The sequence below is a fragment of the Lysobacter soli genome, from assembly GCF_009755585.1.
In the GTDB taxonomy this organism is placed as follows: Bacteria; Pseudomonadota; Gammaproteobacteria; order Xanthomonadales; family Xanthomonadaceae; genus Lysobacter_J; species Lysobacter_J soli.
The window spans coordinates 512,007-568,268 of the sequence record NZ_CP046603.1; the positions used below are offsets into that span (position 1 = coordinate 512,007).

Annotated in this window: 53 protein-coding genes and 1 pseudogene (2 of these 54 running past the window's edge); 40 read left to right on the top strand and 14 right to left on the bottom strand. The window is 65.6% G+C overall.

Translation table 11 applies throughout. The annotated features are described in order from the left end of the window. The 13 genes from GOY17_RS02230 to GOY17_RS02290 form a co-directional block, all read left to right on the top strand. Nucleotides 1-756: the 3' portion of a rod shape-determining protein gene (locus tag GOY17_RS02230; RefSeq protein WP_115841168.1), read on the top strand. The gene continues 291 nt to the left of window position 1, outside the view; the window shows 756 of its 1,047 coding nt (coding positions 292-1,047); the start codon falls outside the window, past its left edge; the stop codon is at nucleotides 754-756. 147 nt (nucleotides 757-903) lie between these two features. Then, nucleotides 904-2,070: a rod shape-determining protein MreC gene (gene mreC, locus GOY17_RS02235; protein WP_157029124.1), complete on the top strand. Its 1,167-nt coding sequence runs from the start codon at nucleotides 904-906 to the stop codon at nucleotides 2,068-2,070. Continuing rightward, on the top strand, nucleotides 2,067-2,552 hold the full coding sequence (gene mreD / locus GOY17_RS02240) for a rod shape-determining protein MreD (RefSeq protein WP_157029126.1): 486 nt from the start codon (nucleotides 2,067-2,069) through the stop codon (nucleotides 2,550-2,552). Before mreC ends, mreD begins: the two co-directional genes overlap by 4 nt. A gap of 1 nt (nucleotide 2,553) precedes the next feature. After that, the gene (gene mrdA / locus GOY17_RS02245; protein WP_157029128.1) at nucleotides 2,554-4,617 is read left to right on the top strand and encodes a penicillin-binding protein 2; all 2,064 of its coding nucleotides are present in this window, start codon (nucleotides 2,554-2,556) and stop codon (nucleotides 4,615-4,617) included. Next, nucleotides 4,614-5,726 carry a rod shape-determining protein RodA gene (gene rodA / locus GOY17_RS02250; RefSeq protein WP_115841172.1) on the top strand — a complete coding sequence of 371 codons (1,113 nt, stop codon included), beginning with the start codon at nucleotides 4,614-4,616 and terminating at the stop codon, nucleotides 5,724-5,726. Before mrdA ends, rodA begins: the two co-directional genes overlap by 4 nt. Before the next feature lie 149 nt (nucleotides 5,727-5,875). After that, complete coding sequence (mltB, locus tag GOY17_RS02255; RefSeq protein WP_157029129.1) at nucleotides 5,876-7,039, top strand: lytic murein transglycosylase B; 1,164 nt, start codon at nucleotides 5,876-5,878, stop codon at nucleotides 7,037-7,039. Beyond that, nucleotides 7,036-8,214, top strand: a complete 1,179-nt coding sequence (locus GOY17_RS02260) for a septal ring lytic transglycosylase RlpA family protein (protein ID WP_157029130.1) — start codon at nucleotides 7,036-7,038, stop codon at nucleotides 8,212-8,214. The genes mltB and GOY17_RS02260 overlap by 4 nt, the downstream gene beginning before the upstream one ends. A 58-nt stretch (nucleotides 8,215-8,272) precedes the next feature. After that, nucleotides 8,273-9,487 (top strand): D-alanyl-D-alanine carboxypeptidase family protein, encoded by a 1,215-nt coding sequence (locus tag GOY17_RS02265; RefSeq protein ID WP_157029132.1) that lies wholly within the window; start codon nucleotides 8,273-8,275, stop codon nucleotides 9,485-9,487. A gap of 105 nt (nucleotides 9,488-9,592) precedes the next feature. Continuing rightward, nucleotides 9,593-9,871, top strand: coding sequence for a DUF493 family protein (locus GOY17_RS02270; protein ID WP_115841176.1), 279 nt, complete (start codon nucleotides 9,593-9,595; stop codon nucleotides 9,869-9,871). Next, complete coding sequence (lipB, locus tag GOY17_RS02275) at nucleotides 9,859-10,548, top strand: lipoyl(octanoyl) transferase LipB (RefSeq protein ID WP_157029134.1); 690 nt, start codon at nucleotides 9,859-9,861, stop codon at nucleotides 10,546-10,548. The genes GOY17_RS02270 and lipB overlap by 13 nt, the downstream gene beginning before the upstream one ends. Nucleotides 10,549-10,606: 58 nt before the next feature. Continuing rightward, a complete protein-coding gene (lipA, locus tag GOY17_RS02280) occupies nucleotides 10,607-11,620 on the top strand; it encodes a lipoyl synthase (RefSeq protein WP_157029136.1) in 1,014 nt (337 codons plus the stop codon). A gap of 263 nt (nucleotides 11,621-11,883) precedes the next feature. After that, nucleotides 11,884-14,145: a carboxy terminal-processing peptidase gene (locus GOY17_RS02285; RefSeq protein WP_115841179.1), complete on the top strand. Its 2,262-nt coding sequence runs from the start codon at nucleotides 11,884-11,886 to the stop codon at nucleotides 14,143-14,145. Between the two features lie 83 nt (nucleotides 14,146-14,228). Next, entirely contained in the window at nucleotides 14,229-15,059 is an 831-nt protein-coding gene (locus GOY17_RS02290) for a methylated-DNA--[protein]-cysteine S-methyltransferase (RefSeq protein WP_157029137.1), read from the top strand. 82 nt (nucleotides 15,060-15,141) lie between these two features. Here the strand turns inward: GOY17_RS02290 and GOY17_RS02295 are convergent, their stop codons facing one another. Next, a complete protein-coding gene (locus GOY17_RS02295; RefSeq protein WP_157029138.1) occupies nucleotides 15,142-15,636 on the bottom strand; it encodes an Lrp/AsnC family transcriptional regulator in 495 nt (164 codons plus the stop codon). A 249-nt stretch (nucleotides 15,637-15,885) separates the two neighbouring features. Here GOY17_RS02295 and yedA point away from each other — a divergent pair, with 249 nt between their 5' ends. Genes yedA through GOY17_RS02310 form a run of 3 tightly spaced genes read left to right on the top strand, consistent with a single transcriptional unit; the run spans nucleotide 15,886 to nucleotide 18,261 of the window. After that, a complete protein-coding gene (gene yedA, locus GOY17_RS02300) occupies nucleotides 15,886-16,833 on the top strand; it encodes a drug/metabolite exporter YedA (RefSeq protein ID WP_157029139.1) in 948 nt (315 codons plus the stop codon). Further along, nucleotides 16,830-17,741 (top strand): EamA family transporter RarD, encoded by a 912-nt coding sequence (gene rarD / locus GOY17_RS02305; protein ID WP_157029140.1) that lies wholly within the window; start codon nucleotides 16,830-16,832, stop codon nucleotides 17,739-17,741. The genes yedA and rarD overlap by 4 nt, the downstream gene beginning before the upstream one ends. A 10-nt stretch (nucleotides 17,742-17,751) precedes the next feature. Next, nucleotides 17,752-18,261: a DinB family protein gene (locus GOY17_RS02310; protein ID WP_157029142.1), complete on the top strand. Its 510-nt coding sequence runs from the start codon at nucleotides 17,752-17,754 to the stop codon at nucleotides 18,259-18,261. A gap of 223 nt (nucleotides 18,262-18,484) precedes the next feature. On the opposite strand, the gene GOY17_RS02315 is transcribed toward GOY17_RS02310, so the two are convergent. The 11 genes from GOY17_RS02315 to GOY17_RS02365 all read right to left on the bottom strand — a co-directional run bounded on the left by GOY17_RS02315 (nucleotide 18,485) and on the right by GOY17_RS02365 (nucleotide 30,377). Continuing rightward, nucleotides 18,485-19,816 (bottom strand): ABC transporter permease, encoded by a 1,332-nt coding sequence (locus GOY17_RS02315; RefSeq protein WP_157029143.1) that lies wholly within the window; start codon nucleotides 19,814-19,816, stop codon nucleotides 18,485-18,487. Between the two features lie 13 nt (nucleotides 19,817-19,829). Further along, the gene (locus GOY17_RS02320) at nucleotides 19,830-20,987 is read right to left on the bottom strand and encodes an ABC transporter permease (protein WP_115841186.1); all 1,158 of its coding nucleotides are present in this window, start codon (nucleotides 20,985-20,987) and stop codon (nucleotides 19,830-19,832) included. 157 nt (nucleotides 20,988-21,144) lie between these two features. Then, complete coding sequence (locus GOY17_RS02325; RefSeq protein ID WP_115841187.1) at nucleotides 21,145-21,840, bottom strand: ABC transporter ATP-binding protein; 696 nt, start codon at nucleotides 21,838-21,840, stop codon at nucleotides 21,145-21,147. Between the two features lie 61 nt (nucleotides 21,841-21,901). After that, nucleotides 21,902-23,155, bottom strand: a complete 1,254-nt coding sequence (locus GOY17_RS02330; protein ID WP_157029145.1) for an efflux RND transporter periplasmic adaptor subunit — start codon at nucleotides 23,153-23,155, stop codon at nucleotides 21,902-21,904. 698 nt (nucleotides 23,156-23,853) lie between these two features. Further along, complete coding sequence (locus GOY17_RS02335; protein WP_157029147.1) at nucleotides 23,854-25,233, bottom strand: leucyl aminopeptidase family protein; 1,380 nt, start codon at nucleotides 25,231-25,233, stop codon at nucleotides 23,854-23,856. Beyond that, nucleotides 25,230-25,946: an HAD family hydrolase gene (locus GOY17_RS02340; protein WP_157029149.1), complete on the bottom strand. Its 717-nt coding sequence runs from the start codon at nucleotides 25,944-25,946 to the stop codon at nucleotides 25,230-25,232. Before GOY17_RS02340 ends, GOY17_RS02335 begins: the two co-directional genes overlap by 4 nt. Before the next feature lie 239 nt (nucleotides 25,947-26,185). Further along, on the bottom strand, nucleotides 26,186-27,319 hold the full coding sequence (locus GOY17_RS02345; protein ID WP_157029151.1) for an AI-2E family transporter: 1,134 nt from the start codon (nucleotides 27,317-27,319) through the stop codon (nucleotides 26,186-26,188). Continuing rightward, entirely contained in the window at nucleotides 27,316-27,834 is a 519-nt protein-coding gene (locus GOY17_RS02350) for a hypothetical protein (RefSeq protein ID WP_157029152.1), read from the bottom strand. The genes GOY17_RS02345 and GOY17_RS02350 overlap by 4 nt, the downstream gene beginning before the upstream one ends. Before the next feature lie 16 nt (nucleotides 27,835-27,850). Further along, nucleotides 27,851-28,399 carry a phage holin family protein gene (locus GOY17_RS02355; protein ID WP_157029153.1) on the bottom strand — a complete coding sequence of 183 codons (549 nt, stop codon included), beginning with the start codon at nucleotides 28,397-28,399 and terminating at the stop codon, nucleotides 27,851-27,853. A gap of 12 nt (nucleotides 28,400-28,411) precedes the next feature. Further along, nucleotides 28,412-28,750, bottom strand: a complete 339-nt coding sequence (locus GOY17_RS02360; protein WP_115841483.1) for a hypothetical protein — start codon at nucleotides 28,748-28,750, stop codon at nucleotides 28,412-28,414. Between the two features lie 193 nt (nucleotides 28,751-28,943). Next, on the bottom strand, nucleotides 28,944-30,377 hold the full coding sequence (locus GOY17_RS02365) for a trypsin-like peptidase domain-containing protein (RefSeq protein ID WP_157031572.1): 1,434 nt from the start codon (nucleotides 30,375-30,377) through the stop codon (nucleotides 28,944-28,946). A 591-nt stretch (nucleotides 30,378-30,968) separates the two neighbouring features. Between GOY17_RS02365 and GOY17_RS02370 the strand changes: the two genes are divergently transcribed. From GOY17_RS02370 to GOY17_RS02435, 14 genes are all read left to right on the top strand, one after another. Beyond that, on the top strand, nucleotides 30,969-33,122 hold the full coding sequence (locus tag GOY17_RS02370; protein WP_157029155.1) for an adenosylcobalamin-dependent ribonucleoside-diphosphate reductase: 2,154 nt from the start codon (nucleotides 30,969-30,971) through the stop codon (nucleotides 33,120-33,122). 205 nt (nucleotides 33,123-33,327) lie between these two features. Beyond that, nucleotides 33,328-33,939: a hypothetical protein gene (locus tag GOY17_RS02375; RefSeq protein WP_157029156.1), complete on the top strand. Its 612-nt coding sequence runs from the start codon at nucleotides 33,328-33,330 to the stop codon at nucleotides 33,937-33,939. Nucleotides 33,940-34,033: 94 nt separating this feature from the next. Further along, complete coding sequence (locus GOY17_RS02380; RefSeq protein WP_157031573.1) at nucleotides 34,034-34,825, top strand: TSCPD domain-containing protein; 792 nt, start codon at nucleotides 34,034-34,036, stop codon at nucleotides 34,823-34,825. A gap of 374 nt (nucleotides 34,826-35,199) precedes the next feature. Further along, complete coding sequence (locus GOY17_RS02385) at nucleotides 35,200-36,420, top strand: AAA family ATPase (RefSeq protein WP_198173783.1); 1,221 nt, start codon at nucleotides 35,200-35,202, stop codon at nucleotides 36,418-36,420. Next, a complete protein-coding gene (locus GOY17_RS02390; RefSeq protein WP_157029158.1) occupies nucleotides 36,371-37,768 on the top strand; it encodes a S8 family serine peptidase in 1,398 nt (465 codons plus the stop codon). Before GOY17_RS02385 ends, GOY17_RS02390 begins: the two co-directional genes overlap by 50 nt. A gap of 60 nt (nucleotides 37,769-37,828) precedes the next feature. After that, nucleotides 37,829-38,179, top strand: coding sequence for a hypothetical protein (locus GOY17_RS02395; protein WP_157029159.1), 351 nt, complete (start codon nucleotides 37,829-37,831; stop codon nucleotides 38,177-38,179). A gap of 65 nt (nucleotides 38,180-38,244) precedes the next feature. Further along, nucleotides 38,245-38,655 (top strand): hypothetical protein, encoded by a 411-nt coding sequence (locus GOY17_RS02400; protein ID WP_157029160.1) that lies wholly within the window; start codon nucleotides 38,245-38,247, stop codon nucleotides 38,653-38,655. Between the two features lie 85 nt (nucleotides 38,656-38,740). After that, on the top strand, nucleotides 38,741-39,109 hold the full coding sequence (locus GOY17_RS02405) for a hypothetical protein (protein ID WP_157029162.1): 369 nt from the start codon (nucleotides 38,741-38,743) through the stop codon (nucleotides 39,107-39,109). A gap of 80 nt (nucleotides 39,110-39,189) precedes the next feature. Continuing rightward, complete coding sequence (locus GOY17_RS02410; protein WP_157029164.1) at nucleotides 39,190-40,182, top strand: SRPBCC family protein; 993 nt, start codon at nucleotides 39,190-39,192, stop codon at nucleotides 40,180-40,182. Between the two features lie 140 nt (nucleotides 40,183-40,322). After that, complete coding sequence (locus tag GOY17_RS02415; protein ID WP_157029166.1) at nucleotides 40,323-40,823, top strand: hypothetical protein; 501 nt, start codon at nucleotides 40,323-40,325, stop codon at nucleotides 40,821-40,823. Nucleotides 40,824-40,961: 138 nt separating this feature from the next. After that, on the top strand, nucleotides 40,962-41,558 hold the full coding sequence (locus GOY17_RS02420) for a hypothetical protein (RefSeq protein ID WP_157029167.1): 597 nt from the start codon (nucleotides 40,962-40,964) through the stop codon (nucleotides 41,556-41,558). A 567-nt stretch (nucleotides 41,559-42,125) separates the two neighbouring features. After that, a complete protein-coding gene (locus GOY17_RS02425) occupies nucleotides 42,126-42,323 on the top strand; it encodes a hypothetical protein (RefSeq protein ID WP_157029169.1) in 198 nt (65 codons plus the stop codon). A gap of 64 nt (nucleotides 42,324-42,387) precedes the next feature. Then, nucleotides 42,388-43,140: an NYN domain-containing protein gene (locus GOY17_RS02430; RefSeq protein WP_198173784.1), complete on the top strand. Its 753-nt coding sequence runs from the start codon at nucleotides 42,388-42,390 to the stop codon at nucleotides 43,138-43,140. Between the two features lie 962 nt (nucleotides 43,141-44,102). After that, nucleotides 44,103-44,591 (top strand): hypothetical protein, encoded by a 489-nt coding sequence (locus GOY17_RS02435; RefSeq protein WP_157029170.1) that lies wholly within the window; start codon nucleotides 44,103-44,105, stop codon nucleotides 44,589-44,591. A 46-nt stretch (nucleotides 44,592-44,637) separates the two neighbouring features. On the opposite strand, the gene GOY17_RS02440 is transcribed toward GOY17_RS02435, so the two are convergent. Next, the gene (locus GOY17_RS02440) at nucleotides 44,638-46,284 is read right to left on the bottom strand and encodes a serine hydrolase domain-containing protein (protein ID WP_198173785.1); all 1,647 of its coding nucleotides are present in this window, start codon (nucleotides 46,282-46,284) and stop codon (nucleotides 44,638-44,640) included. Nucleotides 46,285-46,755: 471 nt separating this feature from the next. Between GOY17_RS02440 and GOY17_RS02445 the strand changes: the two genes are divergently transcribed. The 6 genes from GOY17_RS02445 (at nucleotide 46,756) to GOY17_RS02470 (ending at nucleotide 52,438) form a co-directional block, all read left to right on the top strand. Beyond that, nucleotides 46,756-47,079, top strand: coding sequence for a hypothetical protein (locus tag GOY17_RS02445; protein WP_157029173.1), 324 nt, complete (start codon nucleotides 46,756-46,758; stop codon nucleotides 47,077-47,079). Between the two features lie 903 nt (nucleotides 47,080-47,982). Further along, nucleotides 47,983-48,468: a YidH family protein gene (locus GOY17_RS02450; RefSeq protein ID WP_198173786.1), complete on the top strand. Its 486-nt coding sequence runs from the start codon at nucleotides 47,983-47,985 to the stop codon at nucleotides 48,466-48,468. A gap of 42 nt (nucleotides 48,469-48,510) precedes the next feature. Then, nucleotides 48,511-49,137 (top strand): MarC family protein, encoded by a 627-nt coding sequence (locus GOY17_RS02455; protein ID WP_198173787.1) that lies wholly within the window; start codon nucleotides 48,511-48,513, stop codon nucleotides 49,135-49,137. Between the two features lie 85 nt (nucleotides 49,138-49,222). Beyond that, nucleotides 49,223-50,791, top strand: coding sequence for an arylsulfatase (locus GOY17_RS02460; protein ID WP_157029178.1), 1,569 nt, complete (start codon nucleotides 49,223-49,225; stop codon nucleotides 50,789-50,791). A 128-nt stretch (nucleotides 50,792-50,919) separates the two neighbouring features. Further along, nucleotides 50,920-51,816: a porin family protein gene (locus GOY17_RS02465; protein WP_157029180.1), complete on the top strand. Its 897-nt coding sequence runs from the start codon at nucleotides 50,920-50,922 to the stop codon at nucleotides 51,814-51,816. Between the two features lie 208 nt (nucleotides 51,817-52,024). Beyond that, nucleotides 52,025-52,438 carry a hypothetical protein gene (locus tag GOY17_RS02470; protein WP_157029182.1) on the top strand — a complete coding sequence of 138 codons (414 nt, stop codon included), beginning with the start codon at nucleotides 52,025-52,027 and terminating at the stop codon, nucleotides 52,436-52,438. A gap of 76 nt (nucleotides 52,439-52,514) precedes the next feature. Here the strand turns inward: GOY17_RS02470 and GOY17_RS02475 are convergent, their stop codons facing one another. After that, on the bottom strand, nucleotides 52,515-53,198 hold the full coding sequence (locus tag GOY17_RS02475; protein ID WP_157029183.1) for a hypothetical protein: 684 nt from the start codon (nucleotides 53,196-53,198) through the stop codon (nucleotides 52,515-52,517). 254 nt (nucleotides 53,199-53,452) lie between these two features. Between GOY17_RS02475 and GOY17_RS02480 the strand changes: the two genes are divergently transcribed. The 4 genes and pseudogenes from GOY17_RS02480 to GOY17_RS02495 all read left to right on the top strand — a co-directional run. Next, nucleotides 53,453-53,905 carry a hypothetical protein gene (locus GOY17_RS02480; protein ID WP_157029184.1) on the top strand — a complete coding sequence of 151 codons (453 nt, stop codon included), beginning with the start codon at nucleotides 53,453-53,455 and terminating at the stop codon, nucleotides 53,903-53,905. A gap of 106 nt (nucleotides 53,906-54,011) precedes the next feature. Continuing rightward, nucleotides 54,012-55,025 (top strand): annotated as a pseudogene (locus tag GOY17_RS02485) (IS110 family RNA-guided transposase); the annotation flags it as partial. Nucleotides 55,026-55,453: 428 nt separating this feature from the next. Further along, nucleotides 55,454-55,900, top strand: a complete 447-nt coding sequence (msrB, locus tag GOY17_RS02490; RefSeq protein WP_157029186.1) for a peptide-methionine (R)-S-oxide reductase MsrB — start codon at nucleotides 55,454-55,456, stop codon at nucleotides 55,898-55,900. A gap of 292 nt (nucleotides 55,901-56,192) precedes the next feature. Continuing rightward, nucleotides 56,193-56,262 carry the start of a hypothetical protein gene (locus GOY17_RS02495; protein ID WP_157029187.1) on the top strand. Its footprint extends 146 nt past the window's final position, so the window shows 70 of its 216 coding nt (coding positions 1-70); its start codon is at nucleotides 56,193-56,195; the stop codon falls past the right edge of the window.

Genomic DNA, 56,262 nt, shown 5'->3' on the forward strand with positions numbered 1-56,262 from the left:
AAGGTGCACAAGAGCCGTTTCCTGCGCCCGAGCCCGCGCGTGCTGGTCTGCGTGCCGTGCGGCTCGACCCAGGTGGAGCGCCGCGCGATCAAGGAATCGGCCGAAGAGGCCGGTGCCCGCGAGGTCTACCTGATCGAGGAGCCCATGGCGGCCGCCATCGGCGCCGGCATGCCGGTGACCGAGGCCCGCGGCTCGATGGTGGTGGACATCGGCGGCGGCACCACGGAAGTGGCGGTCATCGCGCTCAACGGCATCGTCTATTCCGCGTCGGTCCGCATCGGCGGCGACCGCTTCGACGAGTCGATCATCAGCTACGTCCGCCGCACCTACGGCACGCTGATCGGCGAAGCCACGGCCGAGCGCATCAAGCTCGAGATCGGTTGCGCCTACCCGCAGCAGAAGGCGGCGACGGTGGAAGTCTCCGGCCGCAACCTCGCCGAGGGCGTGCCGAAGATGATCACCATCAACTCCAACGAAGTGCTGGAAGCGCTGCGCGAGCCGCTGGCCGGCATCGTCTCGGCGATCAAGCTGGCGCTGGAGCAGACCCCGCCGGAACTGTGCGCCGACGTCGCCGAGCGCGGCATCGTCCTGACGGGCGGCGGCGCGTTGCTGCGCGACCTGGACCGCCTGATCAGCGAGGAAACCGGCCTGCACGTGCAGGTCGCCGACGACCCGCTGACCTGCGTCGCCCGCGGCGGCGGCCGCGCGCTGGAGCTGGTCGACATGCACGGCAACGAGTTCTTCGCGCCGGAATGATCGAACCGGGGACCGGCTCGGGCATCGCGTTTCGACGCCCCGGGCCGTCCTTTCCCCGAATGAACGCGCATCGCGGCCGGCCGAAGGGGATTCCCGGCCGGCCGCGAACGTCGAAGTCCCACACCTGATCCGCCTCTTCCGGCCCCGATGCCCACCTACGCCGGCCCTCCCGCTTCTGCACGCCCCGGTGACGTGGCCGGCACGCTCAAGCTGCTCGCCTACCTGGCGCTGGCGGTGGTGCTGATCGTGCTCGACCACCGCGGGGGCTGGGTCGCGCAGGCGCGCCGCCAGGTGACGCTGCTCGTGCAGCCGCTGTGGATGGTCGCCGGCTGGCCGGGACAGGTCGTCGACCGCGTCCGCGAGGATGCCGGCACGCTGGCCCAGCTCACCGCCGAAAACCGCCGCCTGCGCAACGACCTCATGCTCAACCAGGCGCGCATGGCGCGGCTGGCGACGCTTGCGGCGGACAACGCGCGTCTGCGCGGGCTGCTCGAGGCGTCGCAGTCCGGCAACCTCGACGTTGTCCTCGCGCCGGTGCTCGATATTGACCTCGATCCCGCCCGGCAACGGCTAGTCCTCAATGCCGGCTCGCGTGAGCGCGTGCAGGTCGGGCAGAACGTGATCGACGCGAACGGCCTGCTCGGGCAGGTCATCGCGGTCACTCCGATGTACGCCAACGTGCTGCTGCTGACCGATCCCTCGCACGCGGTGCCGGTGGCGGTGGCGCGCAACGGCGTGCGGCTGGTGGTGTATGGCGAAGGCCGCAGCGACAAGCTGCGCCTGACGAGCGTGCCGCTCTCCAGCGACGTCAAGGTCGGCGACGTGCTGGTCACGTCCGGCCTGGGCGGCCGTTTCGCGCCGGGCTTCCCGGTGGGCAAAATCGCCTCGCTCAAGCCCGACGACAGCCGCGCCTTCCTCATCGGCGAAGTCACGCCGGCGGCGCAACTCGACCGCGGCCGCGAAGTGCTGGTGCTGCTTTCGATGCCCAATCCGCTGCCGGGCGCGACGGCCTTCACGCCGTCGGATGCGGCGGCCGCAGGGACCGTCTCGGCCACCACGCCGGGCGCAGCGCCCGCAGCAGTCCAAGGCGCTGCATCGACGCAGCCGGGCAACCCCGCCGCGAACGGCGCAGCGAATCCGCCGGCCGCAGGTACCCCAGGCAGCACGCCCGCGACCCGCGCCGCCCCGCCGAGTAGCGGCACGAACACGCGTCCCGCCAGCACCTCACCCGCGCAGAAACCGGCAACGCCCGCCGCGCGCACGCCCGCGGCAAACCCGCCGTCCCAGCCGACGCCGTCGGAGACTCGCCGATGACCCGCGCCCGTCCGCAATGGGTACTGCCGGTCAGCATCGTCGTGGCCCTGATGCTGATGGTGTTGCCGCTGCCCGTCTCGGTGCAGCCGCTGCGTCCGTACTGGCTGGCGCTGGTGCTGGCATACTGGGTGATCGAAGACCCCGACCACGTCGGGCTCGGCCTGGCCTTCGTCATCGGCCTGCTGGGCGACCTGGTCACCGGTAGCCTGTTCGGCGAACAGGCGCTGCGGCTGGTGGTGATGGCCTACATCCTGCAGCGCTTCCGCGCGCGGCTGCGGTTCTTCCCGGTGTCGCAGCAGGCGCTGGCGATCGGCGGCCTGCTATTGAACGACTGCATCGTCACCGCGGCGATCCACATCGCCGTCGGCGTCGCGCCGCTCCATCCGCTGCGCTGGGCCTCGCCGGTCACCGGAATGGTGCTGTGGCCGCTGGCCTATGTCGCGCTGGATTCGCTCCGCCACGGTCGATGGAGGGCGCGCTGAGATGGGCCCGCGTCGTCGCGTCCTGAAGAACAGCGCAGCCGAAGCCAACCAGTTCCGATTGCGCTCCGCCATCGCCTTCGCGTGCGTGATGCTGGCATTGGCGGGGCTGGGCTTCTGGTACTTCCGCCTGCAGGTCTGGCAGCACGACGACTACGCCACGCGTTCGGAAGCCAACCGCATCAAGCTGCGGCCGGTGGTGCCGGGGCGCGGGCTGATCCTCGATCGCAAGGGGCGCGTGCTGGCCGACAACGTGCCGGCCTACCGCATCGAAGTGACGCCGTTCGAAGCCGGCAAAAGCGAAACGTGGCTGCCGGCGCTGGGACAGATCATCGCCCTCACGCCGGAGGACATCGCGCGCTTCGAGGACGAACGGCGCGCCACCCGCGGCTACAAGCCGATCACGCTGAAGCTGCGCGTCACCGAGGAAGAGGCCGCGCGCTTCGCGGTCGATCGCTGGCGCTATCCCGGGGTGGACCTGGTGCCGTACCTCAATCGCCGTTATCCGTATGGCGAGCTGTTGTCGCACGTGATCGGCTACGTCGGCCGCATCGACGCGGACGACCTGAAAGAGCTGGGCGAAGGCGGCGCGGCGCTCACGCACATCGGCAAGACCGGGCTGGAGCGCTATTACGAGGAAGCGCTGCGCGGCAAGGTCGGCTACGAGCAGATCGAAACCAACGTCGACGGCCGCCCGATGCGCCAGGTCGGCCACGTGCCGGCCACGCCCGGCGCGGACCTTCGGCTGAGCATCGACCTGGACCTGCAGCAGGCGATGGTGACGGCATTCGGCGACATGGACGGCTCGGCCATCGCGATGGATCCACGCACCGGCGAGATCCTCGCCATGGTCAGCCTGCCGGGCTACGACACGAACCTGTTCGTCAACGGCATCTCCAACGTCGATTACCGCGCGCTGATGGACAACCCGTCACGCCCGCTGTTCAACCGCAACGTGCTCGGCGGCGGCCCGCCGGGCTCGACGGTGAAGCCGCTGATCGGCCTGGCCGGCCTGGACAGCGGCCTGCGCACGCCCGAGTCGAAGGTGTTTTCGACCGGCACCTTCTACATCCCCGGCCAGAAGCGCGGCTGGCGCGACGCCCACGGCGGCGCCGGCTGGACGGACCTGCGCAAGTCGATCGCCGCGTCGGTGAATTTCTATTACTACAAGCTCGCCTACGACATGGGCATCGAGCGCTTCGACGAGTACATGCGCAAGTATGGATTCGGCGACAAGACCGGCATCGACCTGGCCGGCGAGAACAAGGGCGTGGTGCCTTCCCCGCAGTGGAAGCGCACGCGCAGCAAGGAGCCGTGGTACGCCGGCGAGACGGTGAACGCGGGCATCGGTCAGGGCTACTGGATCGCCACCACGTTGCAACTCGTGCGTGGCACGGCGGCGATCGCCAACGGCGGCCACCTCGTGCGTCCGCACCTGGTCGCCGAACGGCGCGATGGCTACGACACGCCGTGGGTGCCGCTCAAGCAGCCCGAGGCGCCGCGCATCACCGACAACGCGAACAACCTGCGCGCCGTGCAGGAGGGGATGATGGCGACGATGGGCCCGGGCGGCACCGGCCGCGCGATGGCCGCCGGCGCGCCGTACCTGATGGCGGGCAAGACCGGCACGGCGCAGAAGATCAGCCGCAAGGGCAGCCAGAGTTTCGATCCGCACTCGCTGCCGTATCACCTGCGTCACCAGGCGCTGTTCGTCGGCTATGCGCCGGCGGACAACCCGACCATCGTGGTGGCCATTTCGGTCGAACACGGCGGCTTCGGCGGCAGCACGGCGGCGCCGATCGCGCGCAAGATCTTCGACGCGTGGCTGCTGGGCAAGATGCCCGAACCGGTGCCGACCGATCCGAAGTACACGCGTCCGGCGCAGCCGCATGCGGCCCCGGTCGTGGCGGCCGCGGCGACGCAGGGCGCGCCGGTGGTGCCGATCCTGCCCACGCCGCGTCCGGCCGTCGCAACTCCGCCTGCCGCGGGCGGGACAACGCAAGCGCAGCCGCAACCGCCGCAGACGCAAACACAGACACAGACACCGCCCCAGGAGCCCACCCGATGAGGCAGATCCTGCGCTGGCTGTTCGACCTGCTGGTTCGCTTCGCGCGCACGCTCGACCTGCCGCTGCTGGGCGCGTTGCTCGCGCTGATGGTGATCGGGCTGGCCGTGCTGTACAGCGCCGCCGACCATGCCATGGGGCTGGTCGTGCGTCAGGGCGCGTTCTTCGTCGCGGGGCTCGGCGTGATGTGGGCGCTTTCGCGCGTGCCGCCGAACCAGCTGCGCAACTGGACGCCGTTCGTGTTCGCGGCCTCGCTCGTGCCGCTGCTGCTGGTGCTGCTGATCGGCACCGGCAAGCACGGCCGGCACTGGATCAACCTCGGCGTCGTCTACGTGCAGCCGGCGGAACTGCTCAAGCTGAGCCTGCCGATGATGGTGGCGTGGTATCTGGACCGTCAGGCGCTGCCGCCGCGCTTCCGCACCGTGCTGCTCGCCGGATTGCTGATCGCCGCGCCGACCGGGCTGATCCTGCTGCAGCCGGACTTCGGCACCGCGATGCTGGTCGCCACCAGCGGCGCGTTCGCGCTGTACCTGGCCGGCTTGCCGTGGTGGTGGTTCGGCATGGCCTTCGGCGCGGTGGCCGCAGTCGCGCCCGTCGCGTGGTTCTGGCTGCTGAGGCCGTACCAGAAGGACCGCATCCTGACCTTCCTCAACCCCGAATCCGACCCGCTCGGCACCGGCTGGAACATCATCCAGTCGAAGATCGCCATCGGCGCCGGCGGCCTCACCGGCAAGGGTTGGGGGCAGGGCTCGCAGTCGCACCTGAACTACCTGCCCGAACACACGACCGACTTCATCTTCGCCGTGCTGAGCGAGGAATTCGGCTGGATGGGCGTGGCGACGGTGCTGGCGCTGTACCTGTTCGTGATCGGCCGCTGCCTGTGGATAGCCTCCGAAGCGCGCGACGGCTACTCGCGCCTGATCGCCGGCGCGCTGGGCCTGGCGTTCTGCGTGTACGTGATCGTCAACGGCGGCATGATCTCCGGCCTCTTGCCCGTGGTCGGCGTACCGATGCCGCTGCTGAGCTACGGCGGCACGTCCGCGGTCTCGCTGCTGGCGGGCCTAGGCGTGGTGATGGCGGTCCGGGCCCATCGCCCGGTCTACGCGCGCTGAGAAAACGTCGACGACCAAGCTGCGTGCGCCGCGGATGAGACCGATCCGCACCGCATGCGTCGAAGTGGGCGCAGTGAACCTGACTGTTGTCCGCGGTGAGGCTGAACACGCGGTTTTTGGCCTCGCAAGTGCGTGCTACCCTCGCGGCGATGACCCGACGCCACCTCACTCGTAGCGCCGCGATCAGCGCGATTCTTGCCGCGTTGGCCGGTTGCGCCACCCAGACCCAGGCGCCCGCGCCGCAGACCCCGACCGCATCCGCTCCCGCCGCGCCCAAGCCGCGTCCGGTACCGGGCACGCCTGCGTTGCCGGCGCCCGTCGTGCAGCAGCCGCTGGAGGTCGCGCGCGCCGCGTTCGTGCGCGAGACCGCCGCGCAGTACGGCATCGATCCGGCGTACATCGAGTCGGTGCTCGCCCGCGCCGAAATCCGCGACAGCATCATCGCCGCGATGTCGAAGCCGGCAGAAGCCAAGCCGTGGCGCGATTACCGCCCGATCTTCATCACGCAGTCGCGCATCGACGGCGGTCGCGCGTTCCTCGCCGAACACCGCGACGAACTCGCACGTGCCGAAGCGACCTACGGCGTGCCGGCCGAAGTGATCGTCTCGATCATCGGCGTGGAGACCAACTACGGCCGCAATACCGGCTCGTACCCGGTGCTCGATGCGCTGTACACGCTCGCCTTCGCGTATCCGCGCAGCGGCGACCCGGCCAAGCTCGATCGCGAGAACCGCCGCGAGGCGTTCTTCCGCGGCGAACTCGCGCAGCTGTTCGCGCTGGGCAAGGAAACGGGACTGGACATCACCACACTCAAGGGCAGCTACGCCGGTGCGATGGGCTGGGGCCAGTTCATGCCGTCGAGCTACCGCGAGTTCGCCGTTGACGGCAACGGCGACGGCAAGCGCGACCTGTTCAACAACCTCGACGACGTCTTCGCCTCCATCGCCAACTACTTCGTGAAGAAGGGCGGTTGGGAGCGCGGCGGCCCGGTGACGGTGCGCGCGAACGCGACCGCCAATGCACAGCCGATCGAGCCCGAAAGCCTCGACCCGCTGTACACGATGGACGACCTGGCCACGCGCGGCTTCCGCCCGCTCACGCCCGTCTCGCCCGCCGGGGAACACGCGACCGTGGTGAAGCTCGACGGCACCAGCGGCCCGGAATACTGGTTCGGCTTCCGCAACTTTTACGCGATCACCCGCTACAACATCTCCAAGCATTACGCGATGGCGGTGTACCAGCTGAGCCAGGCCATCGCCGGGCGAGGCGATGCGGACGTCGCGACCGCATCCGACGGACAGCCGTCCGCATGACGCGCCTGCCTGCCCGGGCCCTCCTGGCGGCCGCGGTGCTTACCCTCGCGGCGTGCGCGAGTTCGCCGAAGAAATCGGGTTCGCAGCCGGTCGCCGCGCCCGATCGCGGTGGCGTGCACCACGCGCCGCTCCCCGGCGGAAAGAAGAAATCCCCGTACGCGCCCGCGCAGGAAGATCCGAGCACGCGCGGCCATTACACCGCCGGCGGTTTGTACAAGCCGGGCGTGAAGGACAGCACGCCGGACTACGTCCCCGACGTCGACGCCATTCCCGAACCCGAGGTCACCAACGAGCCGCGTTCGGCCATCGGCAATCGCCCGAGCTACGTCGTGCTCGGCAAGACCTACAAGGTGCTCGCCAACCCGACGGGCTACGTCGAGCGCGGCACCGCGTCGTACTACGGCCAGAAGTTCCACGGACGGCGCACGTCCAACCTGGAGGTGTACGACATGTACGCCTTCACCGCCGCGCACAAGACGCTGCCGCTGCCGAGCTTCGCGCGCGTAACCAATCTGGACAACGGCAGGTCGGTGGTGGTGCGCGTCAACGATCGCGGCCCGTTCCACGACGGCCGCGTGATCGACCTTTCCTACGCCGCAGCGGTGAAGCTCGGCATCACCGCGCGTGGCACCGGCAACGTCGAAGTGCGCGCGCTGACGCCGGACGACGATGCGCCGGTCTACGCCGCCGCGCCGCCGGCTCCGGCGCCTGCACCCGCGCCGGCGAAGCCCCCGAGCGCGATGGACCGCCTCGTCGCGGCAATCCCGGTCGGCTCGGCGAATGCCGCCGTACTTCCGCCCGGCGTGCGCATCGCCACGGGCAAGCCGACGCCGATGGCCAGCCAGACCGGCAAGTTCGACGCGGCGGTCGCGGTCGCCACCACGGCGAAGCCCGCCATCGTCCCGGCGCCGGTTCCGACGCCAGCACCGGCCCAGGTCGCCGGCGACGACGTCGTCTTCCAGGTCGCCAGTTTTTCCGCCCGCGACAACGCCGACCGGGCCCTGACGCGCCTGCGCGCGGCCGGCATCGACGGCGCCCAGATCAGCGACGCCAGCGCCAACGGCCAGACCGTGTGGCGGCTGCGCGTCGGGCCGCTGCAGGCCACGCAGGCCACGGAACTTGCACAGCGCATCGCGGGTCTGGGTTTCGGCCAGCCGCAGCGCGTCCGCGACTAGAATTCGTCCCATCCTTGCCAATCGCCGGTCCCTGCCGGTGCCCGGAGCTTCGTTGAAAATGAAAGTCCCCGCTCTCGCCAGAGCCGCCGTCCTCGCGGCCACCACGACCCTCGTGGCCGGCCTCGCCATCGCCCAGACCACCCCGACGCCGCGCACGCAGTTGCCGCCCGCGAGCCAGTCGCTGCCGGTCCCGCCGCCGCCGCAGATCACCGCTAGCGCCTGGGTGCTGATGGACGCCGCCAGCGGCAACGTCCTGGCCGGGGAGAACTACGACCAGCGCCTGGAACCGGCGAGCATCACCAAGGTGATGACCAGCTACGTCATCGCCGCCGAAATGGCGGCCGGCAAGGTCAAGCCCGACGACCAGGTGATGATGACCGAGAACGCCTGGCGCGTCGGCGGCGCCGGCACCGATGGCAGCTACTCCGGCTTCGAGGTCAACAAGACCGCGCCGTTGCTCGAGATGGAAAAGGGCATGGTCGTGCAGTCGGGCAACGACGCCGCCATCGCGCTGGCCGAACACGTCGCCGGCAGCACCGACGCGTTCGCAGCGCTGATGAACCAGTACGCGCAGCGCATCGGCCTGAAGAACACGCATTGGGTGAACCCGACCGGCCTGTCCGCGCCGGAGCATTACTCGACCGCGCACGACCTCGCGCTGCTCGGCCGCGCGCTGGTGCACGACTACCCGGTCGCGTACTCGTACAACAAGATCAAGGAATTCACGGTCGGTCCGATCACCCAGCCGAACCGCAACCTGCTGCTGTGGCGCGACCCGTCGGTCGACGGCATCAAGACCGGCCACCACTCCGGCGCCGGCTACTGCCTGATGGCCTCGGCCAAGCGCGGCGACCAGCGCCTGATCTCCGTCGTCATGGGGTCCAGCAGCGAGAACCAGCGCGCCGTGGATTCGCAGGCGCTGCTGAATTGGGGCTTCCGTTTCTTCGAGACGCACAACCTCTACGACGCCGGCAAGGCGATCGCGAAGCAGAAGGTGTGGAAGGGCGCGTCCGACGAAGTGCAGCTCGGCGTCGCCGAACCGCTGCTGGTCACGGTGCAGCGCGGCAAGTACGACCAGCTGAAGCCGACGATGGACGTGCCCAAGCAGCTCGTCGCGCCGATCGCGAAGGGCCAGAAGATCGGCTCGGTGAAGGTCACGCTCGACGGCAAGGTCGTGGCCGAGCGCCCGCTGGTCGCGCTCAACGCGGTCGAGCAGGGCGGCTTCTTCAAGCGCCTGTGGGACGAGTTCTGGATGTGGTGGGAGTCGGAGTAACCTCCGCGCAACGCAGCATCCCGCGATGTGAAGAAGGCCGGCGCAAGCCGGCCTTCCGCGTTCCGGCGCCTTGGGTTTGCCGGGCCCCGGACCCATAATCCGGCCATGGAAATCAAATCCGACAACCCCGAGCACGGCTTCCAGTTCCCGGGCACGTTCGAGCTGAGCGCCATGGGCGCCGCCGAGAAGGACCTGGAAACGGTGCTGCCGACGCTGCTCCTCGATGCGGGCATCGAAGTGGTGCAGGAAACCGTCAACTGGAAGCTGTCCAGCAACGGCCGCTACGTCTCGGTGCGCATCACCTTCCGCGCGCGGGATCGCGAGCAGTACGACCTGGCGCACCAGGTGCTGCGCGAGCATCCGGAAGTGAAGTGGACGCTCTGAGCGAGCCCGTCGTCGCGCCGGAACCGCTCCGCACGCTGCCCCCGACGCAGCTGCGCGACCTCGGTCGCCGTGCGTACGAACCGGTCTGGCACGCCATGCAGGCCTTCACCGACGCGCGCGCCGCCGAAACGCCCGATGAGCTGTGGCTGGTCGAACACGATCCGGTGTTCACCCTCGGCCAGGCCGGCAAGGACGAGCACGTGCTGTTCCCCGGCGACATCCCGGTGATCCACGTCGATCGCGGCGGCCAGGTGACTTACCACGGCCCGGGCCAGATCGTGCTGTATCCGCTGCTCGACCTGAAGCGCCTGAAGGTCGGCGTCAAGGAATACGTGCACCGCATCGAGCAGGCGATGATCGACACGCTGGGCGACTGGAACCTCCACGCCGAGCGACGCGACGGCGCGCCCGGCGTCTACGTGAACGGGGCGAAGATCGGCGCGCTCGGTATCCGCGTGCGCCGCGGCTGCACCTTCCACGGCCTCGCCTTCAACATCGCGATGGACCTGGAGCCGTTCCGGCGCATCAACCCCTGCGGCTACCAGGGGCTGCAGGTGACCTCGATGCTAGACTTGGGCGGCCCTTCCGGGCTGGAGCCGGTCAAGCCCGTGCTGATCGGGCACGTCGCCCGCCAGTTCGGACTGACCGTCGAAACGGCCCCGCCGCCGACGTTCTGACCTTCCCCGGCGCCGTCTTTTCCCGGCGCGTTCGCCGATCCAGAGATTCCCCCACGCCATGTCCGAGACCGCCTCCAAGACCATCCCGCTTTCGGTCGTGAGCGGCGACGCCGCGTCGTCGTTGCAGCCGGGCGTGAAGCAGATCGCCGGCGACAAGATCGCCCGCTCGCCGGTGCAGTTCGCCGACGCGCCGGTGCTGCGCAAGCCGTCGTGGATCCGCGTGCGCATTCCGTCGGGCAACTCGGTGCAGCAGCTCAAGTCGAAGCTGCGCGAGAACCGCCTGGTCACGGTGTGCGAGGAAGCCAGCTGCCCGAACATCCACGAGTGCTTCAGCCACGGCACGGCGACCTTCATGATCCTGGGCGAGGTCTGCACCCGCCGCTGCAGCTTCTGCGACGTCGCCCACGGCCGTCCGAAGCCGCCGGATCCGTCCGAGCCCCTGAGCCTTGCGACTACCGTCGCCGACATGGGCCTGAAGTACGTGGTCGTCACCAGCGTCGATCGCGACGACCTGCGCGACGGCGGCGCCCAGCATTTCGTCGACTGCATCGCCGCGATCCGCGAGCACAGCCCGCGCACGCGCATCGAGATCCTCACGCCCGACTTCCGCGGCAAGGGCCGCATGGAGCGCGCGCTGGAGATCATGGCCGCCAGCCCGCCGGACGTGTTCAACCACAACGTCGAGACCGTGCCGGACCTGTACCGCAACGTGCGTCCGGGCGCCGACTACCAGTGGTCGCTGACGCTGCTGAAGAAGTTCAAGGCGCAGCATCCGGAGGTCGCCACCAAGAGCGGCATCATGCTCGGCCTGGGCGAGACGATGGAGCAGGTGCAGGGCACGCTGCGCGACCTGCGCGACCACGACGTGGACATGATCACCATCGGCCAGTACCTCCAGCCCAGCGCGCACCACCACCCGGTGCTGCGTTACTGGACGCCCGAGGAGTTCAAGGCGCTGGAGGAGTACGGCTACGCGCTGGGCTTCACCCACGTCGCCTCCGGTCCGCTGGTCCGCTCGTCGTATCACGCCGACCGTTCGGCGATCGAGGCCGGGGTCGTCGCGGCCGGGTGACCGCTGCGCCAACCGTCGCTTTGCGCTCACATCGTGTTGATCGGCAAAGGCCGAGGCTGAGTCGTGCCTGACCGCAGCCCGTCGCCCAGCTGAACGCGCCCGGGTGAACGGGCGAAGTGCGGCGACTGGCACGCTAATTCCCACCCCCGGTGGGTGACACGTCCCGCAACTTTCGGCACTGTGGGGTTGTCGAACCGCACTCCATTCTGCGTTCGTCTCCTCAGGACCCCCATTCGGCCGCATGCGGTCGCGAAGCCTCCTCGATGAAAGCCAAGACCACTCCCGCCTCCGTCCTCGTCGCCCTCGCGCTGGCCTCGCCCCTGGCACTGCTCGCGCAGTCCGACAGCGCGGCCGACAAGAAGACTTCGCAGGTTGAAGTTCCGACGCACGAGAAGCCGAACCTGATCAAGTCGATGGAGGTCTCGCAGCTTCCGCGCGCGGCCACCGCCGACCAGACCACGGCGGCGAAACTCGTCTACGGCCTGCTGTCCGACAGCCGCTACGCGTATCGCCCGGTCGCGCTGGACGACACGCTCTCGGCCGACATCTACAAGCGCTATCTCGAATCGCTCGACGGCGGCAAGCAGTTCTTCACCGCGCAGGACATCGCCAAGTTCGATGCCTACAAGCTGAAGTTCGACGACGCGATCAAGAGCGGCGACCTTGCGCCGGCCTACGCGATCTTCGCGACGTACAAGCAGCGCGTGGACCAGCGCGTGGGCTACGCGCGCGGCCTGCTCAAGCAGGACATGTTCGATTTCACCGGCAACGACCGCTACGAGTACGACCGCGAGAAGGCGCCGTGGGCGACCGACGACGCGGCGCTCGACACGCTGTGGAAGGCTTCGGTGCGCAACGACTGGCTGCGCCTGAAGCTCGCCGGCAAGAAGCCCGACGACATCCGCAAGACGCTCGACAAGCGCTACGCGAACATGGGCAAGTCCATCGCCGAGCTGAAGGGCGAGGACGTGTTCCAGACCTTCCTCAACAGCTACGCCAACTCGGTCGATCCGCACACCGACTACTTCACGCCGAAGACGGCCGACAACTTCAACGTGTCGATGTCGCTCTCGCTGGAAGGCATCGGCGCCGTGTTGCAGAAGCAGGACGACGTGGTCGCGATCCGCGAGATCGTGCCCGGCGGTCCAGCCGGCAAATCCGGCAAGCTCAAGCCCGGCGACCGCGTGGTCGGCGTGGGCCAGGGCGAAAGCGGCGCGATGGAAGACGTGATCGGCTGGCGCATCGACGACGTCGTCGCCAAGATCCGCGGCAACAAGGGCACGAAGGTGCGCCTGGACGTGATCCCGGCCGAAGCGGGTCTGGACAGCCAGCCGCAGCGCCTGGTGCTGGTGCGCGACAAGGTGCGCCTGGAAGACCAGGCCGCCAAGTCGAAGGTCATCACCATTCCGGCCGCGAACGGCGCACCGGAGCAGCGCATCGGCGTGATCGAACTGCCGGGCTTCTACCAGGACTTCGAAGGTCGCCGGAAGAACAGCAACGACTACGCCTCGGCCACGCGCGACGTCGCCAAGCTGCTGGAAGAGCTGCGCGGCAAGAACGTCGACGGCGTCGTGCTGGACCTGCGCAACAACGGCGGCGGCTCGCTCAACGAAGCCATCGAACTCACCGGCCTGTTCATCGACCGCGGTCCGGTCGTGCAGGTGCGCGAGTCCGGCGGCCGCGTCAGCGTGGAAGGCGACAGCGACACCGGTATCGCATGGGAAGGCCCGCTCGCGGTGCTGATCAACCGCGGTTCGGCTTCGGCGTCGGAGATCTTCGCCGGCGCGATCCAGGATTACGGTCGCGGCCTGGTCATCGGCGAAACGAGCTTCGGCAAGGGCACGGTGCAGAACCTGGTCGACCTCGACCGCTGGCCGGCGAATGAAGAAGCGCGCTTCGGCCAGGTGAAGCTGACCATCGCGCAGTTCTTCCGCGTGAGCGGCGGTTCGACGCAGAACAAGGGCGTGGTGCCGGACGTGGCCTTCCCGGTCTCGGTCGACGCGAGCGAGTACGGCGAAAGCACGTACGACAACGCGCTGCCGTGGACGCGCATCTCGGCCGTGCCGCACACCACCTACGGCAACTTCTCGCCGCTGCTTCCGAAGCTCGAGGCGCTGCACACCACGCGCATCGCGAACGACAAGGAATTCCAGTGGTGGAGCGAGGACGTCGCGCAGTTCCGCGACGAGCGCGCCAAGAAGTGGGTCAGCCTCAACGAGGCCGAGCGTCGTGCAGAGCGCGATGGCGAGGAAGCCAAGCGCAAGTCGCGCCAGGAACAGCGTAAGGCACTGGGCCTGGATCTCGACCCGCTGGCCGACGACTACAACGACGACGGCCTGGCGGCAAATGAGCGCGACATCGCGAAGGACGCCGAACGCGAGAAGCTCGCCGACAAGCGCCCGGACCCGCTGCTGCGCGAATCGGCCGCCATCCTCGCCGATGCGGTGCGCCTGCTGAACAACGATCGCCAGTTGTCGGCGCAGGTGCTGCCGACCGCGACGACGGCGGGCCACTGGGCCGACTGACACGACGTCGGGGGAAATCCCCACGCCAGGCACAACAAGGATCGGATAGCGGGCGCCCTCGGGCGCCCGTTACTGTTTGGGCCATGAACACTGCCCGCCAACTCCGCGACAAGCTCGAACATGCCCGCCGCCTGATGGACGAAGGCGAGCCCACGCTCGCCGACCTCGCGGCAAGCGTCGGACTGAGCGCCTCGCATCTGCAGCGCCGCTTCGCCGAGCGCTTCGGCCTGAGCCCGGCCGAGTACCTCTCGCAGCGCAAGCTCGGCACGCTGAAGGGTGCCCTGCGCGAAGGCAGCGACGTCAGCGCGGCGCTGTACGACGCGGGGTACGGTTCGCCGTCGCGCGTCTACGAAGGCGGCGCGGCGAAACTCGGCATGACACCGGCGCGCTATCGGGCCGGCGGCGCGGGCGAGCAGATCCGCTGGAGCATCGCCGACACCGCGCTCGGACAGGCGCTGGTCGCAACGACCGAACGTGGTATCTGCATGATCGAACTGGGTGAGGATGCCGTCGCGCTCGAAGCGAAGCTGCACGCGGAATTCCCGAGGGCGCAGCTGGAACGCGTCGATGCCGGGCGCGACGAATTCCTCGCGCCACGCCTGCGGGCGGTCGCCGAGGCGCTCGCCGGACGACAGGCGCAGGTTCCGGTGGATCTCATCGGCACGGCGTTCCAGAAGAAGGTGTGGGACGCGCTGATGAAGATCCCGCACGGACAGACGCGCAGCTACACGCAGATCGCGGAGGAGATTGGCCATCCGCGTTCGATGCGCGCCGTGGCCAATGCATGCGCGAACAACCACGTCGCCATCGTCGTCCCGTGCCATCGCGTGGTGCGCGGCGACGGCTCACTGGGCGGCTACCGCTGGGGGCTGCCGATGAAGCAGCGCGTGCTGGAGCGCGAGCGCGTGGCGTGAGCAGGACGTAGGTCGTCGTCAAAGCGTCCGTGCCCCGACGAGCGAAGCGGCCCCGGATTTCGTCCGCGGCCCATCACCCGCCTCACTTGCGACGCCGGACCGGCACGCGCGTGGACACCTGCAATCCCGACTTCACCACGTCGAACACCATCCGCGTCTCGTAGCGCTTGATGTTGCCTTCGTCCATGAACAACCGGTCGGCGACTTCGCGGCAATGCGCGACGCCGGTGGTGCAGAGGATCACCAGGTAGTCCCACTCGCCGGCGAGCGAGTAGCACTGCTGCACTTCCGGGGCGGCGCGCATGCGGGCGTGGAAGGCGGCGTGGAGCTTGGCTGATTCGCGCTCCATCGCAACCAGCACCGTCGCCAGTGTGGTGGTGCCGAGCAGAGTGGAGTCCAGAACGGCGACCTCGCGCATGAGTCCGTGCTTGCGATAGCGCGTGATGCGCCGCTGCACGGCGCTCGCCGATAGCCCCACGGCTTCGCCGAGCGCGGTCAGCGTCGAGGCCGAGTCGCGCTGCAGCAGCTCCAGCAGGCGGTGGTCGAACTCGTCCAGTACGACGGGTGTTTTGGCCATGCAAAATTTTTGCGTCAGGGCGCACGATTTATCAAGCATGTCGCGGCCGGTGCGCGTTACGCTTCACCCATCCGAACGACTCTCGGCACCGCGCGTGCGTGGCGTCCCGCCCGAACAGGGCAGAACGCTCCGACCGCACGGTGCCTCGATGTCGTCCGGCGCTCGCGGTCGCCGCAACGCTGTGTTGCCGATTGCCGCGTTCATCGAAGTAGAGCAGTGCCGCACCTCCACCCCACGCATGGAATCCGCATGAGCACCGCTGCACCTCACGACCGGGCCGCGCCCGGCGCGCTCGCCGTCGCCTTCGCCCTGGCCTCGGTCTACATCCTCTGGGGCTCGACATACCTGGCCATCCGCTTCGCGCTGGAGAGCTATCCGCCGTTCCTGCTCGGCGCCGGCCGCATGTTCCTCGCCGGCCTCATCATGTACGTCGTGCTGCGCGCGCGTGGCGTCGCGTCGCCCACCGGCAAGCAATGGCGCACGCTGTGGATCCTCTCGATCTGGATGGTGCTGCTGTCCAACGGGCTGGTGAATCTGGCCGAGACCGAAGTCGGCTCGGGCCTCGCCGCGATTGCCGTCGCATCGATGCCGCTGTTCGCCGGCGTCTTCGCGATGCTGCGCGGCCGCCACCCGTCGAAGATCGAGTGGATCGGCCTGCTCATCGGTTTCCTTGGCGTGCTCTGGCTCAACGCCGGCGGCGAACTGTCGTCCTCCACACTTGGGCTCATCTGCCTGGTGATCGCGCCGATCGCCTGGGCGTGGGGCTCGATCTGGAGCCGCGACCAGGACCTGCCGCAGCCCTTCATGTCCGCCGCCGGGCAGATGCTCACCGGCAGCATCTGGATGCTCATCGCCGCGGTGATCCACGGCGAGCGCATCACGCAGATGCCGACGCTGTCGGCGACCGGCGCGATGCTCTACCTCGTCGTCGCCGGTTCCATCTTCGGCTTTACCGCCTACATCTGGCTGCTGCACCACGTGCGGCCGGCGCTCGCGACCAGCTACGCCTACGTCAACCCGCCGATCGCGGTGCTGTTCGGCGCGCTGATCGGCGGCGAGCACTTCACCGCGCATGACCTCGGTGCGATGGCGGTGATCCTGGTTGGCGTGGTGATCATCACGCTGGCGAAGGCGCGCGCTGCGAAGCCGGTAGCGGCTGCGCCGTCGGCCGCCTCGTCGTCGGAGCCCGCGGCATGAACACCGGTCACGACACCCGCAACGGGCTCTGGATCGCGGCGGCGTCCTTCGTCCTGTGGGGCCTGATGCCGCTGTACTGGCACCTGCTCAAGAACGTCCCGTCGCTGCAGATCGTGCTGCACCGGATCGTCTGGAGCGCGCTGCTCGTCGCCGGCTGGCTCGGCTGGAAGCAGGGCCGCGGCTGGCTGAAGGCGACGCTCGCACGGCCGCGCGCCGCGTGGATGCTGGCGCTGAGCGGCGTGCTGATCGCCTTCAACTGGGGCCTGTACATCTGGGCGGTGAACGCCGGGCACGTGGTCGAAAGCAGCCTGGGCTACTTCATCAACCCGCTGATCAGCGTCGTGCTCGGCGTGGTGTTCCTGCACGAGCGGCTCAACCGCGTGCAGTGGCTGTCGGTCGCCATCGCCGCCACCGGCGTGGCGTGGCTCACGTGGCAGTACGGGCAGCCGCCGTGGATCGCACTCGGCCTGGCGCTTTCGTTCGGTCTGTACGGCCTGATCCGCAAGCTGGTCGCGGTGGATGCGGTGAGCGGGCTTGCGGTCGAAGGCGTGTACCTGTTCCTGCCGGCCCTCGCGCTGTTGCTATGGAGCGAGACGCACGGCGGTGGTGGATTCGGCGGCGGCTACGGCCTCGCGGCCGACGCGCTTCTGATCTTCGCCGGCGTGCTGACCGCGCTGCCGCTGATCGGCTTCGCCTATGCGGTACGACGCGCGCCGCTGTCGGTGGTCGGCCTGATGCAGTACATCGCGCCGACGATCCAGTTCCTGCTCGGCGTGCTGTTCTTCAACGAAGCCTTCGATCGCGATCGCGCGACCGGCTTCGTCTTCATCTGGATCGCACTGGCGATCTTCGCCGGCGAAGGACTGTGGCGGGCGCGGCGTCAGCCGGCGGTCCCGGCCACGGCGTGAGGACATCGCGATGGACAAGACCACGTTGAACGCACTGGCGCTGTTCCCGTTGCAACTGGAAGCGCACTACAAGGCGATTCCCGTGTCGCATCGTCACTGGACGCCGGCGAGCTGGGACGGCATTCCGAGCGAACACTTCACCGCAATCGAGCAGTTGTGCCACGTGCGCGACATCGAGGTCGAGGGCTACCAGGAGCGCATCCGCCGCACGCTGGACGAAGCGCATCCGCTGCTGCCGTCGATCGACAGCGAGTCGCTGGCGATCGAACGCCGCTACGGCGGCGCCGATGCCGACGCCGTGCTGCAGGCGTTCCGCGACGCGCGCGCCCGCACGGTCGAGACAATCGCGCGCCTGGACGACGTGCAGCTCGCGCGCACGGCGGAGTTCGAAGGCTACGGCCCGCTCACGTTGCGCGGCCTGGTGCATTACCTGTGCAGCCACGACCAGCAGCACCTGGCGGGATTGCAGTGGCTGCTGGGGAAGATCGAAGCGGAGCGGGTATCGCAGCTTCGCGCGTAACGCGTTTGCCATTGGCTGTCATTCCCGCGAAGGCGGGAATCCAGCCGTCAGCCGTGGCAGCTCGTCCGTAGCTTGATGCGTCTGCCCCATGGATTCCCGCCTTCGCGGGAATGACAGCAAAAGGCGAAAAGCCCCCATGGATTCCCGCCTTCGCGGGAATGACGGCAGAAACAGAAAGGCCGCGATCGCTCGCGGCCTTTCTGCTTTCAACGCAAGGCGGATATCACGCCGCCCGCAACGCCTCCGTCACCGGCAACCGCGCTGCACGGAGCGCGGGGAACAGGCCGCCGACCAGGCCGATGCCGAGCGCCCACTTGATGCCGTTCCACAGCAGCTCGGGCGAGACCTTGAACTGGAACATCACCTGGCTGAAGTTGTTGCCCAGCGTCGACACGCTGTAGCCGTTGAACACCAGCCACGCGATCAGCCCGCCGAGCAGGCCGCCGATCAGCGCCAGCAACATCGTTTCCAGCATCACCGCCACCACCACCGGCAGGCCGCGGAAGCCGATCGCGCGCATCGTCGCGATCTCGCGCGAACGCCCCGCCACGGCGGCGTACATGGTGTTGAGCGCGCCGAACACCGCGCCCACCGCCATGATCGAGCCGATCACGATGCCCAGCACCCGCAGGAAACCGCTGAGCTGCTCGGACTGCTTGGCGTAGTAATGGCGCGTGGTGTCGACGTCGAGCTTCAGGCGCGGGTCGGCGGCCATCGCGGCCTTGAGCTTGTTGAAGCCGTCCTTGCCGTCGAGCTTCACCGTGATCGACTGGTACGCGCTGCGGCGATACGTCGAGGCCAGGGTTTCTGCGTCGGCCCACAGCTCCGAGTCGTGCGAATCGCCCGACGCGAAGAAGCCCACCACCGTCCACACCTGGTTCGCCAGTTCGATCTGCGTACCCGGCTTGAGGTCGTTGAACTGCTGGTCGACGTACTGCTTGCGCGCGCCCTGGCCGATGATCAGCTCGCGCTTGCCCGGCTCGAACTTCCGGCCTTCGACGATCTTCACCTGCGGCCGCAGCGCCCACGCCGCCTCGCCGACGCCGCGCAGCTGCGCGTTGGCATCGGTATGGTCGGCGCGTGTGACCATGTTCACCACCTGCGACAGCTCCGGCGAAATCGCCGGCCGGCCGTCCGCACCGCGCGCGACGCCCGCCAACGCACTCACCAGCGGCACCTGATCGCGGGTGATGACCGAATTGGTCTCCGCCTGCGAACCGCCGCGCAAGATAATCGCGGTGCTGTCGTTGCCGGTCTGCTTCAGCGTCGCCTCGAAGCCCGCGCCCATCGCCAGCATCGCCACCAGCACGCCGACCACGCCGGCGATGCCGACCACGATGACGCTCGAGGCGCCCCATCGCTGCGGCAGGCTCGCGATGCCGATGCGCGTGGCTTCCAGCGCGAGCCGGCCGCTGCGCGTGAGCAGCAGCCACAGCACCATCGCGACCACCAGCGCCAGCACGGCGTACCACGGCAGCATGATCCAGGCGGCCAGTCCGACGACCAGCGCCAGCACGACGCCCGCATTGCCCAACCACTTCCTTGCACGGCTCATGTCGTGTCTCCTGTCAGCGGCCCGCGAGGGCATCGACGATGTTCAGGCGCATCGCGCGCAGCGCCGGCAGCAGGCCGACGACCACGCCGATGATCAGCATCAGCGCCAGGCCCAGGCCCCAGGTCGCGCCGGGGACGCTCGGCAGCTGGATCAGGCCGCGGCTGGCCGAGCTGACGCCCGGCATGATCAGCGCCGCCAGTCCCAGGCCGATCAGCCCGCCCAGCACCACCAGCAGCGTCGCCTCGGCCAGCACCAGCCACAGCACGCTGCGGTTGGAGAACCCGATGGTCTTCAGCACCGCCAGTTCCGGGATGCGCTCGCGCACCGCCTGCGCCATCGTGTTGCCGGTGAGCAGGAGCAGGGTGAAGAACACCGCGCCCATGATCGAAGTCACGATCATCCCGATGTCGCCGATCTGCTTGAAGAACGCCTGGTTGAACGCCGCTTCGGTCTGCGTCTTGGTCTCGTGGTCGGAGTTGTCCGACAGCTTGTCGATCGCCTGCGCGACGGCATTGGACTGGTCGGCGTTGGCCACGTCGATCACGTACCAGTGCACCTGGCCCTTGATGTAGTCGTTGGCCTCGTCGAAGTACTTCCAGTTGAACATCAGCGTGTTCTCTTCGCCCTTGCGCTTGTTGTCGTTCACGCGGTAGATGGCGACGAGCTTGAAGTTCCAGTTGTTGCTGCCCTTGGTCGGGAAGATGGTCGCCTGCAGCGGGATCGTGTCGCCGATCTTCCAGCCGTGCTTGGTCGCCAGCGCCTCGCCGACGATGGCGCCGTCCTGCGTGGCGTAGAACGCCTTGAGCTGGTCGGCGGGCACGACGTACTCCGGATACAGCTCCATGTAACCCGGGCCGACGGCGAAGTTCGGGAAGAAGTTCTTCGGATCCTGGTAGATGCCGCCGAACCAGGTGGCATACGAAGCCTTCTTCACCCCCGGCACGCTTTCGATCTGCGACTGCAGCCGGTACGGCAGCGACGAGGTGATCGACAGCTTCGAGGTGGTGATGAGGCGGTTGGTGCCGGCGACGTTCGCGCTCGAACTGAACGCCACGCGGACCGAGTCGAGCATGCCGAACAGCAGGAATGCCGTGACGACCGACAGCAGCGTCAGGAAGGTGCGCGTCTTGCTTCGGAACAGCGCGGCCCAGATCAGGTGCAGGTATTTCATCTCTGCGTCCTCAAGAAGTTTTTTACTCCCTCCCCTGCCTGGCAGGGGAGGGTGGGGGAGGGGTGACGAGCCGCATCGCGGCGAGCTTCGGCGCTGTCGCGCCTCAGTACCCCCTCCCAACCTCCCCCTGCGAGCAGGGGGAGGAGCCAATGGGGGCTTAGTGCTCCAGCGCCAGCTCGCGTTCGACCAGCGTTCCCTTGTCGAGGTGGATCGTGCGCTGCGCGTGGTCGGCGGCCTTGGGATCGTGCGTGACCATGATGATGGTCTTGCCGTGGTCGCGATTGAGCGACTGCAGCAGCGCAAGGATCTCCTCGGCCGATTGACGATCCAGATCGCCCGTCGGTTCATCGCAGATCAGCAGCGTCGGATCGGAGACGATCGCGCGTGCGATCGCCACGCGCTGCTGCTGGCCGCCGGACAGTTCGTTCGGCCGATGCTTGCCGCGTTCGGCCAGCCCTACCAGCTGCAGCGCGATCTCCGCGTTGCGCTTGCGCTGCGCCGCCGACAGCTTGGTCAGCAGCAGCGGCAACTCGACGTTCTTCTGCGCGTTGAGCGTCGGCATCAGGTTGTAGAACTGGAAGACGAAGCCGACGTTCTGGCTGCGCCAGTGCGACAGCTGCCCGGCGGTCATCGCGTCGATGCGCTGGCCGTCGACGGTGATCTCGCCGCCGGTGGGCGAATCCAGTCCTCCGATGAGGTTGAGCAGCGTGGTCTTGCCGGAACCCGACGGACCCATCAGCGCGACGAAATCGCCCTTGGGGATGTCCAGGTCGATGCCGTGCAGCACCTCGACCTTCTCCGGACCGCGTTGATAGGTCTTTCTCAGGTTGCGGATCGAAACCAGCGTGGCCATTGCGACGTCCTCGAAACGATGAAAGGGGGACTGCTTCCTGCTCGTAAGGCTTGCTTGCTGCTTATTCGCTTGCGGGCTCCGCTTCGCCGCCTTGCGCGACGCGCACGCGGTCGCCGTCGGACAGCGAGGCCGGAGGATCCAGCACGACCGTCTCACCGCCTGAGAGACCCTGCGTGATCTCGCGATCCTCGCCCAGGCTGCGGCCCACGGTGACTTCGCGCTGCGAGGCCTTGTCCTCGGTCACGACGAACGCGACCTGCTTGCCGTCGCGCGCGACGATCGCCGCCGCCGGCGCGAGCGCGCCGGGCTTCTGCGCGGGCGCTTCATCCTTCTTCGGCTCCAGGAAGCTCACGCGCACGCCCATGTCGGGCACGATGCGCGGATCCTTCTGCTTCAGCGCGACGCGCACCTTCACCGTCGCCTTGCCGCGATCGGCTGCCGGGATGATCGCGATGACCTCGCCGGGGATCTTCCAGTCCTGGTACGCGTTGAGCGTGGCCTCCACCGGCATCTTCGGTTGCACGCGGCCGATGAAGGCCTCGCCGACCTCGACTTCGACTTCCAGCGAATCCATGTCGACGATGGTGCCGATACCCGTACGCGTGAAGCCGCCGGTGGCGAGCGGCGAGACGATCTCGCCCGGCTGCGCGGCCTTGGCGGTGACGACGCCGGCGAACGGCGCGCGCACGATGGTGTTGTCGACGCCGATGTCGGCGATGCGCAGGCGATCGCCGGCCACCTTGGCGTTGCGCTCGGCGGTGGTCAGCTCGGCGCGCAGCGAATCGCGCGCGGCGACGGCTTCGTCGTACTGCGCCTTCGACACGAGCTGCTGGTTCACCAGCGTCGACAGGCGGCGCGCGTTGGCTTCGGCTTCCGACAGCTGCGCGCGCACGCTCTCGACCTGGCTGCGCGCGGCGCTGTGCTGCGCGCTGGCGAGCGTGCGTTCGGCATCGGCGTCGAGCGGATCGAGCGTGGCCATGACCTGGCCTTCGTCGACCTTCATGCCTTCCTCGATGAACACCTCGCGCACCTTGCCGGTGATCTTCGCCGACACCGTCGCCATGCGGCGCGCGACGATGTAGCCGGTGGCATCCAGCACCGACCCGCTCGCGCCGCCGTTGCCGATCGCCGTCACCGTGGCGGTGCGCACTTCCACGCCGCGCGCGCGGCCGAACGCGGCCCACGCGACGAGCGCGATCACGACCAGGACCGCGACGGCGGCCAACGCGATCCACAGCCCGCGACGCGAGGTGGGCGGCGGCGGTGCCGAGCGGTCTATGCGCAGTTCCTTGAGCAGGTCGGCAGAGTTGTTCATCGACGATCCGGACGATGGGGAAGGGGGGCAGTGTGGGCAGCGTCCCGCGCCGCGCCAAGGGGCCGGAAGTAACTTTCTACGGCCGCAACGCCGCCAAGCGTATGCGATGCGGGGGCGCGGGGTCACCTTGGCGGCCGGCGTACGCATGTGCCCGGAGCGCCATTCGGTGGTCGATAGCGCTATCAAGCGCTTTGCGGCGTCATCCCGGCGAACGCCGGAACCCGGGCTGGCAGCGCTTCCGCACTTCGGTCGTCATTCCAGCGAAAGCTGGAATCCATTTGGCTCTATGCGTCCGGTGCGGAAGCAACAGCGCAGCGCTGTCAGGCAGAGGCAGTTCACCTCCATCGCTCCGTTGCCCCTCACCCCAACCCCTCTCCCGGTGGGAGAGGGGCTTGCAGCGCCGTCACCAGAGCGTGGCCACGCATGAAGCGCCGCCACCCATGAAGCACCGTCATCCCGGCGAACGCCGGGACCCAGGCTGGCAGCGCTTCCACACTTCGGTCGTCATTCCAGCGAAAGCTGGAATCCATCTGAACTTGGCGTCCGATGCTGGAAACAACATCGCAGCGCTGTTCGGCAACGACAGTTCACCGTCACAGCTCCGTTGCCCCTCACCCCATCCCCTCTCCCGGTGGGAGAGGGGCTTCACAGCGCGTCGTTCCAGGGCAGCAATGCGACCTGGACCTCTCAGCTGGACGTCAAACGCCCGCGTGCTGCTTCAACAGCGCGTACGCAGCGCGCAAACCCTGCGCTTCACCGCCGGCGGGGCGGCCGGGGCGGTCGTTGTCGTTCCAGCTGTACACGTCCAGGTGCGCCCACTTCTGCGTCGGCGGGACGAAGCGGTCCAGATACACCGCGGCGGTGATCGAGCCGGCCATCTTCGACGGGCCGCCGTTGGCGATGTCGGCCACGTTGCTCACGAGGTAACGCACGTACGGGCGCCACAGCGGCATGCGCCACAGAGGGTCGCGCAGCTGCATGCCGGCGTCGAACCACTGCTGCGCCACGCCGTCGTCGTTGCTGTACAGCGCCGGCAGGTCCGGACCCAGCGCGATGCGCGCCGCGCCGGTGAGCGTGGCGAAGTCCAGCAGCAGCTGCGGCTGCATCTCGGCGGCGTAGGTCAGCGCATCGCAGAGGATCACGCGGCCTTCGGCGTCGGTGTTGTCGATCTCGACCGTGACGCCCTTGCGCGTGTCGACGACTTCGCCCGGACGGAACGCGTTCGGCCCGATCGCGTTCTCGACCGCCGGAACAAGCAGCGTGATGCGCAGCGGCAGCTTGCGCGCCATCACCAGTTCGGCCAGCGCGATCGCGTGTGCCGCGCCGCCCATGTCCTTCTTCATGTTGCGCATGCCGTCGGCGGGCTTGAGGTCCAGGCCGCCGGTGTCGAAGCACACGCCCTTGCCGACGATGACCACGTGCGGGTGCGCTTCATCGCCCCAGCGCAGCGTGATGAGCCTCGGTGCGCGATGGCTCGCGCGGCCGACGGCGTGGATCGCCGGGAAGTTCTGCGTGATCAGGTCGTCGCCGCTCACCACTTCGATGCGCGCGCCGAAGCGTTCGGCGATCTCGCACGCCACCTGCTCCAGCTGGTCCGGACCCATGTGCTCGGTCGGCGTGTTGACCAGGTCGCGCACGCGCACGCAGGCGGCCAGCTGCGCGAAGGCGTCGGCATCGGCCTGCGCGATGGCCAGCTGCGCCGGCGCGCGCAGCGGCTGGCGGTATCGGGTGAAGCGATATGCGCCCAGGCCCCAGCCCAGCTGCAGGGCGTTGCGGGCGTCGGCCGGCAGCTCGCCCGCCAGCGCGAACGCGCGCGCCGGCAACGCGTACGGCGCGTGGCCGTAGGCGAACGGGTCGAGCATGTCGCCCACGCCGATCACCGCGCCCGCGATGCCGCCATCGGTGCCCGGCAGCGTGATCGCGGAGAACGGCGAGCCGTCGAAGCCCTGCGCATCGAGCCATGCGCCGACGTTCGCCGGCTGCGCGCCGCGCCAGCCGGCGAGGCTGTCGCGCGTGACGACGTGCAGCGGCAGCGCGTCGGCGGTGGTGGTGTCGGCAAATCCGGACGGCAGGCTCATGCGGCAACGGTTTCCATCGTGTGCGTCGAATCCAGCCAGTCGGCGAGTTCGGCGAGGGTGGTGAATTGAAGATCGGGGCGCACGTCCTCGTGCGGCCACTGCGCGCCGATGCGGTTGATCCAGCAGCTGCGCAGGCCCGCGCGATGCGCGCCGACGACGTCCATCTCGATGTCGTCGCCCACGTGCAGCACCTCATGCGGCGCGAACGGGAAGCGCGCGCAGGCGGCGTGGAAGATGCCGGCGTGCGGCTTGGGCATGCCGTGTTCGCGCGCGCCGAGCTGGAAGGCGAAATGCGCGCCAATGCCGACGCGGGCGAGGTCCGCATTGCCGTTGCTGATCGCCGCCAGCGGCACGCGTGCGGCCAGGCGCGCGAGTGCGTCCAGCGTGTCCTCGTAGAAGTCCACGCGGTTGCGCTCGTCGTAGAACGCCTCGAAAGCGGCGTCGGCGTGCAGCGGATCGTCGCCGGCCAATTCCAGCGCCCGCACCAGGCTCAGCTTGCGCAGCTGGCTGAAGTCGTGGGCCAGGTCGGGGCGCTCGACGTACATGCGCTCGCGCAGTTCGCGCATCGCCTCGATCGGGAAGCGCTGCGCGGTGAGCGGGCAGTGCTGCGTCAGCCAGTCGTGCAGCACGCGTTCGACCCGCGCACCGATCGGTGCGAAGGGCCACAGCGTGTCGTCGAGGTCGAGGGTGATCGCGCGGACGGGGAAAGCCATCCGGCGATTTTAGCCCCAGCCGGCGGCGGGGCTGGGTACGGCCTCGGGGAGGCCGCGAGGCGGGGATTGCTGGGGATTGCTGGCTGCCGTTACGCCCTCCCCTGCGACTGCAGGGGAGGGTTGGGGAGGGGTGAAGTGGCGACTCGTGACGTGCGGTTCGGCATCGGCGTATCACCGCATTGCACGCGCCGACCCTCACCCCAACCCCTCTCCCGGAGGGAGAGGGGCTCATGAGCAGGTCACTCCAGCAGCCGCGCCCACCCCGTCAGCCCTTCCACGCGCGCCAGCACCAGCTTCACGCACACCAGCAGCGGCACCGCGAGCAGCAGCCCGACGATCCCCCACAGCCAGCCGAACACCATCAGCGCCAGGATCAGTACCAGCGGCGACAGCCGCATGCTGTGGCCCAGGATGATCGGCGTGATGATCTGGCCTTCCAGCGTGTGCAGTGCGAGGTAGATGCCGGCCGGCAGCAGCGACGGCCACAGGTCGTCGAAGGCGACGAAGCCCATCAGCAGCATGATGATGATGCCGATCAGCGGACCCACGTACGGCGCGAAATTGAGGATCGCCGCCATCGTGCCCCACAGCAGCGCCTCCTGCATCGGCACGCCCAGCCAGTACAGCGCGCCCGACAGCGCCAGGCCCAGGCAGGTGTTGATGACGGTGATGGTCAGCACGTACCGCGAGATGGCGCGCTCGATCGAGGTGAGGATCTCCACCGTCAGCTTCTTCTGCTGGCGCGTGGGCAACAGCGCGAGCGCGTTCCGCTGCAGCTGCTCGCCATACACCATGAAGAAGAACGTCAGCAGCACCACGGCGAGTACCGACGCGATGCGTCGCGGCGTCGCGGTGAGGACCTTGTACGGCTCGTTGGCTTCGGTACGGATCACCTGCACCGGCCGGCTCGTGCTTTCGCCACCGGCCGCGCGCGCGATGTTCTGCGCGGCCTTGTTCGCGTCGAGCATCGGCTTGTAGAGATCGCGCAGCTTTGGCGCGACCTGCTTCATCTCGCGCGGCACCTGCCGCACCCATTCGCCGGCCGGTTCGATCAGCTGGTTGCCCAGCGCGCCGGCCGCGAACAGCCCGCCGAGCAGCACGATCAGTGCGCCGATGAATCGCGGCACGTACACGCGCTGCAGACCGCGGATGATCGGGTTGCCGATCAGCGCGAAGAACATCGCCAGCAGGATCGGCAGTACCAGTTCCTGCGCCGCCCACAGCGTGAAGCCCACCGCGAGCGTCGCCAGCACCACCGCCGCGCTGGATGAGCGCGGTCGCGGCGCGGGCGGGGGACTGGGAGGAAGTTCGCCGTCCTCGTCGAGCGAATCGACGTTGTCGGCCGCGGCCGGAACCGGCGGCAGCGCGCTCATCGCGTCACCTGGTCGACGGTCGCGGTGCGTGCGGCACGTGCGCGCGTTTCGGCTTGGGCCAGCGCGTATGCCTCGTCCTCGAAGTCGTCGGCGACCGCATCCGGATGCACGCTGCCCGCCGGCGCCACGACGCCCGCGCCGACCGCCCCGCGCGCGGCGAGCGCGTCGGCGACGGTGAGGTTCTCGCCGCTGGCGACCTGCTCGCTGACTTCGCTGGCTTCTTCGGCGGCGACCTTCGCGCTGCCGCTGGCCATCAGCGTGGACACCATCGAGATCATCTGCAGCAGCCCGCCGCTCTTGCCGACGGCTTTCATCGGTTCGGCGCGGCCCACCAGGAAGCCCGCCGCCAACCCCGCGGTGACGATGCGCCATGGCGTCCACGCGGCGAGCCACGAGGATTTGAGGTGGCGGAGGTCGGCCACGACCTCGCGCTCGCGCGTCTCCACCACGTCCTCGGCCTGATGGACCTTGGCGATGAGCTGCTTGAAGGTCGGCTTTTTCTGCTTGATCGCCATGTGACGTGCCTGCGGATCAGGGCGGGGTGATGTCGATGTCGTTGCTTTGCTGCTTCGGCATCTGGTCGACGTTCTCGCGCAGGTCCTTGGCCGTTTCGCGCGCGGATTGCGGCGAGTCCGGCGTCGGCATCAGGTCCGACAGTTCGCCGATGCCCAGCCGCGCCAGCTGCCGGCGCGTGGCCTGCATGCGCGTGTGGTCGAAGTAATGCATTGCGCGCAGGCCGGCGTAGGCGGTGACGACGAGACTGAGGCCGGCGGCGATCAGCATCGACATCAGCCACGACAGACCGAAGTTGCGAAGCAGCGTGACCAGCGTGGCCATGAGGAACAGCCACGCCGATGCGCCGAACACGACGGCGACGCCAGCGAACGCCAGCGCGCGTCCCATCGCGCTGCGCGCCAGCGACAGATCGGCCGCGAGCAGCGAGCGCAGGGCGCGCGCCGAATCGGCGGCGGCGCCCAGGCTGGCCTTGGCGGTGTTGCCGATGTCGCGCAGCGACTCGGCGAGGTCCGGCGGTGGCTGGTCCGCCGGGTCGTGGTCGTGGCGCTCGTCCCCTTCGCTCACGTCAGCGCGCGCTTACTTGTCGCCGCTGCGGCCGAGCTTCGCGAGGATCCATCCCGCAGCGAAGGCGACGCCGAACGAAGCCAGCGGACGCTCGCGGATGAGCTCGGCGGCGCTGTCGACCAGGTCGCGGCCCTTGTCCATCAGCGCGTCCATCTGCTCGCGCGCGGCGCCACCGGCGTTCTCCGCGGCGGCGAGGCCGGCGAGCGCGCCATCGGCGAGGTCCGCCTTGACGTTCGCCTTGCCCACGCGCAGTTCCTCGCCCGCGGCGCTCGCCGCACCGCGCAGCGCGGAGCCTGCGTCGCTGGCGGCCTGCTTCACGTGGCCGCCGGCCTGCGAGAGGTTGCTGCGCACGCCGTCGGTGTAGTTCGACGCCGTGCCGCTGCCGGCGTTCGTGCCGAGGCCGGAGCCAGTGCCCGTGCCGGTGTTGATGGCGCTGCCGCCGGGATTGGTCGGATCGGTGGGGGTATTCATCGAGCGGCTCCTGTATGTCGGAAGGACGTTCTGCTGAAAGACGTGGTTCGAAGGCACTGCGCGGTGCGCGGCGTCACTGCATCAGCAGGTCGGCCCGGCGGTTGCCGCGGAGAATGCGCAGGACCAACTGTGCAGGACGCTGCGTGAAGCTCGCGCGGAAGCCCGGCAGATCCTCGAAGTTGCCCGCGTTGGACGCGATCACCACGTCGTCCTTGCGAAGCCCGTTGGCTTCGGCGCGGCTGCCGCGTGCCACCGAATCGACCATCACGCCCGACAGGCCGGCCTGGCGCAGGCGCTCGGGCAGGTCGGCGAACCTCGCTCCGGTGAGACGCGGGTCCAGCTCGGTTCCCACGTACGAACGCGGCTGCTCACGCAGCGTTGTCGTCAGCGTCAACGGTTTGCCATCGCGACGCACGTCGAGCGCGATGCGGCTTCCCACCGACTGCAGGCCCTCGAAGTTGCGCAGCGCGTCGCGATCGTCGATGCGCTCGCCGTTCGCGGCGAGGATCACGTCGCCGACCTTGACGCCCGCCGCCGCCGCGGCGCCGCCGGAGAACACCTGCGTCACCACCGCGCCGCGCGCTTCGGGCAGCCCCAGCGCCTGCGCGAGGCGCGCATCGACGTCCTGCGATTCCAGCCCCATCGTGCCGCGGATCACCACGCCGTTGTTGGCGATCAGCTGGCCCATGATGTTGCGCGCCAGACTGGTGGGGATCGCGAAGCCCAGGCCGATGTTGCCCGCCATCGAGCCGCGCGGGTTGAAGCTGGCGGTATTGATGCCGACCAGCTCGCCGTTGAGGTTCACCAGCGCGCCGCCGGAATTGCCGGGATTGATCGACGCGTCGGTCTGGATGAAGTTCTGGAAGCCCAGCCCGCGCAGGCCGCTGCGGCCCACCGCGGACACGATGCCGGAGGTCACCGTCTGGCCGATGCCGAACGGATTGCCCACCGCCACCACGAAATCGCCCACGCGCAGCGCGCTGGAATCGGCCAGCGGCAGTGCCGTCAGGCCCTGCGCGGGAATGCGCATCAGCGCCACGTCGGTGTCGGGGTCGGAGCCGACGAAATCGGCCTTCAGCGTGCGGCCGTCGGCGAGCGTCACCGACACCTCGTCGGCGCCCTCGATCACGTGGTGGTTGGTCAGCACGAAGCCCTGCTTCGCATCGACGATGACGCCCGAACCGAGCGACTCGTTGATGCGCTCCTGGGTGAGCTCCGGGAACATCCGGCGGAACATCGGGTCGCTGCCGAACGGGCTCACGTTCACCCGCTGCTTGGTGTGCACGCTGACCACGGCCGGCGTCACCTTCGCCAGCATCGGCGCGAGCGAAGGCAGCGGCTGCCCGCCGACCACGGCCGGCAGCGTGGCGACGGTCGGCGTCGCCGCGACGGCGGACGCGGGCGCCGCCTGCGCCGGCGCTTCGAGGCCGTCGCGGATGGCGGTGGCGGCGAAGCCGCCGAAGGCGGCGGCGAGGGACAGGGTCAACAGGGTCGGCAGCGGGCGCATCGCGTCGGTCGCAGGCAAGGGTGAATGGGGTGTGCGCGGGGCCGATGCGGTGCGGCGATCTCGCTTCGCCGTGCGCGCCAGGCCCCGCCGCGGAGGCGTTCAGTTTCACTGAACCGCATTAAATACGCGATGAAGTTTTTCGCCCGCGCGGCCCGTCGGCAGGGCGTTGCGTTGCCTCCTCGTGCACGTTCCCGCCGGCTTCGGCAAGCGCGTCGATGACGGCGTTTGACCGCCATCACAGCTGTGTGACTGCCATCAAAAAACCGTTGACACATCCCGGGGGCGGGGGTAGCTTGAGTCCTCGCCTTCGCCCACTACATCTAGTGGTCACGATGTCGACGGAAACCCAAACTTGGGGTTTTCGGCTTGGTTTTGCTGACTACCGGCACCTTCGGGGGAGGGTCCGTGGCGGAGCAGGATGAGCGAAGGAATCCAGGAAAACCCATGCCGTCGCGACCGCTGAAAACGCGGTCGTGGGCATAGCCGTCGGCGGACGTCGTACACGACGCCGATGGTGCGGCAGCCAACATAAGAATCCACGGCGGCAAGGTTTCAGGGCCCGAACCGCCATTGAAAGGAGACAGGACAGGCATGAGCACAGTGCGCCTCGAGGCGGTCAAGACAGCCGCGGCCGAGCGGGAAATCCCGATGCAGCCCGCCTCCCAGGACATCTGGGACAAGAAGTACCGGCTGAAGACCAAGAACGGCACCGCGGTGGACGCCGACATCGACGCCACCTACCAGCGCGTCGCCAAGGCTCTGGCCGAAGCCGAGCCGTCCGCCGAGAAGCAGCAGTACTGGAACGAGCGTTTCGTCTGGGCGCTGCGCCGCGGGGCCATTCCCGCCGGCCGCATCACGTCCAACGCTGGCGCGCTCGAGCACAAGCCCGCCACCTCGACCATCAACTGCACCGTGTCCGGCACCATCGAGGATTCGATGGACGGCATCCTGGAGAAGGTGCATGAAGCCGGCCTCACGCTGAAGGCCGGTTGCGGCATCGGCTACGAGTTCTCGACGCTGCGTCCGCGCGGCGCGTTCGTCGCCGGCGCCGGCGCGTACACGTCGGGCCCGATGTCCTTCATGGATATCTACGACAAGATGTGCTTCACCGTGTCCTCCGCCGGCGGCCGCCGCGGCGCGCAGATGGGCACGTTCGACGTGTCGCATCCGGACGTGAAGGACTTCATCCGCGCCAAGCGCGAGGACGGTCGCCTCCGCCAGTTCAACCTGTCGCTGCTGATCACCGACGGCTTCATGCAGGCGGTGGAGAACGACGCCGACTGGCCGCTGGTGTTCCCGGTGAACATCAAGGAGAAGGGCGACCTCGACGTCAACGACGCCAACCAGGTCGTCTGGCGCGAATGGCCGACGCACCGCAACTACATCGTGCGCGACGACGGCCTGGTGGCCTGCAAGATCTACGGCCACATCCGTGCGCGCCACCTGTGGGACATGATCATGGTCTCGACGTACGACTACGCCGAGCCGGGTTTCATCCTCATCGATCGCGTCAACGAGATGAACAACAACTGGTGGTGCGAGAACATCCGCGCCACCAACCCGTGCGGCGAGCAGCCGCTGCCGGCGTACGGCGCGTGCCTGCTGGGCTCGGTCAACCTGACCAAGTTCGTGCGCGACCCGTTTACCGACAAGGCCTCCTTCGACTGGGAGGAATACAAGGAAGTCGTGCGCGTGTTCACCCGCATGCTCGACAACGTGGTCGAAGTGAACGGCCTGCCGCTGCCGCAGCAGCGTGACGAGATCATGCGCAAGCGCCGCCACGGCATGGGCTTCCTGGGCCTTGGCAGCACGGTGACCATGCTGCGCATGAAGTACGGTTCGAAGGAATCGTGCGAATTCACCGAGCGCATCGCCCAGGAAATGGCCGTGGCCGGCTGGGAGATGGGCCTGGCGCTGGCGAAGGAAAAGGGCGCCGCGCCGATCATGGAAGAGCGCTTCGAAGTCACCGCCGAGATGCTGCGCAAGCGTCCGGAGATGAAAAAGGACGGCTGGAAGGTCGGCCAGGAAATCCCGGGCCGCGTCCTGCACGCCAAGTACAGCCGCTACATGCAGCGCATCGCCACCGTCGCGCCGGAACTGGTCGACGAACTGGCCGAGACCGGCGCGCGCTTCACGCACCACAGCTCCATCGCGCCGACCGGCACGATCTCGCTGTCGCTGGCCAACAACGCCTCCAACGGCATCGAGCCGTCGTTCGCGCACCACTACAGCCGCAACGTGATCCGCGAAGGCAAGAAGTCGAAGGAAAAGGTCGACGTCTATTCGTACGAACTGCTCGCCTACCGCGAGCTGGTGAACGCGAAGGCGATGCCGTTCTCCGAAGAGCCCGAGGCGCAGCTGCCCGACTATTTCATCGCCGCCGACGACATCACGCCGAAGGAACACGTCGACGTGCAGGCCGCCGCGCAGAAGTGGGTGGACAGCTCGATCTCCAAGACCGCGAACGTGCCCACGGATTATCCGTACGAGCAGTTCAAGGACATCTACCGCTACGCGCACCAGCAGGGCCTCAAGGGCTGCACCACCTTCCGCTTCAACCCCGCCGCCTTCCAAGGCGTGCTGGTGAAGGAAGCCGACCTCGAGAACACCACCTACCGCTTCGAACTGGAAGACGGCAGCGTGCTCGAAGTGAAGGGCAACGAGCAGATCGAATACGACGGCGAAATGCACACCGCCGCCAACCTGTTCGACGCGCTCAAGGAAGGCTATTACGGCAAGTTCTAAAACCTGCGTCATCCCCGCGAAAGCGGGGATCCAGCGACGTTGCTTCTGCAGCGTCGCCGCAGGAAGGCAGACCGGAACCGCATTCATCCTCCGGCCCGCCACCGCGTTAGAGTCGCTTCGCAACACCGCGTTTCCAGCAGTTTTTTTGCAAGGCCCCGGTTACCGCAACGCCTTACGAATGAGACGCCCGTCAGGAGGGCATTACATGAGCAATGGCAACGGAGTGACGGCGACCCTGTCGCAGGCCGCCGACAACGTGAAAGAGACCGTGACCACCTTCAGCAGCGCCGTCATGCAGCGCGCCGATGAAGCCGTGGAAGCCGCGCGCAAGAACGTGCGCAAGGCGACCAAGGCGGCGAAGAAGGCCGTCGGCAGCGCGAAGAAGAAGCTCGAGAAGGCCTCCGCCGACGCGAAGAAGGAAGCCGCCAACCTGCGCCGCGAAGCGACCGCCGCGCGCAAGAAGGCCGCCAGGAAGGTCAAGGCCGCACGCAAGGCGGGCAAGACCGACGTCGCCAAGGCCAAGGGCACCGCCAAGCGCGATGTCGCCGCCGCCAAGCGCAAGGTCGCCAAGAAGACGACCAAGGCGAAGAAGACGCTGGCCGCCACGCGTGGCAAGACCGCCGCGAAGAAGGCCACGAAAAAGGCCGCAACGAAGAAGGCCGCGACCAAGCGCACCACCACGCGTGGCGCCGCCACCCGCAAGGCCGTGACGAAATCCGCCGCATCGACGGCGAAGAAGGCGCCGGCCCGCAAGGCCAGCGCGAAGAAGGCAGTCAAGCGACCCACCAAGAAGGTTGCGAAGAAAGCTGCCAGGTAACAGCAAGCCCCGATTGGTGGCCGCGCCCGCGCGGCGCGGCCACCGCATTAACACCGAAAACCAGATCAGCAACACCGCACCAGGAGCGGGTCACATGGCCGTCAAGATCGACAAGAAAATCAAGGGCTACAGCGTCGTCACCCCGGAAGACAAGGCAGCAGCGGCTAACAAGTCCGTCGCCGCGCCGGTCGCCGAGCTGCCCACGGCCGATGTCATCCAGATGCACGAGCGCATCGAGCGCCCGGAAATCCTGGTGGGCTCCACCTACAAGATCAAATCGCCGCTGTTCGAGCACGCGCTGTACGTGACCATCAACGACATCGTGCTCAACGCCGGGACCGAACACGAGCTGCGCCGTCCCTTCGAGATCTTCATCAACTCGAAGAACATGGACCACTTCCAGTGGATCGTCGCGCTCACCCGCATCATGTCGGCCGTGTTCCGCAAGGGCGGCGACGTCACCTTCCTCGTCGACGAAATGAAGGCCGTGTTCGACCCGCGCGGCGGCTACTGGAAGCCGGGCGGCGTCTATATGCCTTCGCTGGTGGCCGAACTCGGCGCGATCGTCGAGGACCACCTCAAGTCGATCGGCCTGATCCACGACCCTGAAATGAGCGACGCCCAGCGCGCGCTGATCGCCGAGAAGCGCGCCGCCTACGCGCAGCTCTCAAAAAAAAACACTGAAGTAAGCGGTAGCTCCGCCGGCGACCTGTTCCCCGACCCGCGCGTCTCCGACGAGCCGCGCATCGAAGACGTGGAAGTCACCGGTGAAGGCGCCGCCTTCCCGCCGTCCGCGACGATGTGCCACAAGTGTTCGACGAAGGCGGTCGTGATCATGGACGGCTGCGCTACCTGTTTGAATTGCGGGTATAGCAAGTGCGGGTGAGCCTCTAGAATGTCGCAACCATTCTCGCGGGTTTTGTGGGGTAACCCAGAAGGCGCTAGTTGGGGACCCAGAAGGCGCTAGTTGGGAGCACAGAAGGCGCTGGTAGTAGCCGGGGCCTTGGGGCCCCGGCTACTACCAGCAGCAATGGGAACGGTGCGGTCGGAACCGCATCTGCCTGGGTGGCGGAGGGTCGTCGGTTCGAATCCGGCCGTCCCGACCATCTTTTCAAGGACTTATGTGGCGGTGAGTTGCCCCGTCACCCTAAGGTCACCCAAATATCACCCTATGCCGAGCTGGCCGATTGGCGCCTACTCGGCGGTGCGTCTCACCCGGTGACATCGGCGTTGTGGAGCATGGAGCGCAGGAGCGTACCCATGAGCACAAAAAGCGTCAGCAGAACGAAGAAAAGCGTACTAGAATCCGCCATTAACGTGAGCGGAGCGAAAGGTATGTACGTTTCCGAAGTCCTCAAGATTCTAGACGGCGCACTTCGGCACAATCCTCAGCAGTCCGCCCGCTACGCCGACCTTCTCGCTTCGAAACTAGAGGCTGATGGCTTGCCACGGGAGGCGCGGTTAATTCGCGACCGGCTTGCTTTGGTCCCCCGCCCCGGAGTAGGTGTCGCGCCGTCCTCCTTACCGGTTGAGCGAGAAAGCCAACTTGCGCTCGTCGACGAAGAAAGCGTGTCACTGGACCTGCCCCCAGTGTTCGAGCCGAGTGTCGAAGCGCGGCTTGCCGAATTCATCGAATCAGTGCAACGTTTTGATGAGCTGAGACTCGCAGGAGTTGCTATCGCTCCGCGGCTGCTGTTTTTCGGACCGCCAGGCTGCGGAAAAACGCTCGGCGCAAGGTACCTGGCCGACGAACTCCAATTGCCGCTTTTGACGGTCAGGTGCGACACCCTCGTGTCGTCTTTGCTGGGTCAGACGGGCAAGAACCTTCGGGTGGTTTTCGACCACGCGGCGAGCCGCCCCTGTGTGCTCTTCTTGGATGAATTCGACGCTCTCGCAAAGTCCCGATCTAGTGAAGGCGACGTGGGCGAACTACAGCGAGTTGTAATTGCGCTCCTGCAAAATCTTGACGCGCTTCCTTCTGAGACGGTCGTTATCGCTGCGACGAATCACGCGGAACTTCTAGACCGCGCGGTTTGGCGGCGTTTTGCGTTTCTCTGCCAGCTAGGCCTCCCGAGTGAAGCATTGAGAGAGAAGATGTGGTCGCGGTGGCTAGGGTCGTACCTTCCGGAGGGCGACGAAGTCGAGTACCTAGTTCGCAACTCTGAGGGCATGAGTGCTGCTGCGATCCAAGCTGCGTGCTACGACATCCTCAGAAAAGTCGTACTTTCGCGTAGGAATAATCTGACCTTGCCCGAGGCGCTGCGTTCGCTATTTCGCATTAGACGACTCGCCACAAGTGTCGGAGACATGTCGATCGAGGAAGAGATCAGGCAACTGCGACGTGCCGAACCCAAGGTCTTCACATGGAGAACAATTGAGGATACGTTCGCCCTCAGCGCCAGGCAGGTGCGCAAAGTGCTAGGGGAAGGCGATGAGCGATCTGGAGAAGCCCATCATTCGAGTGCTGGGGACGCCAGCTGACTATCTACGGAAGACCGGAGGCGGGAAGTCGAAGCCGCCCCTCGCGCCCGTCACAGCGGCAGTTCGCGATCGCCTGATTGCAGAACTCGAAGCCGCGAAGAGTGCACTTCCCCTTGGTGCGCGACAGGGCAGGTCAGCCGCGCTTGTTGTCAAACTCAAGCCCGACGCGCTAGCAAAATCCAACCGGCCTAACGACTATCTCGAGGCACACGGCGCTCCGGTTGTCGGCGCTGGTCGCATCGGAGAACTAATTTCGCAGGTCACTCCAGAGTCTATTACGCAACTGCAGCGCCGGATTCGCGAGGACGAAACGAAAGGCGGGCTATTCGCGATCTCCACAGTTGCACACTTCCGCGCATGGACCGTAGAAAGCATTTTTGGCGCAAGCGAGGAAGGTGCTCGGGCCGAGATCGAAAGTGCGCTCGCGGCGCTGGATGCAGGGAAGCGCGTCGCCATCGAGCTTTTCCCGTGGGCCGACACAGAGGGCGGTCCGAGTCGGGCGCTGGCCAATGAGCTTGGCGAGGTCGTCGCAATCGAACAATCGATGCCGATCGCAGGGTCGACAATCCTTTACGCCAGAGCGTCCACAAAAGAGCAGCTTATTGCCCTATCGTCAATTCCCGAAGTCAGGCACATTTCGGTTGAGCCGGAGTATGAGGCTCCGCGAGGATTCGCGCCGCAATCCTTCAAAGTGGTGCAAGGTGCAAGCTTTCCCGAAATTGTTCCGCCAGTAGAAGGCGCACCGACTGTTGGGGTTTTTGACTCCGGCATCGATTCGCCTGCCCTTGATCCCTACTTGGTGAATCGAGTCATCTACGAGGTGCCGCCGGATACTGATCATCTCCATGGCACGTTTGTGGGCGGGCTCATTGCGGCGAGTAGAGCCCTCAATGACGGGAGCGAGCTCTTTCCGCTCGAGTCGGCTCGCCTGCTCGACTCCACCGTGCTGTCTAGTGGTGTTGTGAGTGAAGGGGCGCTACTTGCTCGAATAGCGGACACGCTACAACGGCATCCCGAGGTCCGTGTATGGAACTGTTCCTTCGCTTCACGGGCAGCCAATCATCCCCCCGAGTTTGGCCAGTTCGCGCGAGCGCTTGATCAGCTCAGCGATCAGAGAAGAGTGCTGTTCGTAGTCGCAGCGGGCAATTACGGCTCTGTGCCTGCTCGTGCATGGCCATCGGAGAATCACCATTGGCCGAGTGATCGTGTGGCGATGTCGGGATCCGCATCGCGCGCCTGCGCCCACGCGACATGGAAACCCTGTCCGGCCAGTTCCGGGCCGAAGGGCTGGCACAGCAGTCCGTTGCGCAGACGTTCGGCCGCGACGGTCCGGCAGCCGGGCTGCTAACGTCCGCTTTCGACCCAAAGCGGACGTGCGCCATACGGCGCCCAAGGCAGGAAGCCACCTATGCCATTGCACTACGCTCTTGCCTATGCGGCGATCTTCGCGATTCCGCTTTTGACCGGCGCGGCCACGTATCGCATGTCGCGCAGGAGCCAGGCCACGTTATGGGCGTCGCTCACGCTAGCGTGCGCCGGCGTCGTCCTGAGTCTCATCGTCACCGCGGCGGGTGCGGTGCGGTGCTCGGATTCATACGCAGTCCGCCTCCATGCGGCGAAACATCTCTCCCGAGTCGAACTCACGACCCTGCGAGGCGGCGAATTCCTGTGTCCGCGCGTCTATTACTTCGAGCGAGGCGGTGAAACAACCTGCCTGACGCCGAATGGAGATGGAGGGGCCTCGATCGGCTGCGGCTGATCCACGGGCGTCCGCTCCTGGCCGATAGCGGACGTTCGGCCGACCAGCCCGCTTCGGCGGTGGTAATGTCCGCTTTCGACCCAAAGCAGACGTTGGGTCTTGGCAGGAGGGACCCAGTGACAGAGGCAGCCGTGCTAGTGGTCATAACTTCGGCCCTGGCCATGCCATTTCTCTTGTATCTCTTCGCCAAGTTCTCGCCCGCCGCAACAAGTGTGGCGTACGACCTTCTTGGCGCTCTCTGCCTCATCGTCGCGCTGGCCTTTTTTGCGTTCGTCGGGTGGTATTTTCTGGAAACCGGACAGCTTGTCTCCCCGGGCAAAGGCAGCATCCCGTCTGAGGTGATTGCATCAACGGCTCCGCTGGCACATCGAGTCGTCGTGGGGGCCGTGAACGTCTTGGTCGGTTCCCTGTTGGCGTTTATTGGGGTCAGCTTGCTTCGCATTGGACAGCGGCGTCGTTCGACCGCTGGTCGGTGACGACCGTGTATCCCGCCAACGGCCCAGTGTCCGCTCCTGGCCGATAGCGGACGTTCGGCCGGGACGCCTGGCAGCCGGGCTGCTAATGTCCGCTTTCGACCCAAAGCGGACGTCGGCCTTGCGCATCGCGATGCATGTAACTAAAGCGGCTTCCCGTTTGTACGCAGTTGCTATCGGCCTTGCGATCGCATGGGCGTGGTACGCAGATGTGACAATGCTCCGCTCGGGTGTCGAGCATCTCACCCCGGAGCTGCTTCTTCTGTTCCTGAGCATGCCTTCGTCCCTGACGCTCCCAGTAGCGGTCGAGCGTTCGCCGGAATTTCTTGCGGCCAGCGCTCACGGTCAGCTGGTATGGCTGACGATATGCGGAGCAATGCAAGCGCTGGCCATCATTCTTCTCGAAGCGCTGGTGTGGAGAAGGAGCCGTTCGGCAATGTCTGCTTCTGGCCGATAGCGGACGCACGCGTTGGGGTCAGAGCGGCAGGGACACGTGCGCCCTACAATCCAGCGGGGACACAAGGGGGAAGACTCGTAATGGACGATGAGAGCGGGAAGACCATAGAAGCGGGCCACCCGCCCCGATGGTGGTGGTGGGTCATCGCGGGGGCGGCGCTAGGGGTGATCCTGCGCGTGGTGTTCGGCGCACTTCCGGGGAGCATGGAGGGTCCGATGTCGATCGGCTTCATGTTTGGTACGCCGTTCGTCGTTGGCGCGCTTACAGTCATCGGTGCACCGCCGGAACGTCGGACCGTGCCTTTCCTAATCTTCGCACCGTGGGCCGGCATCGGGTTAATGCTGTTGGGGTGCGCAATCACACTGCTGGAAGGGTCCATCTGCCTGGCATTGATGGCGCCGCTGTTCCTGGTGGTGGCCAGCCTTGGTGGCGTGCTTATGGGCGTCGCACTGCACTTTGTCCCCGGCGCATCGTCGCGCATGAGCGCTGTCGCGGTGCTGCCGCTTCTGATGCTCATTGGCGAAGGGCATGCGCCCCTGCCGGAGCGGACCGTTGAACTGCGTCGCCACGTCATCGTCGATGCTTCACCGGCGACAATCTGGAGTCAGATTCTGACCGCTCGCGCCATCGAACCGGAAGAACTCCCGCTGAGCCTGACCCACATGATCGGCGTGCCGAAGCCACTCGAAGGCATCAATGTGCGGACGCAGGATGGAGAGGTTCGTTTCTCGCGATGGGAGCGCGGCGTCAACTTCCGCGGTTTCGTTACGGCGCGGAAGGAAAACGAATCCATCACGTGGCGTTATGTGTTCGACGATCGCTCGTTTCCCGAAGGCTCCATGGACGAGCACGTCGCCATCGGCGGCCGATACTTCGACCTTCGCGACACGACCTTCAACCTCACGCCGACGTCGGAGGGAATGACCCGACTCGAGATCGTCGCCCATTACCGTGTGTCGACGAGCATCAACTCCTACGCGGTGCCAGTCGCGGCGGTCCTCGGCAGGGACTTCCTCGACACCATCCTGGGCCTTTACAAACTTCGCAGCGAAGCGGCGATTGCACGCGGATAGGCCGGAGTCCGCTTCTGGCTAATAGCGGACGTTCGGCTGGGCGAGCCCTTGGACGCGGTGCTAATGTCCGCTTTCGACCCAAAGCGGTCATCCACCCGCGGCCGACCATTATCTTGCTGCGCCTCAATGTGAGCTCTTCCATGCGGATGATCTTGTCGCTGTTGCTCGTAGGCGTCTTCGGGTTGTCCGGGTGTTCCATTCATGGCGGGCTGTCATCGGAACGCGGGCGCGAGACCTTTGACTCCAGGCAAGCGCACTATCAGAAGCTGGCGTCGGAGCCGACGCCGGACGCTTGGCGCGCGGGAGTGGACTGGGAGTTCGTGACCACCGGCAAGGACGGCGCAGTCGTGGAATCGTTCGTCGTACGCGTCACTGATGCTCCCCAGCACGCTTGCTTGTCGGGCGACTGGAGGAAGCTGGAGATCGTCAGTGGGAACACAGGCAAGCTCCGCGCTCTGGCTTACGTGATCGACGGACGCAATCTCCATGTTCTTCTGTCGACGGCATTGTGCGATGCCTACCCGATGTACGCAGGCGAGCTGTCCGACAATGAATTCGCCGGCACTTACAACTTCACCCATATGCAGGGCAGCGAAGAACACGGGAAGGTATCGGGGCGGCCGGTTCGCCTGTTCCCCTAGCTGTAATGTCCGCTTCTGGCCGATGGCGGACGTTCGGCCGGGACGCCCGGCAGCCGGGCTGCTAACGTCCGCTTTCGACCCAAAGCGGACATCGGGTCCTGGAAGCGCGCGTTGCCATAACCCCTGTGGGGCTGCCTGATGGTTGATCGCAAAACAGCAGCGGAGCTGATGGAGGAGCTGGCGGCCGATCCGGAGCACAGAGCCAGGATCGCTCGTTTAGCACGTCAACGCGAAGCGCAGTGGACCTCGTGGAACGAAGCGGCGCAGCCTCTACTACGTGATCTGCGTGATATCGGGTGGAATGTTTCCAGCCTGCAGGACGTTTGCGAGGTTCCAGCCGCCGCGGTTCCGGTGCTCCTAGCCCATGCGAAGCGCTCTGAGTATGCGGATCCGATCAAGGACGCGATTCTGCGTCCGCTGGCTTCGCCGGTGGCAGCGCCGTTCTGGGCGGAACTGGTGTTGCTTCTCCAAGATGGCGAAGTCCTTTCACCGGGCGTGCGCTACTTGGCCGCTGTTGCGCTGACGGCTGTCGCGGGCGATGAACACGTTGGCGAGATCGTCCAGTTAGCGCGCGATCCTGGTTTGGGTGAGCATCGGGCGCCGCTACTTTTATACCTGGCGAGTTCAACGCGCCCCGTCGCTGTCATGGCGTTGAAGGAACTCCGGGCCGACCCCACCGTGGGGCGTCACGCCAAGGCGCTCACCCGGCTGGTCCGGCGGCAGCGGAAGCCATGAACGTTGATCGCGTGGTGTCCGCTTCTGGCCGATAGCGGTCGTTGGGCAGGCGTCTGACGCGATCCGCCGGGCATGGTTAGACGTCGGCTTGTTCGCTGGATCCACCCGCATAGACTTCAAGCTACTCCGGGACCGCCCTATCGCTGGGGTGTCGCGTCAGAGGCGCGTCGGGAGCCACGGGGGGCCGTCTATTGGGAGGTTTGATCCTGCAGTAGCATTGCGGTGGTCAGGATGCGGGGGGGGAGCAACCTTGAGAGATTCGGGAAATCAAAGGGCGCTGTTGGTGGTGCTGGGAGTTGTAGCTATTTCGTTGCTCCTCGGTAGCGCTGCGAAGGTTGCCAGTTCTGCAAGTGCTGCGAACAGCACAGCTGAAGACGCTTTGGCAGTAGCAGAGGAAGCGACTAGCCGCATTGAGACACTCGAAGGCAATACTTCCGATGATCTCGAGGATCGGATATCGACGCTAGAGTCGCAGATATCAGATCTCGAGAGCCAAGATCGCGAGCATTCGACCCGTATCGACGACGTCGAGTCCGAAGTAAGAACCCAAGCGCTAATGAGGTCATGGTGAAAGAATTCGTCAAGAACTTCATAAAAGCGATCCCGCTGGCACTCGGTGTCGTACTTACGGCATTGAGCATGGTAGCCGCCATCCATATTGCGGACGACAGTGACTATGTGTTGGGCTCATTGATCTCGGGACTTATTGGCGTCCCGCTTCTCTTTGCCTCGGCAACGTCGTTGCTGCGCTCAGGCAGAGCCTAACAATTCGTCCAAGCCGATGTCGCTTCGCGGCGCGGCTCAACTCGTTGTCGGCATGGGATCTCTTATGACCAACACCAAGCTCGCCGTGCTCATCGACGCGGATAACGCCCAGGCGGCGATCGCCCAAGAGCTGCTGAACGAAGTTGCGCGCTACGGCACTGCCACGATCAAGCGAGCGTACGGAGATTGGACGACCCAGAACTTGGCCGGATGGAAAGAGACCCTTCACAACCTCGCTATCCAGCCAATCCAGCAGTTTCGCTTCACAGTCGGTAAGAACGCGACCGACTCGGCGCTAATCATCGATGCGATGGACCTGCTTCACTCCGGCAGCGTCGATGGCTTCTGCCTAGTTTCCTCCGACAGCGACTTTACCCGCTTGGCGACGCGCGTACGGGAACAAGGTCTATCCGTTTATGGTTTCGGTGAGCGAAAGACGCCGAAGCCGTTCGTGGCAGCATGCGATAAGTTTATCTACACCGAGATTCTGCGCGAGCCCGCCGTGCAGAAGGCGCACTCGGATACAGCTGTGGAGCCTCTACAGGCCATTCTTGCTCCGGCCGTTGTTGCTGCTGCGCGCGAGGATGGGTGGGCCTTGTTGTCTGCCGTGGGCAGCCTCGCCAACAAAAGTCATCCATCGTTCGACCCGCGCAATTACAGCTACGCGAAGTTGGGCGAACTAGTTCGCAAGCAGAGCTTCCTGGAAGTCAAAACGGTGCCGTCGCCGGACGGGGCTCCGATCGCGCATTTGTATGTACGCTTGAGAGACCCAGAAAAGCCAGAGCCAACCAAAGGGCGTCGCGCCCAGGTGGTTTGAAGCAGTGAAGCGAGACACAACTTTGCAGCCGGCCCCTTCGGACATAGAGGGAGGGTCCACTCCGCAATCCCATGCCGATTCGCCTTGAAACGCTGACGAACGTTCGCTCTTGGCCGGCGGAGCTAATTCGGACGGGGGCGTGGTTTCGGCGCAATGACCGCTTTCGACCCACAGCGGACATCCGCCACCGGCATCGATGGCGCCCACACTCACAGGTCTGCTCGCATGGACATCGGGCTCTTTCCCATTATTTCTCTGGCGCTCGTAATGGCAGCCGGCACGGTGGCCTCGTGGTGGGGGTTCTGGCGGCGTCATGCGAATCCCCGCCGCCGACTGGACGCTGTTTTCGCAGGAACCGGGTTGCTCTTTTTCGCGGCATTCCCAGCGCTATGGGTTCTCGAATCGATGAGCTTGGGTTACGTGCCTTGCATCTGGCGCAGGTGTCAGCTTGATGCATACAGTGCCGCCGCTTCACCCGTAGCGTTCTGGGTGAGCGTCCTGGCGCTTGCTTCAATGGCGGCCTTCTTCCTCGGTGGCGCTCTCTCCAGTTTCGCGAGGATGTTTATCCTGCGAGGGCCAAAGGTGACGTCCGCTCCTGGCCGTTAGCGGACCTTGAGGGGCGCCAGCGACCCTAACGGTCAGAAGCTGCCGGCGAGTCGAAGGCGGACGTTGCTCGGCCTTAACGTCCGGCAGCCGGGCTGCTAATGTCTGCGGTGAGCGAGGAGGACTGGGCAATTTCGCCCACCTCGCCGGATACGGCGCGCGCTATGTTACTGAGACCGTCCGCGCGCGCGCGCGAGGTGCTCGAGGCGCTGCCGGGTGTGATCGCGCAGCTGGTTGCCGAAGGGGCTGGCCAGCAGCGCCTGGAGGCAGCGCACGCGGTGATCGTTGCCTACGCACGGCGGTACGTTTGACGCGGCCGCGGTTGCCGTAGGATCTGTTGATCACAGGGGGGACTCCACATGTTCCGAGCTTTCAATGCGGCCGCGCTCGCGCTACTCGCGCCGGCGGCGGCCATCGCCGCGGTACCGCTCGAATCCGTGCCCGACAGCGAGATCTGCATCGCCTACTACATGGCGAAGGAGTCCGGGCAGGACACCTACTACGGCAGCCGCCTGCGCATGGAAGGTGAGATGTCGCGCCGCGCGATCGACTGCACGCCGGCAGCTCCTTACGTCGCCAAGGCGTCCGAGCGCCTGGCCAACCTGAGGGGCTTCGCGGAAAAGCAGGCTGAGGTCGAGGCCAACAACGGCGCGTGGAGGGTGGCCAACATGGAGCACGAGATCGCGCGCGAGCAGGCGGAGCGTGAGGCGCGGCGCGAGCGTAACGCCCGGGCGCTCCAGATCATGGGCGACAGCATGCGTGAGTCCGCGCGTCGGATGGAGCAGAGCCGCCCGAAGACCGTGACCTGCAATGCCCTCGGTAACACGGTGACGTGCCGGGAATACTGATTGCAGTTTGCGATTCGGCATTGACCGCACCGCGTGCGGTCGCGCATCAGGGCGTAGCCTTTAGTCGGTCAAACGAGATGCGGCCGACCCGCTGCATGGCGAAGGTGAAGCCTGCCACCTTGCCCGATGCATCACGTGAGAAGTGGATGATGGAATCCCCCGGCCCGACGAAGGCGTCGGGGGCGATAGGCGCGAACGGAATTGGTGGGACGCGCCGCCCCGTGTATGCCAGCTTGCCGTCCTGCACTACCACTGTCGCTTCGGCGTCGATGGCGTGGCTCGTGTATTTGCCGGCGTACTCGCTCAACGCCGCCGGCGTCAGAGACGGCGCCTTCACCGGAACCATCTCGACGACGAAGTCGTCTACCAACAGAGTTGCGGTGCGCGGCGTACTGCCATCAAAGCCAAATGCCAGGCGACTTGGCGTGTCGCCTATCTGATAGCGATCTTTGCCCACTGCAGTCAGGCGCCCGTTTGTGAAGCGACCGTCAGAGAACCAAATGCCATTGTCCTTAGCGGACACTGTGCCGACCGCGCCTTCCTCGAGATTGGCATAGGTGCCGATGACGCTGGGAACTGGGCCTGCTGCACGGCCTGTATCGGCGGTGACCGGTAACAGGCGGTCGGCCAGATAGATGTCGGCAACCTTTCGGCCGATACCTTCGACGTCCGCGTCGGATCGATTGCACAGGGTGATGACCGCAAAACCGTCCTCAGGGAAACGGAGCTGGTTCGCAATGAAGCCTGCCCACGCACCAGTCGACACCGCAATCGGCCGACCACGATACATGTCCATCGCGACCGAACGTGCCGCTTTGATCTGCGTGCCATCGTTGAGTTTGCCGCGCGTTTGCAGCGCCGCCGTGAGCTCTGCACCGCCGACCGTTCCGACATGCAGGCCTGCTGCCCAGCGCAGCATGTCATCGGCCGTACTCATTACCGAGCTGTCGCCGTACATCTCCCAGTTGCTCGACACGAGCGCGTAGCCGCCCTTGTCGTCCGGGGAGTACGACGACGCACGCCCAGGGATGACGGCCGTGCGACTTTCGAGGTAGCGGGTGCGCTCCATGCCCAGCGGTTTGAAGATGCGTTCGCGCGCGAACTCGGGGAGTGTTTTGCCGCTCACCGATTCCACGGCGCGGCCGAGCAGGAAGTAGCCGGTGTTGCTGTACTCGTAACGGGTACCAGGTGGTGCCGTTAGGGAGGTGCGGCGTGCCAGCAAGCGCATGACGTCGTCTGCTCCGGCGACGTCCTCCATTCCGACGCCGCCAAACACGAGCTCCGGCGTGTAATCGCCCGCGCCACCCGTGTGGTGAAGCAGATGCCGCAGGGTTACCGGCTGGAACACCTCGGGGAGCCCAGAAACGTGCTTGCGGATGCTGTCGTCCACCGACAGCTTGCCGTCCTGTTCCAGCAGCAGCACGCTCATTGCGGTGAATGGCTTGGCCAGCGAGGCGACGTCAAAGACCGTCCGCGCAGGATCGATCGGGACGCCCAGCTCCAGGCTGGCCAGTCCATAGCCGCGGCTGTAGGCCGGCTTGCCCTCCTGCATGACACCCACGGCACAGCCGGGGGTGAGTGGCTTGGCGTAATCTGCGAACAGCGCGTCAACTTGCTTCGTCCGGTCGTCCTGGGCAGACACGGCAACTGGCAGCAGCGCGAGCAGTAGCGCAGAAGCGCGGACGCAATCCATGGCGGATCTCCGGCCGGCCGTGCCGGCCCCATCCGGATGAACGCCTTGATCGCGCCCGCCCGGCCAGCCACGGGTCCTGCTGCAACGGGTACGAGCGACCATGACGACAGAGATTGGCATGGCCGAGGCAGGCTGGCCCGGAAGAGAGTCCGCCCATTGCCATGGTGATGGCGAACGAGCCCATGCGTGCGCGATCGCCAAGACAAGACGTTTCACCTACGGTTTCGTGCGCGCACCGGGCGGTGCTCGGCGAATGCGCGAGCCCAAGAAGTGCCCGAATCGATCGCGGACCGCGACGCGTCTATTGGCCGATAGCCGTCTTCGCCCGCGGCGGCCAAAGGACGGCGGTGCTACTGTCCGCTTTCGACCCAAAGCGGCCATTCGCCGTCACTGTTCGGGGTCACTCGCTGAGGCCGGCCGGTGTGCTGGACGTATATCGGGACCGACAGGTCCGTCTAATGGGGGTCCTGCATGTCTAGTTTCCGCTGGATCAACAAGCAAGGGGTCGAGAGCGCCGATGGTTTTGTGGTCCAGCGGAGCGGGCGCTTCACCGAAGAGTACCGTGAGAACGACCGATCGATCACGATCGACGTAGAGAGTGGACTAAGCGGTGGGCGACACGTGGTGAGTTATCGCCGCAGATCTTTTGATGCTTGGAGTTCCGATCTGTTGGAGCGGCAGCGTGTCATCGACAACTATCGCGCAGCGCTTCGATTCATGGGATCGGTCCCGATGAGTGCTAAGCGGCCGAACTCATTCAAGCTCTCTCGCGGCTCAGCTTGTTTCTGGCATTGACGAACGTCCGCTTCTGGCCGATAGCGGTCGTTCCGCCCGCCGGGGTCGCCATTGCGATGCTAATGTCCGCTTTCGATCCAAGTCGGACGTGGCAACTGTCGCGTTCAGGTCGGTTGACGCGTGGATCCTACTCGCGAGGTCGTTTGCGCCCGCGATCCCAAGAAGCGGTACGGAGATCCGAAGACCGAAACCCTGTCGCCGTCAGACCCTACCGACACTGGCCTGCGGGGCAGCATTGACGGGCTACTTGTCACTCTATCGCTAAGTTCTGTGGCTTCAAATGCCAACTATTGGAGCTGATACATGACACAGCCAGACGTAAATCGCCTAAATCGCATCCGACAGCTCTTGTTCGAAGAGGGCGTGTCTCGGCTGATCTTTGAGCACGCGCGCAACTTAGTCGTCGCGATGCTAGTGCTCGCAGCGGGCCTGGAGGCGATCGAACACGACCCCCGCCAGATTGGCCCCCTATACTTTCGTTCGACCGGCTATGTTGTGGCTGCAGTAGGTGTCGCGCTGGCGCTTCTCAATCTGGCAGATGGCATGCACCGCTTATCTAATGCGAAGCTGCCGCGTCTGTGGCACACGCTCTTGATAGTCACATACGCAGTTCTCTTCTGGCGAGTGGCGCATCTGATCCTACTCTTCAGGTAGGTGCCGCCGCACGGCATGTTCCACCGGTGAATTGCTCATAGCCCGTAGGCGTCACGATCGGCCGGTTCTCGGTGTGGATTGGCACCCTTTTTGCTCGCGTAAGACTTCACACGTTCTGAACCTTTCCGAGCGGATGCTCGCCGCCATTGGCGCCAAAGTGCGTGGCAGCTTGCACGGCTGACGTTGGCTTCTCGCGCTAACGCCCGTCCGTGTCGGGCACGAGGTGCGGTCTCCACAAGGTTGATGCCCATGGTTCACGAACCTTCGAGTCCACCGGCACTCCCTCAAGAAATCGCGACTCAGATAGAGGGTCGGCCGGACGCGGCCGCCTCATCAACGCTGTTGTCGGTCTATCGGACGCGCCTTTCTGTCTACCGTACCAGCGTGTCAAAGCTGCGTTCGCATCTCTCCAACGAACGTACGCACCTGAGCTATTTGCGCACAACCGTATCGCTGGTCGGTTTCGGCATCACCTTGAACCGGTTCAGCATGTATCTGATGCAGGAGAAGCGAACGCCGCACCTGACCCCTATGTTGCGCGACTCGGGGAACGCGGGCCTGGGGATGGTCGTGCTCGGCTTGGCATTGCTGCTGTGGTCGATCTATCGATACTGGAGAGTTGGCGAAGATATAGAGCAGGGGCAGTACGTCGCGCGCCGGAAGGGAACGCTGATCGCAAGTGTCGGGTTGTTACTCCTTGGCGGCCTGACCGCCCTATGGCTTTTCATCCACTAGGGCTAAGGGGCGCGCGCCATGCTGCAGGGAAACGCCAGCGCAATGGACGCCTACCTGCTGACGCCAGCCAACCTCATCGTGCTCTTCTTCATGGTGTTCGGCCCCGCCAAACTGCTGGTGCCCTTCCACTTGGCTACACGGGAGATGGACACACGCAGTTTGCGGGCCACTGCAATCAAAGTCACAGCGATCAGCTCCATCACCTTGACAATTGCCGGCTTGGCCGGCGGAACGATGATGGAGCAGTGGCGGATTTCTGTCCCCGTGATGCAGCTTGCAGGCGGGCTCATACTCCTACTTGTCGCACTTAGGCTGGTGATGGCTCAGTACGGAGAGCAACTCCCGCCGCCGGCAGTGAGCGGAGGCTCGGGCGTCATGCGTCTGATATTTCCCGGAATCATAACCCCGTATGGGATCGCCGCGCTCATCGCTCTGATGACTCTGAGCGGGGGCGTCCAGCGCTCGGCGATCGTGCTGGGCGCGATGCTGATCGTCATGGCTCTCAACCTTCTAAGCACGCTGTTCGTCAGACCGATCTTGCATCGCGTCGGACCAATGCCATTGCACATCCTTGCCGCGATCCTTGCCGTCCAGCAAGTCGCGATTGCACTTCAGGTCATCGTGATGGCCGCCGGTGAAATTCACAGGGCTGGACCTTGGGTTTCGTGACACGAAGCCGACAGTACGTGGATTCGAAAGAGAGTGACACCTGATTGACGCGGCCGTGGCCGCGCGATGAATGAAGGAGCGGTCCATGGCAACAGCTAACGACAGCAAGCAGCCGAACATTCTGGTCATCTGGGGCGATGACATCGGCATGTGGAATGTGGGTGCTTATACCCACGGACTAATGGGGCACACGCCCAACATCGACAGCATCGCCAAGGATGGCATGTTGTTCACCGACCACTATGGACAGCCGAGCTGCACTGCCGGACGGGCGGCGTTCATCATGGGCCAGATGCCGGTGCGTACCGGCATGACGACCATAGGCATTCCCGGTTCAACCCGTGGTATCCAGAAGGTCGACCCGACACTGGCCGAGGTCCTCAAATCCGTTGGCTACGCGACCGCCCAGTTCGGCAAGAACCACCTCGGCGATCGCAATGAGTTCCTGCCCACCATGCACGGCTTCGACGAATGGTTTGGCAACCTCTATCACCTCAATGCGGAAGAGGAGCCGGAGGAGCTCGACTATCCGGGCCAGAAGAACCCGGACTACAAGAAGAAGTTCGGCCCACGCGGCGTGTTGCACACCTGGGCTACCGACGAGGACGATGGTGCAGAAGACCCCAAATTCGGACGGGTCGGCAAGCAGAAGATTGAGGACACCGGTCCGCTGACACGCAAGCGCATGGAGACGTTCGACGGCGAGGTTGTGGCCGAGACGCTCAGGTGGATGGACCGCGTCGGCAAGGGCGACAAGCCCTTCTTCTGCTGGTTCAACACCACGGCTATTCACATCCACTCGCATTCGCCGAAGAAATACATCCAGATGGCGGTAGACGAGGGGCGCGCGGAGGAGGACGTAGTCCGTGCCAAGATGCTCGAACACGACGAGCACGTCGGCCAACTGCTGGACAAGCTCAAGGAGCTTGGCATCGACGACAACACGATCGTCATGTACAGCACCGACAACGGCAACGAGCTACTGCTTTGGCCTGATGGGGGCTATGCGCCGTTCCGCGGCGAGAAGGGCACGACCTGGGAAGGCGGGGTGCGAGTCCCATGTTTGATCAAGTGGCCAGGCAAGATCGCCCCCGGTAGCGTTTCGAACGAGATGCAGAGTCACGAGGACATGTACGTCACGTTGGCAGCGGCCGCCGGGCTTCCGGATCTCAAAGATAAGCTCCTGTCCGGCCACACAATGAACGGCACGCAGTACAAGGTGCACCTGGACGGTTACAACAACCTCGACCACTGGACGGGAAAGTCAAAGAAGTCCGCACGTCGCGAGTTCTTCTATTACGACGAGACCGACCTCATGGCGATCCGCGTCGACAACTGGAAGATGCACATCGGCGTGAAGCGCGAAGGCAGCTGGTTCGACGAGAAGTACTACCCCAGCGTCCCGTACCTGTTCAACCTCCGGATGGATCCGATGGAGAAGATGGACCCACAGTCGCACGAATGGGGCTACATCGGCCGGAAGTTCTTTGCGGCCAAGCTATGGGCTCCGACGGCAGCGGGCCCTTTCCTGGCGGCGCACCTGCAAAGCTTGATGGAATTCCCGCCGTCCCAAGGCGCCGACACACTCAGCATGAAGAAGGCGTTGGAACAAGCGCAGCGGAAGATGGAAATGCCGCATGGAAGCAGCAACTGACTTCAGCGTGGCGCTGGAGCGCTGGGCCATATGGTTTGTCACAAGATCGCACTTGGCGCGTGGAGAACTCATCTGCCGTGAAGATCCACGCGCCTGCGCTTTGTCATCCGCATAGCGGGAGAAGCTTTATGTCGGCACGGATCGCGTCGCTAACGGTGTCTGCTCGGGCAAGCGTCGCGCTCATGCTAGCCATCCTCCCGGTGCATTCGGCGACCGCGCAGGCCTCGGATCGTGATTCTGGATGGCACTTCAATCTCGCGCCCTACGTGTGGCTGCCTACGGTCAACGCGAACTTGCAGTTCAGTGCCCCAAGTCGACCGATCATCGGAGGAGGTGGTGGTGCGTCCGGGGACCGGCTCGTGAGGATCTCTAACGAGATTGGACCCAATGACTACCTGTCGGACCTCAACATGGCGCTGATGGTGGCTGCGACGGCGGAGAAGGACCGGTGGTCCATCAATGCGGACCTGATGTACCTCAGCTTGTCATCGGAAAACAGCACGATCGGCAGCGTCGAGCGCTCCCCGCAGCGGATACCCATCGGACTGCAAGCGAGTCTCGGGACCGAAACGGATCTGAAGGCGGGCGTGCTGACCGTGTCGGGTGGCTACGAAGTGCTCGACAGCGAGCGCGCGGCAGCTTCAGTGATCTTCGGCGCCCGGTATCTCCAGCTTGATGCCGACCTGGATTGGAACCTGCAGATCGACATCACCGGGACCGACTTCGTGCTTGATCGGCGTGGCCGCACTTCTCGGGATGCCGACCTTCTGGATGCGTTGATCGGATTCAAGGGAAGAGTGTGGCTGGGCGACTCGCAGGGCTGGTACGTTCCGTACTACGTCGACGTAGGTGCTGGCTCGTCCAAGACGACATGGCAAGCGATGGCCGGGGTCGGATACAAGTTGGAGCATTCCGATTTGCTATTCGTCTACCGTCACTTGGACTACGACAATGACGACAACGACGCCCTGCTTCAAGATCTGAGTCTGAGCGGCCCCGCCTTCGGTTGGTCATTCCGCTTCTGACTCGAGCGCGTGCGCCATAGCCGGCGACAGTCCCTGAGAACGGCAGCGTCTGGATGAAGTCGCCTGTTCAAGCCACTTTTGCCTTACCGCGCGCAAGGTTCGTGACTTATGTCCGCTCCTGGCCGATAGCGGACATTCCGCTGCGCGGCCCGGTGACGGCGATGCTAATGTCCGCTTTCGACCCAAAGCCGACATGAGGGGAAGGCGAATGCGGGTAAAACGATTTGTGATCCTGCTGGCGGCTTGTCTGCCGATGATCGGCACGGCAGCCACGATTGAAAAGCCGATCTACGGGAAGTTCGGCGGGATCCCGCTCGACGAAAGCCCAATCATTTCCCACATGCTGTTCGGCACGCTGCCAGACGGCAGTCCGACACCTGCCAGGATCGACGAGCACACGGTTCGCGTCGTTCTGTCGAATGTTCTGGGGACTGGCCTGTTCGGCGTGGAGGATGTTGATTGCAGCAAGGGGACGAAGCTGACCGTTGGCATTGGAGAGTGGGGAAACATCGGGCCCTCTCCGGTGGTGGAGAAACCATTCAAGCTGCGGAAGATGCACCCGAAAGCCGTTGAAACGTATCGCGAAGCTTGCTCGGTAGCGGGCGTCTCGCCCGACTGGTGATGATGGGAGCCCGCTGATTTCGGCCGTGCTAATGCCCGCTTTCGCCCGAAGCGGAAGTGATCAACTCACAGCTGGCTCACCGAGGCATGTGCGCCTTCATCTTTTGCAGCATGTCTACCCGGTTTTCCTCATCCGATACGGCCCATTGCTGCTGCGGGATCGTGATGTCCCCCCGCTCACGCGACCGGCCTTCCTTGGCGGCCAGACCGCTCCGGATCGCCTGCATCCCGTGCAGGGCCATCCAGCGTCGATCGTAGGCGGGCGGGTTGGCGCGGTCCCAATTCACGGCGCGATTCATCTGTGTCCACACGACGTCCATATGCTGGGGCGCATAGTCTGAGAAGCCCTTGTTGAATGCCTGCACCAGCTCCAGCAGACCAGTCTTTGCCGTTTCATCCAGCAGGATGGAACTGTCGTTAACCGCGCGAACCCGTGCAAGGACATACCAGTAGGTAGCTTCTTCCGGCTGGTCGTCCGCGTAGAGAGCCTTGGAGATCTCGAAGAGAACCGGGGGGGCATAGTGGTTGGGACGCGCGATGGCCTGTTGCAGGGCCTTGTCGCGAACGCCTTCATCCGAGGACCTTAACAGTTGCAGCATGCCCTTCGTGGCCTGCGTGTTGATCTCCGCGAACTCGTCCTGCGATTCCACATACACGATCTTTCCAAGCGGTTGCCGCGATGGAGGCTCCTCCCCATACGCGTTGATGCTTATTGCCAGCAGCAGCGCGATTCCGACGACACAACCTCGATCCATTCCCATGCCCCGTCCCTGCCGTGTGTTCCCGCGGATCAGGCCGCATGCCGGGCAAAATTTCAAGTGGTCGAGAGGAAGGAGGCCGCGTCGCAATGAGCTTTCAGAATGACAGCAGAATCCGCTTCTGGCCCATAGCGGACATCCAGGCAGGACGGACGCGACGGCGGCTGCTAATGTCCGCCTTCGACCCATAGTGGTCGTTGCGCCAGGGGACGATTGTAGGCGCGGCGTTCAGACCAATCTTCGAAGCAAGCTCCGTCATGACTCAGGCATTCGCACCCGGCGACATATTTGGCGTACCGCTTCCTGACGGTTCGATGGGCGTCGGCCAGGTACTGAGCCTGGAACCCGACGCTCTGAACTCCGTAGGCTGCGTGTTCCTGGCCGCAATCATCGACGCCGGAGTCCTGTCGGGCGCGCCCGATCCCATCGCTGCGCTGTTGATCACTCCGGATTTGCTGAAGAGCGGCGCATGGCCCGTCAAAGCAAGCGCGCCTGTTGTGCTGCCGCGCGAGGAGTGGCCATACGAGGCGTATCGCGCATTGCACTGGGTTGGTGTGAAAGTCACTGGATCCAGCAATGCCCAGGCGCTCTTGGCGGCGTACCACTGCCTCGCGCCTTGGGACGGCTGGCATGACCCGACCTATCTGGACTCCTTGCTGCTGGCGGGCGTCAGCCGGCCGCATGGAGTGCTGTTGAGCCGGGCTGGCTGATGTCCGCTATTGGCCGATAGCAATGGGATGGACTCCTCCTCACCAGCGCACTCATCGAGTGCCAGACTGAGTTTGCGAGCACAGTCGCGGCTTGGAGGAGTCCACCATGAACGAGCTTATTCGCATCGGCGTCGACTTGGCGAAAAACGTATTCCAGGTGCATGGCGTGGATCGCCGCGAACGCCCCGCCTGGTGCAAGCGGCTGCCGCGTGAGCGCTGGTTGCGGGCCGTGGCGGAAACAGCACCGCCTGGCTGCGAGATCGGCATGGAGAGTTGCGGCGGCGCTCATCACTGGGCGCGGCAACTGCAGGCACGCGGTTTCCGCGTGAAGCTGATCGCTCCGCAGTTCGTGAAGCCTTATGTGAAAAGCAACAAGAACGACGCCAACGACGCCGAAGCGATCTGTGAGGCGATGAGCCGACCTTGCATGCGCTTCGTATCGGTGAAGTCGGTGGAGCAACAGGATATCCAGTCTGCACATCGCATCCGCGCAGGGCTGGTCGAACAGCGCACGGCGAAGGCGAACCAGATCCGCGGCCTGGTGGCCGAGTACGGGTTGGTGGCGCCGAAGGAACTGTTGTCGCTGCGCCGGGCGATTCCGCGCTGGCTGGAGGATGCCGATAACGGGCTTAGCGATCGCTTCCGACATCTGCTCGACGGGCTGTGGCGAGATATTCGTGCTCTGGATGACCGGGTCGCCGAACTGGATGCGGACATCGGGGCCATCGCCCAAAGCGATCCGGATGCAGTGCGGCTGCAACAGTTGCGCGGCGTCGGTCCGATGATCGCAACGGCCTTGCTGGCCGCAGTGGGTGATGCCCGGCAGTTTGCCAATGGCAGGCAGCTTTCCGCGTCGCTGGGCCTGACACCCCGCCAGCATAGTTCGGGCGGGAAGGAGCGCCTGCTGGGCATCAGCAAACGCGGTGATGCCTACCTGCGCTCGTTGTTGGTCCATGGCGCGCGGGCCATGCTGCGAACGGCCAAGGGCAAAGAAGACCGACTTAGCCGATGGATCTGCCGACTGGCTGAGCGCTCGCATCCGAATGTGGCCTGTGTAGCCCTGGCCAACAAGACTGCACGCATGGCCTGGGCCATGCTGCGCAACGGCACCGACTATCAACCGGACCCGCCGCCTGATACCTGGGAGCCCCAACGACTGCGAACAACCTGCAGATGGCAAACCGGTCGGACCGGCGCCGGCAAACCCCTGAATGTCCTGGTGCGTAAGCACGTGATAGCGATTGGGAGCCGGCGCGCGAATAGCCCATCAAGGCCCAGCATCGAAGCGATGCAGCAGTCCGAGGCCGGATATACGTGCGCAGTCGACTCGGGCGCCGGATGCAGGATGCTTGCAGCAGAGGGGGAGTCCATATACGGACATTCGCTCCGATGGATGGAGTTGAAGCCACTCGTCGATGAACACCGAGATGCACCACGCCTGGCGCAGCATTCAGCGCCGTGACTTCGTCCGAATCCCGGGGCTCCACATATTGATCTATTGCTCCACCGCCCTCATTTCCGTTCCACGTTGCTAGACTGGAGCCCCCCATGGCCGAGTATCGCAAGACCCCTGAAGGCGTTAATAAGCTGACCCGCGAGCAATACCTCGTGACCCAGGAAGGTGCGACAGAGCGTCCCGGAACCGGGGCCTTGCTGCAGGAGAAGCGACCTGGAATCTACGTCGACATCGTGTCTGGCGAACCATTGTTCGCTTCGTCGGCGAAGTATGAGTCAGGCTGCGGCTGGCCCAGCTTCACCAAGCCCATCCAGTCCGACACGGTCCGCGAAGTTGACGATACGTCGCACGGCATGTCGCGCACGGAGGTGCGTTCGGCGCACGCCGATAGCCACCTGGGCCACGTATTCAACGACGGCCCCCGCGATCAGGGCGGTCTGCGCTACTGCATCAATTCTGCCTCTTTGCGCTTCGTTCCATTGGAGGAAATGGAAGCTGCCGGCTACGGGGCGCTGATCGACCAAGTCGAACTGCGCTGAGATCACCAGTACGTACAGCCGGTTTGCGTTGCCCAGCAATTCAAGTCCAGGTACTTGTAACCGGAGCCTTCGAGACGGGTGCAAGGTATGGCCACCTTGGCAGTGCCAAACATCAGCTCAACGCAACCTCGATCGAGAAGTTTCAAGGCACATGCGACGCTTCGAACGGTTCGTGAGAACCGGTCACTGCGTTGCTCTGTGGCTCAAATCGTGAATGTCCGCTTTTGGCCGACAGCGAACGAAATCCGGCCGCGGCATGCGAGCATGGGCCAATCGATTGAAAGGCCACACCATGTCCGACGACGAATCCATGCTGGAGCTCTTCGGGGCGCTCACCAACTGTCTGTCCCGTGCGATCGCCC

Bases quoted from the DNA above. Each gene is read 5' to 3' on its own strand.
- GOY17_RS02320 (WP_115841186.1), bottom strand. From the start codon at position 20,987: ATGAAATACCTGCACCTGATCTGGGCCGCGCTGTTCCGAAGCAAGACG.
- GOY17_RS02385 (WP_198173783.1), top strand. From the start codon at position 35,200: ATGAGCACAAAAAGCGTCAGCAGAACGAAGAAAAGCGTACTAGAATCC.
- GOY17_RS02365 (WP_157031572.1), bottom strand. From the start codon at position 30,377: ATGCGCCCGCTGCCGACCCTGTTGACCCTGTCCCTCGCCGCCGCCTTC.
- GOY17_RS02260 (WP_157029130.1), top strand. From the start codon at position 7,036: ATGACGCGCCTGCCTGCCCGGGCCCTCCTGGCGGCCGCGGTGCTTACC.
- GOY17_RS02350 (WP_157029152.1), bottom strand. From the start codon at position 27,834: ATGGCGATCAAGCAGAAAAAGCCGACCTTCAAGCAGCTCATCGCCAAG.
- GOY17_RS02460 (WP_157029178.1), top strand. From the start codon at position 49,223: ATGGCAACAGCTAACGACAGCAAGCAGCCGAACATTCTGGTCATCTGG.
- mrdA (WP_157029128.1), top strand. From the start codon at position 2,554: ATGGGCCCGCGTCGTCGCGTCCTGAAGAACAGCGCAGCCGAAGCCAAC.
- GOY17_RS02375 (WP_157029156.1), top strand. From the start codon at position 33,328: ATGAGCAATGGCAACGGAGTGACGGCGACCCTGTCGCAGGCCGCCGAC.
- rarD (WP_157029140.1), top strand. From the start codon at position 16,830: ATGAACACCGGTCACGACACCCGCAACGGGCTCTGGATCGCGGCGGCG.
- GOY17_RS02445 (WP_157029173.1), top strand. From the start codon at position 46,756: ATGTCTAGTTTCCGCTGGATCAACAAGCAAGGGGTCGAGAGCGCCGAT.
- GOY17_RS02370 (WP_157029155.1), top strand. From the start codon at position 30,969: ATGAGCACAGTGCGCCTCGAGGCGGTCAAGACAGCCGCGGCCGAGCGG.
- GOY17_RS02440 (WP_198173785.1), bottom strand. From the start codon at position 46,284: ATGGATTGCGTCCGCGCTTCTGCGCTACTGCTCGCGCTGCTGCCAGTT.
- GOY17_RS02435 (WP_157029170.1), top strand. From the start codon at position 44,103: ATGTTCCGAGCTTTCAATGCGGCCGCGCTCGCGCTACTCGCGCCGGCG.
- yedA (WP_157029139.1), top strand. From the start codon at position 15,886: ATGAGCACCGCTGCACCTCACGACCGGGCCGCGCCCGGCGCGCTCGCC.
- GOY17_RS02285 (WP_115841179.1), top strand. From the start codon at position 11,884: ATGAAAGCCAAGACCACTCCCGCCTCCGTCCTCGTCGCCCTCGCGCTG.
- mreC (WP_157029124.1), top strand. From the start codon at position 904: ATGCCCACCTACGCCGGCCCTCCCGCTTCTGCACGCCCCGGTGACGTG.
- GOY17_RS02340 (WP_157029149.1), bottom strand. From the start codon at position 25,946: ATGGCTTTCCCCGTCCGCGCGATCACCCTCGACCTCGACGACACGCTG.
- GOY17_RS02420 (WP_157029167.1), top strand. From the start codon at position 40,962: ATGGTTGATCGCAAAACAGCAGCGGAGCTGATGGAGGAGCTGGCGGCC.
- GOY17_RS02265 (WP_157029132.1), top strand. From the start codon at position 8,273: ATGAAAGTCCCCGCTCTCGCCAGAGCCGCCGTCCTCGCGGCCACCACG.
- GOY17_RS02415 (WP_157029166.1), top strand. From the start codon at position 40,323: ATGCGGATGATCTTGTCGCTGTTGCTCGTAGGCGTCTTCGGGTTGTCC.
- msrB (WP_157029186.1), top strand. From the start codon at position 55,454: ATGGCCGAGTATCGCAAGACCCCTGAAGGCGTTAATAAGCTGACCCGC.
- GOY17_RS02470 (WP_157029182.1), top strand. From the start codon at position 52,025: ATGCGGGTAAAACGATTTGTGATCCTGCTGGCGGCTTGTCTGCCGATG.
- GOY17_RS02295 (WP_157029138.1), bottom strand. From the start codon at position 15,636: ATGGCCAAAACACCCGTCGTACTGGACGAGTTCGACCACCGCCTGCTG.
- GOY17_RS02390 (WP_157029158.1), top strand. From the start codon at position 36,371: ATGAGCGATCTGGAGAAGCCCATCATTCGAGTGCTGGGGACGCCAGCT.
- lipA (WP_157029136.1), top strand. From the start codon at position 10,607: ATGTCCGAGACCGCCTCCAAGACCATCCCGCTTTCGGTCGTGAGCGGC.
- GOY17_RS02270 (WP_115841176.1), top strand. From the start codon at position 9,593: ATGGAAATCAAATCCGACAACCCCGAGCACGGCTTCCAGTTCCCGGGC.
- GOY17_RS02330 (WP_157029145.1), bottom strand. From the start codon at position 23,155: ATGAACAACTCTGCCGACCTGCTCAAGGAACTGCGCATAGACCGCTCG.
- GOY17_RS02345 (WP_157029151.1), bottom strand. From the start codon at position 27,319: ATGAGCGCGCTGCCGCCGGTTCCGGCCGCGGCCGACAACGTCGATTCG.
- GOY17_RS02380 (WP_157031573.1), top strand. From the start codon at position 34,034: ATGGCCGTCAAGATCGACAAGAAAATCAAGGGCTACAGCGTCGTCACC.
- GOY17_RS02405 (WP_157029162.1), top strand. From the start codon at position 38,741: ATGTCCGCTTTCGACCCAAAGCGGACGTCGGCCTTGCGCATCGCGATG.
- GOY17_RS02450 (WP_198173786.1), top strand. From the start codon at position 47,983: ATGGTTCACGAACCTTCGAGTCCACCGGCACTCCCTCAAGAAATCGCG.
- GOY17_RS02310 (WP_157029142.1), top strand. From the start codon at position 17,752: ATGGACAAGACCACGTTGAACGCACTGGCGCTGTTCCCGTTGCAACTG.
- GOY17_RS02315 (WP_157029143.1), bottom strand. From the start codon at position 19,816: ATGAGCCGTGCAAGGAAGTGGTTGGGCAATGCGGGCGTCGTGCTGGCG.
- mltB (WP_157029129.1), top strand. From the start codon at position 5,876: ATGACCCGACGCCACCTCACTCGTAGCGCCGCGATCAGCGCGATTCTT.
- GOY17_RS02465 (WP_157029180.1), top strand. From the start codon at position 50,920: ATGTCGGCACGGATCGCGTCGCTAACGGTGTCTGCTCGGGCAAGCGTC.
- GOY17_RS02430 (WP_198173784.1), top strand. From the start codon at position 42,388: ATGACCAACACCAAGCTCGCCGTGCTCATCGACGCGGATAACGCCCAG.
- GOY17_RS02480 (WP_157029184.1), top strand. From the start codon at position 53,453: ATGACTCAGGCATTCGCACCCGGCGACATATTTGGCGTACCGCTTCCT.
- GOY17_RS02410 (WP_157029164.1), top strand. From the start codon at position 39,190: ATGGACGATGAGAGCGGGAAGACCATAGAAGCGGGCCACCCGCCCCGA.
- mreD (WP_157029126.1), top strand. From the start codon at position 2,067: ATGACCCGCGCCCGTCCGCAATGGGTACTGCCGGTCAGCATCGTCGTG.
- rodA (WP_115841172.1), top strand. From the start codon at position 4,614: ATGAGGCAGATCCTGCGCTGGCTGTTCGACCTGCTGGTTCGCTTCGCG.
- GOY17_RS02290 (WP_157029137.1), top strand. From the start codon at position 14,229: ATGAACACTGCCCGCCAACTCCGCGACAAGCTCGAACATGCCCGCCGC.
- GOY17_RS02335 (WP_157029147.1), bottom strand. From the start codon at position 25,233: ATGAGCCTGCCGTCCGGATTTGCCGACACCACCACCGCCGACGCGCTG.
- GOY17_RS02395 (WP_157029159.1), top strand. From the start codon at position 37,829: ATGCCATTGCACTACGCTCTTGCCTATGCGGCGATCTTCGCGATTCCG.
- GOY17_RS02475 (WP_157029183.1), bottom strand. From the start codon at position 53,198: ATGGGAATGGATCGAGGTTGTGTCGTCGGAATCGCGCTGCTGCTGGCA.
- GOY17_RS02455 (WP_198173787.1), top strand. From the start codon at position 48,511: ATGGACGCCTACCTGCTGACGCCAGCCAACCTCATCGTGCTCTTCTTC.
- GOY17_RS02400 (WP_157029160.1), top strand. From the start codon at position 38,245: ATGTCCGCTTTCGACCCAAAGCAGACGTTGGGTCTTGGCAGGAGGGAC.
- GOY17_RS02325 (WP_115841187.1), bottom strand. From the start codon at position 21,840: ATGGCCACGCTGGTTTCGATCCGCAACCTGAGAAAGACCTATCAACGC.